The following is a 57,671-nucleotide window of genomic DNA, read 5'->3' as shown; positions in this document are numbered from 1 at the left end:
TTAGCATCCGGGAACTGGTGACCCGGGTGCATGCGGTGCTGCGCCGCCCGCGCACCAGCACCACCCCACCGCAGGTGACCACCCCCTTGATCGTTGGTGACCTCATCCTTGACCCCGTCGCCCAACAGGTGCGGGTGGGGGAGACGACCGTGGAGCTCACCCGCACGGAGTTCGAGCTGCTGGTTGCCCTGGCCCTGCGCCCCGGCCAGGTGCTGACCCGCCACGACCTGGTCACCGAGGTTTGGGACACCACCTGGGTCGGTGATGAACGCATCGTCGATGTCCACATCGGCAACTTGCGTCGCAAGCTTGGCACCGACACCCGGGGCCGGGGGTTTATCGACACCGTGCGTGGCGTGGGCTACCGGGTGGGGCAGCCATGAATCACGGACCCGGCCTGACCTTCCGCTTCCTGGCCGCCCAGGTGTTGGTCGTGGTGATTAGCCTGCTGGTGGCCGCGGCCGTGGCCACGATGGTGGGCCCGACCCTGTTCCATGATCATATGTTGATGACCGGCCGGGAGGACCCCTCGCTGGAGCTGTTCCATGCCGAGCAGGCCTACCGGGACGCCAACCTGATCACCCTGGCCGTCGCCCTGCCCACCGCCTTGATCAGCGCCCTGCTGGCCAGCCTGTGGTTATCGCGTCGCCTGCGCACCCCCCTGCAGGAGCTCACCCGCGCCGCTACCAGCCTGACGGCCGGCAACTACCGTATCCGCGTGCCCGCCGGAGAAGCAGGCCCCGAGGTCACCACCCTGGCGCATGCCTTCAACACCATGGCCGACCGGCTGGAACACACCGAACAGGTCCGCCGCCAGATGCTCTCTGATCTGGCCCACGAAATGGGCACCCCCTTATCGGTGCTCACGGTCTACCTCGATGGTCTCCAGGACGGGGTCGTGGACTGGAATAATGCCCCCCACACGATCATGGCTGACCAACTCACCCGCCTGACCCGGTTGATGGAAAGCATCGACGATGTCTCCCGGGCCCAGGAACACCGGATCGATTTGGACCTGGCGGAGGAAGGGCTCGGGGATCTGCTCCATACCGCCGCTGCTGCCGCGGGGGAAGCTTATGCTGACAAAGGCGTCGATTTACAGGTCGAGACCATTACGGACACCGCCCGGGTGCTCGTGGACCGGCAACGCTTCGGCCAGGTGATGAGCAATCTCCTGTCGAACGCGCTACGGCACACCCCGGCCGGCGGGCAGGTCCGGATCAGCGTCCACCGACAGGGGGCGTCTACCGCGCTCATCCACGTCGCCGATGACGGCGAGGGCATCCCACCTGGCCAGCTCGGACACATCTTCGAACGCTTCTACCGGGGGGATGCCGCCCGCAGCCGGGACAACGGCGGGGCCGGTATCGGTCTGACCATCTCCAAGGCATTGATCGAGGCCCACGGCGGCACTCTCACCGCCACCTCTCCTGGCCCCGGTGCCGGATCGGTCTTCACCATCCGTCTTCCCCTGCACCAGGAAAACGTGTCCCTGATGCTCAGTGACCCTCCTCCCGGGGACAATAATTCTGATTACCTCGGCAGCGATCCGTATCAACCCCTGGACAATACCCCATAGGGGTATATGATGGGAGGGGAAACCCCGCCTGATCCCCCGATCCCACAGGAGCGATCCGATGACCACCCCGACTTCCCCCTTGCTGCCGCTGGCCTCCGACGGTTGTGGATGCTGCGCGCCCTCTACGCCGTCCGCGACCGTCTCCGCCCCGGCCGTGGCCGCGGCAACCGACGCAATACCTGAAGGTCCCACCACCTACCAGGTCACAGGCATGACCTGCGGACACTGCGCCGGCAACGTCACCGAGGCGGTGAGCGCTCTGCCCCAGGTCGACGACGTCCAGGTCGACCTCATCGCCGGTGGGGTCTCCATCGTCACGGTCACGGGTTCCGTGCCCCTGGAAACCGTCCACCGGGCGATTGAGGAGACCGGCTACACCGTCTTGTCCTGATCGATTCGCCCATCATCTCGACCCCGACCGGGTTGAGCGGAAGGAACCTCATGAGCACTCCCCACCACCACGGTGATCACCCCGCTCCGGAAACAGACCACACCCACCACCCGGATCATGCCGGTCACGAGCACCATGCGGATGCCGCCACCCACGGCCAGGCCATGCCGCACGATCATCCGCATTCCGCTGTCGATGAAGAACACCAGGTCCACAGTCACGGTGAACACGCCGGCCACAGCGCCGCGATGTTCCGGGACCGCTTCTGGTGGTCGCTGATCCTGTCGGTTCCGGTGGTGTTCTTCAGCCCGATGTTCGCCGACCTGCTGGGATATAATATTCCGGAGATTCCGGGAGCCTACTGGATTCCTCCGGTCCTGGGCACGATCATCTTCCTCTACGGCGGCACCCCCTTCCTCAAGGGCGCAATGACCGAGCTGAAATCCCGCCAACCGGGCATGATGCTCCTGATCGCCATGGCGATCACCGTGGCGTTTATCGCCTCCTGGGTCACCACCCTGGGGCTGGGCGGGTTCCACCTAGATTTCTGGTGGGAACTGGCCCTGCTGGTGACCATCATGCTGCTGGGCCACTGGCTGGAGATGCGCGCTCTTGGTGGAGCCTCCTCCGCGCTTGACGCGCTGGCAGCGCTCCTGCCCGATGAGGCCGAGAAGGTCGTCGACGGGACCACCCGCACCGTAGCGATCTCAGAGCTGGCCGTCGACGATGTCGTGCTGGTCCGAGCCGGTGCCCGCGTCCCGGCCGACGGGACCATCATCGACGGAGCGGCCGAATTCGATGAGGCCATGATCACCGGTGAATCCCGCCCCGTCTTCCGGGATACCGGTGAGACCGTGGTGGCCGGCACCGTGGCCACCGACAACACCGTCCGGGTCCGGGTGGAGGCCACCGGTGGGGACACCGCCCTGGCAGGCATCCAGCGCATGGTCGCCGATGCCCAGGCCTCCTCCTCCCGGGCCCAGGCCCTGGCCGATCGAGCCGCAGCCTTCCTGTTCTGGTTCGCCCTGATCGCGGCCCTGATCACCGCCGTGGTCTGGACCATCATCGGCAGCCCCGATGATGCCGTGGTCCGCGCGGTGACCGTGCTGATCATCGCCTGTCCGCACGCCCTGGGCCTGGCCATCCCCCTGGTCATCGCGATCTCCACCGAGCGGGCCGCGAAATCCGGGGTGCTCATCAAGGACCGGTTGGCCTTGGAGCACATGCGCACCATCGACGTGGTCTTGTTTGATAAGACCGGCACCCTGACCGAAGGCGCACACGCCGTCACCGACATCATGGCTGCCGACGGCATTACCGAGGGCGAGCTGCTGTCCCTGGCCGCCGCCGCCGAGGCCGATAGCGAGCATCCCGTGGCCCGGGCGATCGTGGCTGCCGCGGCCGCACACCCGGAGGCCTCACGCCGCCCACTGCGCGCAACCGATTTCACCGCCGCCTCCGGCCGCGGGATCCGGGCCACTGTCGATGGCACCCAAATCCTCGTGGGTGGGCCGAACATGTTGCGCGAATTCAGTCTGACCATCCCGGGTGAGCTCACCGACATCACCGGTTCCTGGACGCAGCGAGGCGCCGGAGTGCTCCACGTCGTCCGCGACGGTGAGATCATCGGTGCCGTGGCCGTCGAGGACAAGATCCGCCCCGAATCCCGCGCGGCGGTGCGCGCCCTGCAGGCCCGCGGGGTGAAGGTGGCGATGATCACCGGTGACGCCACCCAGGTCGCCCAGGCAGTGGGCAAGGATCTGGGGATCGATGAGGTCTTCGCCGAGGTTCTGCCGCAGGACAAGGACACCAAGGTCACCCAGCTGCAGGAGCGCGGTCTGAGCGTGGCCATGGTCGGCGACGGTGTCAATGACGCCCCGGCCCTGGCCCGGGCCGAGGTCGGTATTGCGATTGGCGCGGGCACAGATGTGGCGATGGAGTCCGCCGGGGTGGTCCTGGCCAGTGATGATCCCCGGGCCGTGCTGTCGATGATCGAGCTCTCCCATGCCAGCTACCGCAAGATGGTCCAGAACCTGGTCTGGGCGACCGGGTACAACATCGTGGCCGTTCCCCTGGCCGCCGGTGTGCTCGCCCCTATCGGTGTGCTGCTTCCCCCGGCGGCCGCCGCCATCTTGATGTCCCTGTCCACGATCATCGTCGCCCTCAACGCCCAGCTGCTACGCCGGATCGACCTGGACCCGGCTCACCTGGCTCCGACCGACGGGAAGGAGGAGAAGGCTGCTGTGAGCTCTGCAGCCCCCGTCCGCTGACTTTCAATCCTTCATCGACTCCCCCCTCCGAAAGGGAACCCCCATGAAGCGCACCATCACCATCGCCGCTCTCGCCTTGACCTCCACCCTGGTTTTGTCCGCCTGCGCAGATAACACTGAGGGAGAAAACACCGACACCACGACCATCGCCACTACGTCCGCCCCCGACACCACCGAAACGACCGGGGCCACCACGGATCCTGAGACAGAGACGGGGGCGGCCGGAGAGGTCTCCGCCGAGCACAATGACGCGGACATCATGTTCGCGCAGATGATGATCCCGCATCACCAACAGGCCGTGGAGATGAGTGAAATCCTCCTGGCCAAGGTCGATCTCCCGGCCGAGGTCATCGAGTTCACCCAGGGTGTTATCGATGCCCAGGGCCCGGAGATCGACCGGATGAATACCATGCTCGAGACCTGGGAAGAAGATCCGGTCACCGGTGATATGGGTGAGATGGACCATGGCGGGATGAGTGGAATGATGAGCGAGGAGGACATGACAGCCCTCGAGGACGCCCAGGGCACCGAGGCTGCCCGGCTCTACCTTGAGCAGATGACCGCCCACCATGAGGGCGCGGTCGATATGGCCCGCGATGAGGTCACTGATGGACAGAACCCGCAGGCCATCGCTCTGGCTGAGCAGGTCATTGAAGACCAGGAGGCCGAGATCGCCGAGATGGAGCTGATGCTCAACGAGCTCTGAACAAGGATATTCCCCGACCACCCCAGATGAGAAACACGACCATACGACCATCGGGCCAAACCAGGATTTCCGGGAAGGACAATCAACATGCCGAATAAAATCAAGGTTGCAGTAAACGGGTACGGTGTCATCGGTAAACGTGTAGCCGACGCGGTGAGAGCCTAGGAGGACATGGAACTCCTCGGGGTCAGCGACGTCACCACCGATTACCGGGTCGCCACCGCCATCACGCAGGGCATCCCGGTCTATGCCTCCACCGAAGAAGCCCACCAAGAGATGAGCGCTGCCGGATATCCCATCGCCGGGAAACTACCGGACCTGCTCGACAACGCGGATGTCGTGGTGGACTGCACCCCGTCCACCATCGGGGCCGGCAACCTCGACCTCTATCGCACCCATGGAGTCAAGTCCGTGTTCCAGGGCGGGGAGAAGCACAGTCTCACCGGCCACTCCTTCGTTGCCCACGCCAACTACAGTTCCACGCTTGGACGCGACACCACCCGCGTGGTTTCCTGCAACACCACCGGCACTGTCCGCACCCTTATCGCACTGCAGGACGCTGGATTGCTGTCCAAAGCGCGGGGAGTGCTTGTCCGCCGGGCCACCGATCCGTGGGAATCCGACCACTCGGGGATCATGAACACCATAGTTCCCGAAGGTCGTATTCCCAGCCATCAAGGCCCAGACGCCCAGTCGGTGGTCCCCGACCTGGATGTGGTGACCATGGCGGCCAAGGGAGCGCACACCCACAACCACCTGCATTTCTGGACCATCGAGCTAACCCGCCCGGCAGACACAGAAGAGGTTCTCGAAGCGTTGAAGGCGATGCCGCGGATCGCTTTCGTGCGGCGCTCCGATGGAATCGTGGCGGTCAACAGCACCGTCGAATTGATGCGAGATCTAGGCCGTCCACGGGGCGATACGTATGAGGTCGCCATCTGGGAAGATATCCTGACCGTGCAGGGCAATGAGTTGTTCTGGACGTACACGGTCGACAACCAGGCCATCGTCGTCCCCGAGAACATCGACGCAATCCGTGCCCTGGCTGGCACCGTGGAAGACGGTGATGAGTCCATCCAGCGCACCGACCGTGCCCTGGGGGTGCGCGCGGACTTTTTCTCACCTCTGCCCAACGGCTGATTCCAGCAGGAGAGACCCACGGCGGTGCCCGACCCAGATCGCTCATGTCCGGGTCGGGCACCGCTGTATAAGCAGTTGATCAGGCGCACCGCGCCTTCTCGGAAGGCGTAGTCAGGTGCGTGAGACTTCCGCGATAGTGCCGATTGTTTCATCCAGGACAGCGTCGAATTCGCGGTCGTCCTGGGTGACGGTGAGCCCTTCGGTCAGGGCGCGGGAGAAACTGGCGATTATTCCGGGGTTGCGTGCCAGGCGAGCGTTAGCTTCCGCGCGGGAGTAGCCGCCTGATAGTGCCAGCACCCGGATCACCCGCCGATGTTCCACGAGCTCGCGGTAGAAGTCATCAGTTTGATGCACCCAGATCCAACTGGCCGACACTACCCAGGACGACGTCGGCGCCCGCCGCGTCCAGTTGCTCCCGGTACCCGGCGTGGTCGATTCCTACCACCAGTCCGAAACCGCCGACGTGTCCTGCCTTGACCCCGGACACGGTATCCTCGATGACCACGGAACGCTCCGGGGATACGCCGAGTCGACGTGCCGCCTCGAGGAACATCGCCGGATCCGGTTTGCCGGGCAAACCTTGATCTGCGGCCACCAGGCCGTCAACGATCACATCAAATGCCGGCTCCAGGCCCGCGGCCTCCAACAGAGCCTGCGCGTTACGGCTGGCTGTGACGAGGCCCACGGGGATGCCGCCGCCACGGAGGCGTTCCAGCAGCGCCACGGTTCCGGGATAGACATCGACACCGTCACGGGCTAATCCGGTCAGGAACAGGTCATTTTTTCGGGCCCCAGTCCGGCGACAGACCAGGCATCCGGTCCGTCCTCCGGGCTGCCTGTGGGAAGCTGGATGCCGCGGGAGGTCAGGAAGGCGCGGATGCCGTCTTCGCGGCTGCGTCCGTCCACGTAAAGCCGGTAGTCCCGGTCTGCGTCGAACGGTGGCGTATCCGCTCCCAATCCGGATCTGGAGTCGGCCAGGACGGAGTCGAAGAGCTCCTTCCAGGCCGCCGCATGCACGCTGGTAGTCCGGGTAACGACCCCGTCCATGTCGAACAGCACCGCATCATAGGGCAAAGTGGCGAGATGATTCGACGACAAGGGCGGTGATGTCTTCCGAGGATGTGACGGTGCCATGTTAGAGCGGTTCCTCTCGTGCTTCCTGCTCGCATCGAAGGCCGGGGCCGGGGACAGCTGTCCATTGCCAGTTGTTGATTTCCAGCATGTCTTCGCCGTGGGTGCGGATGTACTGGTGGTGTTCGATCAGGGCGTTCTTGAATTTTTCGCGCACGGTGGCCGAGACGTCCTTGAGCCGCGGCACTCTGTCAATCACCGCCATGGCCAGGTGGAACCGGTCGATCCGGTTGAGTACGCACATATCGAACGGTGTCGTCGTGGTGCCTTCCTCTCTAAAGCCGTGAACATGGAAGTTCCCGTGGTTGGTCCGCCGGTAGGTGAGCCGGTGGATCAACCACGGATAACCGTGGTAGGCGAAGATCACTGGCTTGTCCGTGGTGAACAGCGCGTCGAAGTCGGTGTCCGACAGCCCGTGCGGGCCTTCGGACTCGTGTTGCAGCCGAAGGAGGTCTACGACGTTGACCACCCGGATGGACAGATCCGGGAAGTGGGAGCGCAAAAGGTCCACGGCGGCGAGGGTCTCCATGGTGGGAACGTCCCCGGCACAACCAAGCACCACATCCGGTTCCGTGTCCGGGTGTGTGCTGGCCCAGTCCCAGATGCCGATGCCCTTGGTGCAGTGAACGATGGCGTCGTCCATGTCTAGGTATTGCAGCTGTGGCTGTTTGCCGGCGACGATGACATTGACATACTGACGGCTGCGCAGACAGTGGTCGGCCACCGACAGCAGCGTGTTCGCGTCCGGTGGTAGGTATACCCGGATGACCTCGGGTTTCTTGTTGAGCACATGGTCGATGAAGCCGGGATCCTGATGGGAAAAACCATTGTGGTCCTGCCGCCAGACGTGGGAGGTCACCAGATAGTTCAAGGAGGCGATCGGCCTGCGCCACGGGATGCCATTGGTCGTGTCCAGCCACTTGGCATGCTGGTTAAACATCGAGTCCACAATATGGATGAAGGCCTCATAGCAGGAGAAGAACCCGTGCCGACCGGTGAGCAGGTAGCCTTCCAGCCAACCCTGGCAGGTGTGCTCGGACAGGATTTCCATGACTCGCCCATCACGGGCCAGATGATCATCCCGGGGACTGTTCCGACGTTCCAGGCCCGGGCCGTGGCCTCCAAAACCGCTGTCAGGCGGTTGGAGTTGTTTTCATCAGGGGCGAAGACACGAAAATTGTGCAGATTTGTAGCCAGAATGTCCCGAAGCATCTGCCCGAGCACTCGGGTTGCCTCAACCTGACCGGTCCCGGGTTGTTCTACCGGGACAGCATAGTCGCGGAAATCGGGTATCCACAGGTCCCGCAATAAAGTGCCGCCATTGGCATGGGGGTTGGCACTCATCCGTCTGTCCCCGGGAGGGTGCAGAATGCGGACCTCTTCGACCGGTTCCCTGGAGTCGTCGAAGAGCTCCTCCGGGCGGTAGCTGCGCAACCAGTCCTCCAGGATCTTCCGGTGGCTATCGTTTTCCCGTGCCGCACTGAAGGGAACCTGGTGGGAGCGCCAGGACCCTTCCACGTCCTGCCCGTCCACTTCGGCCGGGCCGGTCCATCCTTTGGGGGAACGCAACACAATCATCGGCCAGCGGGGCCTTTCCGTCTCTCCGCTTTCGCGGGCACGGTGCTGGATCTCCCGAATGTCATCAAGACAGGTGTCCAGTGCTCGGGCGAAATCCTGGTGCATCTGTTCCGGATCGTGACCCTCAATGTAGTAGGGAGTATGCCCGTAGCCGCGCAGCAAGTCGTCCAACTCGTCATGGTTAATCCGTGCCAGGACGGTGGGACTAGCGATCTTGTAGCCATTGAGGTGCAGGATCGTCAAAACGGCTCCGTCGCGTGCGGGATTCATGAACTTATTGGAGTGCCAGCTGGCTGCCAGCGGGCCGGTTTCCGCCTCCCCGTCGCCCACCACGGCCGCAACAATAAGGTCGGGGTTGTCGAAGGCTGCCCCGTAGGCGTGTGAGAGAGCGTATTCCAGTTCCCCCCCCCTTCGTGAATGGAGCCAGGGGTTTCCGGAGCCACATGGCTGGGAATACCCCCGGGGAAGGAAAACTGCTTAAACAGCTGTTTCATCCCCTCCAGGTCCTGGCCCACGTCTGGGTAGGTCTCGCTGTAGGTCCCTTCCAGCCATCCCGCCGCCACCGGGCCTGGACCGCCATGGCCGGGGCCCATGATGTAGATCATGTTGAGATCGCGTTTGATGATGCTGCGGTTTAAATGCGCTTAGATGAAGTTCAACCCCGGGGTGGTGCCCCAGTGCCCCAACAATCGAGGTTTGATGTGTTCGGGCTGCAACGGCTCGCGCAGTAGGGGATTGTCCATCAGGTAGATCTGTCCGACGGACAGATAGTTCGCTGCTCGCCACCAGGCGTGAAGGTGGGTGAGTTCGGTCGGTGTCAGGACACCACCATCAGAGTGCGTTCTAGCAGTGTTATTTATCATGTCCTCTGTGCTTTCCCTCGGATTGTCGATGATCTGAGCTACTGCCCTGCACTTCGTGGCCAAAACCGCAGGAGCGGAAGACTAGTGCTGGAGCAACGTCTCGTTCACAATGTTCCGGGAGGTCGAAAACCCCTGCATAGGAAAGATATGGCGGAAACAGTGAGCGTGGTCGTGGGTCGGGGTTAGTCCAAGGTGGCGAGCAGCTCAGTACAGGCCTGCTCGCACCGGCGGCAGGCCTCGGCGCAGACCGTGCAGTGCTCGTGCATCTCAGCGTGGCGGGCGCATTCTTCTCCACAGGCCTGGCAGGCAGTACGACAAGCCTCCAGGACGGAGCGGATAAGGGTGACATTCCAGTCGGTGGGCCGGGAGAGCATCCGGCCGGTGGCAGTACAGATGTCAGCACAGTCGAGGTTGAGGCGGATGCAGGTGGTCAGCTCCGCGACCATGTCCTCACCCAGGCAGGCATCCGCGCAGGCGGTGCAGGTCTGGGCGCACTCGAAGCAGGCGGTGATGCATTCGGCCAGTTTGTCCTTGTCGATCTGGCCTAGGTCCTTTGGGTGGGTCTCCAGCATGGCGTGTACGTGATGGGTCATGTCGTGCTCCATATCTCAATTCGGTCCGGAAAGGCGGGCCGGTCGAGCCGACCGGCCCACACCCTCGACCCTAGAGGCCCGACTGGCCGGAATCCAGGGCTGGACCATGAAGATTTCATGAAGAACCCCAACCTCCACCTAGTGGCTACCAGCCGCTAGAAACTCCCCAAGGTACGTGGCGAATGCTCGGCCGTAGCTACGCCGAGTGGGTCGGCCACAGGCTCCCAAGAGCCGGACGCTGCCCTACCCACAGCCTCCACCCAGTGGCACCTATCGAGCAGGAGGAGTGATAAACCACGACGCACTTGAAGCACCATCCCTCGCTGAGTTTCAGCTCCTGCACACACCAAGAAACCTAGAAAGCATTATCATGAAGCGCACCATTGCCCTCGCCGCCCTCGCCCTGACCTCCTCCCTGGCCCTGGCCGCCTGCACGGACGACACTGCATCCGATGCCCCCGAGACCACGACCACCACCACCTCGGAGACGGCCACACAGTCCTCCGAGGAGACTGGCATGAACGATCAGATGGGTGCAGAGGGCCATGACCATCCGGCTGATGGTGGGCAACCCCCGGCAGGGATCGCAGCAGAGGAAAATCCCACCTACCCGGTGGACACCGAGGTCGTCCTCACCGCGGACCACATGCTGGGCATGGAGGGTGCTGAGGCGACGATCGCCGGTGCGTTTGACACCACGACCTACTCGGTCAGCTACACCCCCACCGACGGCGGGGACCCGGTCACCGACCACCGGTGGGTGGTCCACGAGGAGCTTGTCGATCCGGGCCAGGCCCCCCTGCCGGAGGGGTCCGAGGTCGTCTTGGATGCCGAGCACATGTCGGGAATGAAGGGTGTGGAGGCCACCATCGACTATTCCACGGATGAGACGGTCTACATGGTTGATCTCACCGTCGACGGGATGACCATGACCAATCACAAGTGGGTCACCGAAAGCGAGATCGCCCCGGCAGAACAAGACCCACCAACCGCAACCTCAGCACCTCGGGCTCCTCCACCATCTGGTTGAGGTTCCTGGGTGCTTACCTCTTTGGTTTCTGCCCTAGGACGAGTTAGTCCTCGTCCTGGGTGAGCACCTGTCGGGCCAGTCGGTAGGCGTGGTCGTTCCATCCCTGACGGACGACGTCGCGGACGAGTCAGGAGCATCCCACCGGTGGTGGCTGCCCGTGACGGGGATGTTCCCTTGGTGACGGCCGCTCTAGACGGCGTGGCGGATGTCCTCTGAGTGGGCAGAGACGGTACATCGTGGCCCGCTTGTCTGCCGGGTGAACCGGCCATAGCCATCAGGATGCGAAATGAGCCCCACACCAAATCCCGCACCGGTCATCGTCACCGGGGATGACCTGGTCTCATTGGTTGGAGCTTATCTTCGCGAAGCAGCTACGTACCGTGCCCAGAGTTACTCGGGTTGTGGTCGGTGATACTCGACTTGTGTACTACGAACCGCAGGACCAGACCCCCGCCAGTGGAGCGAAGGCGGAGTGGGTCCAGACCAGCTTGTTCCAGGGCGGATTCGAAGGCATCGGCCTCGATGAGGCGGTGCGGGGAGCCATCGACCCGGTGAAGCCAGCCCGCGACGCGCGAGGAGAGCAGGTCATATCCCACGAACAACCCGCCTGGGTGCAGGACCCGAGCCACCTCAGCCACCGCCTGCTCCCACTCGACCACGTGATGGAGCATGAGAAAGCTCACCACCATGTCGAAGGACTCGTCTGCAAAGGGCGGGGCAGTGGCATCAGCCTGACGTGCCTCAATGGGCAGTCCTGCGAGGGATCGCTGCGCGGCCTGGATCATGGCCGGATCGACGTCGGTCGTTGTGAGGTTCACCTGCCCGTGGGAGTGGATGATTGCTTCAGCCATCGCTCCGCTGCCACCGCCGATCTCCAGAACGCGTCCAGCGAGGGAGCAGTCCTGAGTCGCCCAGGGAATCATCCTCGGGGCCAGAAAATGCCACAGTGCACTGCGGCAGAACAACGCTTCTGCGGTCGACATCCGGGGCATGGCTTCCTCGTATCTACGGGGCAGTCTGAGATCGGTTCAGCTGGCGGTGATCCGGTACTGGCTGAAACGACTTTCGTAATACGACCTAGTGCACGGTAAAGGGTGGCGCGGCTGACACCGAGGTCCTTGGCGATGGCGACTTTGGATTCACCGGCTCCGCCCCGCTTTGCAACAGCACCGTAAAAATCAATAACCCCGGTGATATACGTCTAAAACGCAGGGATCATTCCGGGGCCTTCGTTTTTAAGTGTAACACTAGTCAGTATGTCATCCAAGAATATTGAGGCAACCGATCTTGAAGCGTGGTTTTCATCCGAACGTATGAAAACCTACAGCTTCCACTCGGATCCCGAAGCTCTCTACCTGTGGAATACCCATGTGACTAAGGCTTTCCTAGAGGATATTCAACATGTAGAGGTGTTATTGCGTAACTGTGTTCATACTGTGGTTTCCTCAAAATATGGACAGCGTTGGTACATCCATCCCGCTATTCCCTTTGACCAGCAAGCTAAGAAGTCTATTAATAAAGCAGGACCGGCGTGCTGGGATTACCAAAGGGCAAGCACCGCCGCCCGGGCGAGTTATTGCTGAGCTGAGCTTTGATTTCTGGGCGTATCTTTTTACCAATACATACGCGTCGACGATCTGGCCCTTGGTCAAAAAGTCTCTTGTGGCTACGCCGGCTTCTAAAGGGGACGGAATCTTTGTACCTGCCCTGACCGATTTCAAGCGTGAGGTTGATGAGGTCTATAAACTGCGCAACCGATGCGCCCATCACGAGCCAATTATTAAGCAGAACAGACAGAGAGTAAATAATCGCCTTGATCGAGCACAGAAAGCTATCATCCTTTTAACCACGTGGATCGATCCAGCAGCGTCAGCGTGGATTTCTACCCATTCCAGAATCACTGATCTGAGGAACACTAGGCCGTAAACTGGCCTCCATATCGGGTAGAGAAATTGATAGCACGAAGGAGCTCCCGTCCGACGAGGACGAAGGTCCTTCGGAACTGGTGCACGTTTAGGTGACAGATGGTGTCTGCACTTGGGATGAGCGTTCGATATTGATTTCTCCAGAGAGACCTACCCAGAATGATGAAAGGTTTCTCAGATTAAACGCGACATGTAGGGTACAGGCAGATGACGACAATCAGGACTCAGCCGAGGTAGGCAATACCTTCAAATATCCGGAGCACTCCGGCAAGGCTGAAGCTGGTGCGTTGGCCTTCGGCGAGTTCCGCGTTGGTGACCACTGGTTCGTGGTCATGGACAACGGTTCCGGACAAGACCACGGCTTCGGTGGGGTATTTCTGCTGGTCAACTGTGCTGATCAGGAAGAGATCGACTTCCTGTGGGGCTCCCTCAGCGCGGAACCCGCGGCTGAGCAGTGCGGGTGGCTCAAGGATAAGTTTGGAATGGCGTGGCAGATTGTTCCCGCCAATCTAGAGGAACTCATACAGCGCCCTGACGCCTTCGCCCACATGATGCAGATGAAAAAGCTAGTCATCGCCGACTTCTGATCGCCGCACTACGCTCAGCGCTGGGAGTCCCAGCAGTCTCGACCAACGTTGTCTCAGGCTTCTACTAGACTCGGCAAGCATGAGTTCCGCTGGAAAAGATGCCACTGATGACCGCCCCACGCTGCTGTTGCTGGACGGTCACTCCCTAGCCTTCCGTGCTTTCTACGCGCTGCCCGCCCAGAACTTCTCCACCACGGGTGGGCAGCACACGAATGCGGTGTACGGATTCCTCGGAATGTTCCTCGGCCTGATGGAAAAGGAGCAGCCCACGCACGTGGCCGCTGCCTTTGACCTCTCCGGTCCGACTTTCCGCGAAGAGTCTTTTCCCGCCTACAAGGCGCAGCGCCCTGCTACCCCGGATGAGTTTAAAGGTCAGATTGGGTTGATCCGCAGGTCTTTGGAGGCCCTTGGCGTCGAAACGATTGACAAAGAGGCCTACGAGGCAGATGACATCATCGCCACCCTCGCCACCTTGGGGCAGAAGGCAGGAATGCGGGTGCTGATCTGCACGGGCGATCGCGATTCCCTGCAGCTAGTCAACGACGATGTCACCGTGCTGTATACGCTCAAGGGTGTGTCTGACCTGCACCGATTCACCCCAGAAGCCGTGGAAAAGAAGTACGGCGTGACTCCTACGCAGTACCCGGACTTGGCGGCTCTGCGCGGTGATACCTCGGACAACATGCCCGGCGTGCCTGGAGTGGGGCCGAAGACCGCGCAGAAGTGGATCACGCAGTACGGCAGCCTTGATGGCGTGATTGACGTGATGGATGACATCAAGGGCAAGGTCGGCGAGTCCCTGCGGGAAAACATCGATAACGTCAAGCTCGCGCGCAAGATCACGGAAATGGTGCGCGACCTAGACGTGGTGGATTCCATGGATGATCTCAAGCCCGCCGAGGTGGATGCCAACGAGGCGCTGCAGGTCTTCGAGGATTTGCAGTTCGGAGCCACCCTGCGCAATCGAGCGTTCCGCACGCTAGGCGTGGAATTCGAGGACACCGATCAGATCCCCATCACCCAAGAGGAGATCAAGCCTGGCAAGCTGGCCACGTGGTTGAAGAAGCGCGACGGGGTTGCGGTGGAGGTCGTGGGGGAGAGCATCGCGATCCTGGACAAGGACAACGTGGGTGTGGAACTGGACCTCCCCGGTCTAGATCCTAAGGACGACGCCACACTCACCGACTGGCTCGCCGATGCCAGCAAGCCGAAGTGGCTGCACAACGCGAAGGAAACATTCCACCAGCTGCAGCGTTTCGATATGGAACTGGACGGGGTGGAGCACGATACGTCTTTGGCTGCGTACCTACTGCGCCCGGACGTGCGCACTGGTGCGTTGAGTGACGTGCTGCAGCGGCATGCGGGGCGCGAGCTTACGGAAAAGGCCACGCCATTGGAGCGCGCCCAAGCGGTCATTGAGCTGATCAAGACGCTGAACCCGGAGCTGGATGCAGCAGGGCAATCGGCGCTGTACTTCGACATGGAAGTGCCGCTGAGCTTGATCCTGGCGCGCATGGAGCACGTGGGCATCACCGTGGACCGGGACTTGCTGGAGGAGCTCAGCGAGGATTACGGCGCGAAACTGGCTGAGGAAGTGGCCGCGGCGCGTGAGATTGCGGATGACCCAAAGCTCAACCTCTCCAGCCCGAAGCAGCTGCAGAAGGTTCTGTTCGAGGACTTCGATTTGCCGAAGACCAAGAAGACTAAGACGGGCTATTCCACTGCTGCTGGTGAGTTGGAGAAGCTCGCGGCGCAGTCCAACCACCCATTCTTGGCTCACCTGATGGCTCACCGTGAGTACCAAAAGATGAAGTCTACGATCGATGGTTTGGTGGAGGCTATTGCCGACGACGGCCGCATTCACACCACCTTTAATCAAAAGGGTTCCGCGACGGGCCGTCTGAGCTCGTCTGACCCGAACCTGCAGAACATTCCTGTGCGTACCGAGGCTGGGCGTCGGATTCGTGGGGCGTTCTTGGTGGGCGAGGGCTACGAGACCTTGTTGACGGCTGACTACTCCCAGATCGAGATGCGCGTGATGGCGCACCTGTCTGAGGATGCCGGGCTGATCGAGGCGTATCAATCGGGGGAGGACCTGCACAATTACGTGGGTTCCCGCGTGTTCGATGTGCCGGTGGACGAGGTCACGCCGGAGCTGCGACGCAAGGTGAAGGCCTTGTCTTATGGCTTGGTTTACGGACTGTCCGCTTTTGGTCTGTCGCAGCAGCTGAAGATCAGTGCCGGTGAGGCCAAGGGCATCATGGAGAACTACTTCGAGCGCTTCGGCGGGGTGAAGAACTACCTCGACCACGTGGTGGAGGTCGCCCGCGAAGATGGATACACCCAGACGCTGTTCGGGCGTCGTCGCTACCTGCCGGAGTTGAGTTCTAGCAATCGTGTGGCCAGGGAAAACGCTGAGCGTGCAGCGCTGAATGCGCCGATTCAGGGCACCGCGGCGGACATCATCAAGATCGCGATGCTGCGCGTGGATTGTGCTCTGCGCGCAGGGGAGTACAAGTCTCGCGTGCTGCTGCAGGTCCACGATGAACTCGTGGTGGAGGTTGCGCCAGGGGAGCTGGAGCAGATGACTGAGCTGCTGACTCAAGAGATGGATCACGCAGTGTCCCTGCGCGTGCCGCTGGATGTCTCCGCGGGACACGGCAAGAACTGGGATTTGGCGGCGCACTAGGTTTCTGTGGAACGGCGGGTCTGCGGATCAAGGTTCCGCGTTGCCTAGCGCCCTCGCCGGAGACATGGTAGGTCCCCTGTTTGCGCAGGAAAAGGGGCTGGTGTAAGATCTTTTACGTTGTGCGCCAGAATGCTCAATTCTGTGCGTCCTTTGTAACTGTCCAATCCTATTTCCTATCCGTTTCGGAGACTACTACTACATGTCCACCAACAACGTCCCTCAGGTAGCCATCAATGACATTGGCTCCGCTGAGGATTTCCTCGCTGCCGTCGATGCCACCATCAAGTACTTCAATGATGGTGACATTGTCGAAGGCACCGTCGTCAAGGTCGATCAGGACGAGGTTCTCCTCGACATCGGCTACAAGACCGAGGGTGTCATTCCTTCCAGGGAACTCTCCATCAAGCACGACGTAGACCCCAGCGAGGTCGTTGAAGTCGGCGACGAGATCGACGCACTTGTCCTCACCAAGGAGGACAAGGAAGGCCGCCTGATCCTCTCCAAGAAGCGCGCACAGTACGAGCGTGCATGGGGTGCCATCGAAGAGCTCAAGGAAAAGGACGAGCCAGTCACCGGTACCGTCATCGAGGTTGTCAAGGGTGGACTCATCCTGGACATCGGCCTCCGTGGCTTCCTGCCTGCATCCCTCGTCGAGATGCGTCGTGTTCGCGATCTGCAGCCATACATCGGTCAGGAGATCGAAGCCAAGATCATCGAGCTGGACAAGCACCGCAACAATGTTGTGCTGTCCCGCCGTGCATGGCTCGAGCAGACTCAGTCCGAGGTCCGCTCCGAGTTCCTGCACCAGCTGCAGAAGGGCCAGGTCCGCAAGGGCGTCGTGTCCTCCATCGTCAACTTCGGTGCATTCGTGGACCTGGGCGGCGTAGACGGACTGGTTCACGTCTCCGAGCTGTCTTGGAAGCACATCGATCACCCATCTGAGGTTGTCACCGTGGGCGACGAGGTCACCGTTGAGGTTCTCGACGTCGACCTGGACCGCGAGCGCGTGTCCCTGTCCCTGAAGGCAACCCAGGAAGACCCATGGCGCGTATTCGCACGCACCCACGCCATCGGTCAGATCGTTCCGGGCAAAGTCACCAAGCTGGTTCCATTCGGCGCATTCGTTCGCGTCGAAGAGGGAATCGAGGGCCTGGTTCACATCTCCGAGCTGGCCGAGCGCCACGTGGAGGTTCCAGACCAGGTTGTCACCGTTGATCAGGATGCCATGGTCAAGGTCATCGACATCGACCTCGAGCGTCGTCGTATCTCCCTGTCGCTCAAGCAGGCTGACGAGGACTACACCGAAGAGTTTGACCCATCCAAGTACGGCATGGCTGACTCTTACGACGAGCAGGGCAACTACATCTTCCCTGAGGGCTTCGACCCAGAGACCAACGAATGGCTCGAGGGCTTTGAGACCCAGCGCGCTGCTTGGGAAGAGCGCTACGCAGAGGCAGAGCGTCGCCACACCCTGCACACCGCTCAGATCGAGCGCAACCGTGCAGCTGCAGCTGAAGCTGCAGAGGCCGGCGAAGGTGGCTACTCCTCTGAGTCCTCCTCTTCCGAGTCCGCACCAGCTGCTGATTCCAACGAGGATGCCGGCACCCTGGCTTCTGACGAGCAGCTCGCTGCTCTGCGCGAGAAGCTTGCCGGAGGCGCTGAGTAATTCAGTCTCCCGGTAGCGCCCCGCGCGCTACCACGCTGAACTCGCACTAAACAGAACTAAGGCCCGCCCCAAGTAGTGAACCTGGAGCGGGCCTTAATCGTGCGTTAGCAGAACAACTATGCGCCGAAGACCGCGCGCACAACCATAACGGAGACAGCAGCCACTGCAGCAGCGGCAGGCACCGTGATCACCCATGCCAGGGCGATAGGGCGCATCAGGCCCCAGTTAGCGTTCTTGTTCACCAGACCCACACCGAGGATTGCACCGATGAGGATGTGGGTGGAAGAAACTGGCAGACCCAGCAGGGAAGCGACCATAACCACACCAGCGGCGGAGAGCTCGGCAGCAAAGCCTGTTGCCGGGTGCATCTTGGTGAGGCCCGTACCCACAGTGGAGATCACCTTGCGGCCGATGAACCACAGGCCGGAAATCAGTGCCACACCGGCTGCAACCATCAGGGCAGTAGGAACAGCAGCTTCTCCGCGGATCTCGTCAGACTTGATCACGTCCAGTACGGCAGCGAACGGACCCACAGCGTTAGCGATGTCGTTAGAGCCGTGAGAGAACGCAAACGCAGATGCGGTGAAAACCTGCATCCAGGAGAACAGAATGAACGTGGAGCGGTCCAGATCGCGGTGCTTCATCGTGTTGGCGAAGATGTAGACCGCCATCCAGATTGCTGCGCCGATCATCAAGATGGTTACCAAGTTGCCCAGGTTGGACAGGTGCAGACCGGTGTTCTTCAGGCCCTTGAACAACATCATCGAGGTGATGATCATGCCACCGATCATGGCCAGGACAGGAACCCAGGTCACCAGTGCGCGGTGAGCTTCTACGTCGTCAGCGTTCTCGTGCAGCTTGTAGAGCTTGCGGTAGTAGTCAGAATCGAGGTCCTCGTAGGAGTAGCCCTCTTCCTGGGTGGTGACAGCATCGCGAGCCATCGCGTTGTTGTACTCCAACTGTTCTTCTTGGGTGAGACCCTTGAAGAATTCCTTGTGCCACTTGCGGTACTCGTTGCGCTTCTTCTTAACTTCCTTGAGCTTGTCCTTCGCGCGATCGTTGTAGACCAGCACGGACTTCTTGATTGCTCCGTACAGCAGGAAGGCAGCGATACCGCCAAGCACTGGAGACAGAAACCAGCTGATAACGATCTGGATGATGCCACCCCACTGGACCATTGCCCAGGGATCTGCGATGGAGTCCGTTATGTAGCCGGTGGTCACGGCTGCACCGACGATGCCACCGATGATGGAGTGGGTGGTGGAGACAGGCCAGCCCATCATTGTTGCGATCAACAGCCACAGTGCTGCGCCGACCAGCGAGGCGAGCATGATGTAGGCAAAGTCCATCGGCATGATGTTGACGCCCTCGAGGTCAACAATGCCGGACTTGACGGTGTCCGTGACTTCGCCGCCGGCGAGCAGCGCGCCACCGACTTCGAAGACTGCTGCAACAAGGAGTGCCTGCTTCATGGACAGGGTTCCTGCGCCCACGGAGGTGCCGAAGGAGTTGGCGACGTCATTGCCGCCGATGTTGAAGGCCATGAAACAGCCCAAGATGATGGTGACAATCATGAGTGCCATGTGGGCACCCGGGTTGATGTTGTCCTTGGACCAGAAAATAAACCAGATGAGGGTGGCAGCGGTCATCAGGCCGAAGAACAGGTGCCACGTCCTGTCGTTTCCTAGGCCCGATGCCGGGGAGGCGGTGCCTGCCACGGTGGGGTTATCTGTGAGGGTCATTTTGTGTCGTAATCTCCTGACTCGGGTGAACGCACAACGTCAAGTGGTTCTTCTTAAGAGTTTCTTGGCTGGCAGAACCGGTGGCAAATGCGCACAAGCCGAATCCGAATTGTTCACCCGGAGTTTGCTATATATTCATGACCTTCTTTAGATATGCGAAAACCCCGACCCTCTTTTTAGAAAAGGGTCGGGGCTGCAAGTTCACAGTGCGTGAAGCTCGCCTAGTTCACATATGAATTGTTAGAGCTCCTCGAGCTTCGCATTAGCGTGCAGGGTCTCCAGCTTGGATGCCTTGCGCAGCTGCAGCTCCCAAGTGCCATTGGCACCCTGAGAGGAGAACAGTGCAACGCTAGCTGGCAGAACCACTGGCTTGGCGAAGTCAATCTCGTAGCGCACTGCATCTGGAATCAGGCCTTCCAGAGCGCGCAGTGCGGCAGCAGTGGACCACATTCCGTGGGCGATGGTTCCAGGGAAGCCGAAAGCCTTCGCGCCCAGGTTGGAGACGTGAATAGGGTTCTTGTCTCCGGAAGCCTCTGCGTAGACCTTGATGTCTTCTGGGGTCACGCGGATGGTCGAGGTTGGAGTGCCCTCGGTGGCTTCCGCGGTGCCCAGCAGACGTCCGTCTTCTGCTGGCTTGTCCTTGTATGGCGAGGAGCTGGACAGCTTTGCGCCCTTGGACAGGAATGCGCTGGTCTGTGTCCATACCACGTCGCTGTCAACGGAAACCTCGGTGATGAGATCCAGCAGCACGCCCTTGTTCTGCGGACGCAGATTGTCAGCGTGTACGCGGATGTCAAAAGTGTCTTCGACAGTCAGCGGGCGCTTCTGCTCAATCTTGTTGTTGAGGTGTACCAGTCCCATGGCATTCAACGGGCTATCCGATGCGGTGAGCACCTTCATGACCAGTGGGAATGACAGCACGTAAGGGTAGGTCAGAGGCAGTTCATTGCCCAGACGCAGTCCCGTCGCGCTGGTGTATGCGGCGAGGTGGGCGATGTCGACAGTGACACCCTTGACCTCATACGCGGTCTTCGGGTTTTCCTTCGCACTGCGCTTTTCGCCGATGCCAGGGATGACGTCCTTGACCGCGTTGCGGTACTCATCCATCAGGACAGGGATCGAGCTCAGTTCCTTGTAGGTGACCGTATTACTCATGGTTTCCTGTGGTCCTTCCTTGAATTCTTCGTGGAATTCTTTTTTCGACGCCAGCGTGCCGGCTTATTAAGCGCCGAGCAGGGACTGGCCACAGACGCGGACAACGTTGCCGGTCACGGAGCTGGATGCCGGAGTGGCGAAGTAAGCGATGGTCTCTGCGACGTCTACGGTCAGTCCACCCTGGGACAGGGAGGACATGAGGCGACCGGCCTGGCGAGTGCCGAATGGGATGGCGGCCGTCATCTGGGTCTCGATGAAGCCTGGGGCCACAGCGTTGACGGTGATGCCCTTGGAAGCCAGCTTCTCGGAGAGAGCGTCCACCATGCCGATGACGGAAGCCTTGGTCAGGCCGTAGTTGGTCTGTCCGCGGTTACCTGCGATACCGGCGATGGATGCCACACCGATGACGCGACCGTTGTCTGCGAGACCACCGTTTTCCAGCAGTTTCTCGGTGATGCGCACTGGGGCGATCAGGTTGACGGACATGACGGAGTTCCAGCGACCCTCGTCCATGTTGGCCAGCAGCTTATCGCGAGTGATACCAGCGTTGTGGACGATGATGTCGATTGGTCCACCGTGGCGCTGCTCGGCGTGCTCCTTGAGCTTGTCAGCAGCCTCAGGTGCGGTGACGTCCAGAGGAAGCGCGGTGCCGCCGACCTTGTTAGCGGTCTCGGTCAGGCCCTCGCCAGCTGCTGGGATGTCCACGCAGATGACCTTGGCGCCGTCGCGGGCCAGGATTTCGGCGATAGTAGCGCCGATGCCACGTGCAGCACCGGTAACAACGGCGATCTTGCCCTCGGATGGCTTATCCCAGTTGGAAGGAAGCTGCGCGCCCTCGGCGCCGACGCGGATAACCTGAGCGTCAACGAACGCGGACTTGCCGGACAGAACGAAGCGCAGGGTGGACTCCACGCCGGACAGGTCGTCGGAGACGGCTGGGTCAACGTAGACCAGCTGAGCGGTTGCTCCGCGACGAAGCTCCTTGGCGACAGAGCGGGTGAAACCCTCGAGGCCACGCTGAACGATGTGCTCGTCAACGTCGTCGATGGACTCAGGAGTGGTGCCCAGAACCAGGATGCGGCCGGATGGCTTGATCTGGCGCATTACTGGCTGGAAGAACTCGTAGATCTCCTTGAGATCCTCTGGACGCTTGATGCCCGTGGCGTCGAAAACGAGGGCAGCGTGCTTGTTCTCACCGGCGGTAGAGGTGACATCGTAGTCGCCGGACAGCAGGGACTTGACTGACTCAGCCAGGCGTCCATTGCCACCCACGAGGACGGTGCCGTCCAGAGCAGGCTCGCCCTTCTCGTAACGGCGTAGCTTCTCAGGCTGTGGGAGTCCCACCTTTGGTGCCAGGAACTTGCCGGCGGGAGAGTCCAGGAACTGCTGGAATGCGTCCTTCTGAGGGGTAGACATAAAAATGACTCCTTTAGAGAATGTCGTTTTAGAGACTCGGTTTCGGGGTCTAGGTTAGCGAAATTACGAGTACAGGGTGGAGACCATGTCCGGGGTGGTGCGTTCACCAGCGATAACGCGGGATTCGCCCTAGAGCGCCACCGAGACAATATATGATCTCATGTATAATCCTACGGTGTGATCGCGAACACCGTATTGTTTTGGGTAAGGCTTCTGCCACAGCTCATATTCTGATGCAGTGCGCACGCTAAACCGCATTACGACGGACAAACCAACAGACAACATGGAGTGATTCAGAACATGACTAACGGATCTCCTCGCAAGGTCGCCATCCTCGGTGGCAACCGCATTCCTTTCGCCCGCTCCAACAAGGAGTACTCCAACGCCTCTAACCAGGACATGCTGACCGCGGCCGTTGACGGCCTCGTGGCCCGCTACGGCCTGCAGGGCGAGCAGCTGGGCTTCGTCAGCGCCGGCGCCGTGCTGAAGCACTCCCGTGACTTCAACCTCACCCGCGAGGTTGTCCTGGGCTCCGCTCTGGCTTCCTCCACCCCTGCCAACGATGTGCAGATGGCTTGTGGCACCGGCCTGGACGCCGCAGTGCAGGTTGGCGATGCCATCGCTATGGGTCGCATCGAAGCCGGCATCGCCGGTGGTGTGGACACCACCTCCGATGCTCCACTGGCCGTCAACGACGAGCTGCGCAAGACCCTCATCAAGGTCAACAACGCCAAGACCACCGGTGACCGCGTCAAGCTGCTGGGCTCCATCCGCCCATCCCAGCTGGCTCCAGAGCAGCCAAACAACGGCGAGCCACGCACCGGCCTGTCCATGGGTGACCACGCAGCCATCACGGCTCGCGAGCTGGAAATCACCCGCGAGGACCAGGATCAGCTGGCCGCAGAGTCCCACCAGAAGCTGGCTAAGGCTTACGAAGAAGGCTTCTTCGATGACCTGCTGACCCCATTCCTCAACGTGCAGCGTGACACCAACCTGCGCCCAGATTCCACTGTGGAGAAGCTGGGCAAGCTCAAGCCAGTCTTCGGCAAGCGCGATGCAGAGGCTCACGGCACCGAGGCAACCATGACCGCCGGTAACTCCACCCCACTGACCGACGGCGCATCCGCTGTGCTGCTGGCCTCCGAGGAGTGGGCTGCTGAGCACAACCTGCCAGTGCGCGCATACCTGGTTGATTCCGAGGTTGCTTCCGTGGACTTCATCCACGGCCGCGATGGCCTGACCCCAGACGGCCTGCTGATGAGCCCAACCTACGCAGTGCCACGCATGCTGGAGCGCAACGGCCTGACCCTGCAGGACTTCGACTTCTATGAGATCCACGAGGCATTCGCTTCCCAGACCCTGGCTACCCTGAAGGCTTGGGAATCCGAAGAGTACTGCCGCGAGCGTCTGGGTCTGGATGCCCCACTGGGATCCATCGACCGCGCGAAGCTCAACGTCAAGGGTTCCTCCTTGGCAGCCGGCCACCCATTCGCAGCAACCGGCGGCCGCATCCTGGCCACCGCAGCGAAGGTGCTGGAAGAAAACGGTGGTGGCCGTACCCTCGTATCCATCTGTGCAGCAGGTGGACAGGGCATCGTCGCTATCCTCGAGCGCTAAACTTAGCCTGATAGCTACGTAGCTCAAGCGCATAACGCGTAACAAGAAAGTCCGCCTCCCAGCGAGCAGCTGGGAGGCGGACTTTCTTGTGTCTTGGATAAGCTCGCGCCAACCAAAGAACGTCAGACTAGGAAAGGCCAGACCAAAGAAGGCCAGACCAGCGCTGATCAGAACACGGCGTTCAGATCAGTCTTGAAGACCACCGCGTTGTACTGCGCCCACGAGGTGCCCACCCAGTACAAGCTGTTATTTACTTGGTGCGGGAACATGTACCCGCCGTACAGATCCGGCACCTGGGTGCGGGACACCAGCGTGTGCTTGTCGCTCCATGGGCCTTCTGGAGAATCTGCCTTGCGGATCACGATGCCTTCCGTGGTCTCGTATAGCGCAAGCCACGCCTCAATTTGATCGTTGTACATCACCGAAAGTTCGGAAACCCTGCCGTCGATAACGGGGGTTGCACGGGACATGGAAGACGACCACGAAGAACCATCCCAGAACTCCGCGGCAGACCAGGTGGGGAACGAAGCCTCGGGGATGCGAGCCAGACGAGCCTGACCCGAACGGCCGTTGGGGGTGCCGTACACGTAGACGAAGCCGTCCGCAGATGGCGTCTTGGCAAAGGCGGTCATCTGGAAGGTCTCCGCACCTGGCTGGTGAGCAACCAGGGTGGGGAGGCGGGAATCATTCGAGGCGGACGTGTTGGTGCGCATTGAGTTAGGAACCACGGACCAGGTCTTGCCGCCGTCGGTGGACTTTGCAGTCTGCGCATAGTTCGTGGTCCAACTGCCGGGATTGCCCCAGTGCTTCACGGACATGAAGTCCACGTACTGCGCGCCGTTTACTTCGATACCAGCGGTAGGGATGATGGTCATCTCTACTTTGTCGATCTTCAGCGAGCGGGGGAGGAACTCCTCCGAACGGGAACCGGTGGCGGGGCCTTCCAAGAAGATGCCATTGGAAGGATTTTCGTCGTGGGTTTGGAACAGGGAGTTGGAGTGCCAGCCGTCGCCGTTGGCGCCGCAGGTGAAGCTATCGCCGAAAGCGGCCAAAACGCGGGAATCCCCGGCATCCCACATGATGCCCAAGTCCGTGGAGTTCAGACCTTTCATCCGCAGCGTATCGGGGCTGTTGGGACCAGTGAGGAAGTTCATGGCTTGAGTGTTGCCGGACAACTGCGGCAGGCCTTCTGGGTGGCCCGTCAGCCAGCTGGGAGCAGAGGAACCCGAACCGAGGGACTCACCCAAGCTAGAGGCAGCCAGTTGGTCGCCGAGGCTGGGGCGATAGGTATCGCAGGGATCGGCGCTGGCGGTGCCGGTGGACAGAGAGGTGGCTGCCGCGAGGGTGCTAGCGACCACGCTGGCTGTGGCGAGCGCCGCAATCGCAGTGGAAAAAGGCCGCGGAGAAGTAGGAGAATCCCAAGAAACGTTCATGGAACAAGATATTCGCACAATATATCTAGTACTGCCATGCGTTGCAGGAACTGGTCATGTAGATTTTTGGGCATGCATTTTGTATCCCGTGCCCGCAGGCTGCCCGTATTGTTCGCTAGCGCTGCGCTGTTGAGCGCCGGTTTGGCTTCGCCTGCGATGGCTGCGGAGGATCTTCAGCCTCTGCCTCCAATCCAAGAGGCTGCTCGAGGGTCGCTGGGATCCTCCATCGGAGACGCGCTGGGAAGCAGTTCCGCGTGCACGAAGTTGGAGAACCAGCTGGCTGAGATCAAGGAGCTGTGGGACGCTGCCGTCGCCGAGGAGGATTATGACCTCGCGAACTTCATCCGCATCGATTACACGAACATGGCCGTGAGCCTCTACCAGTGCAACCTGGCCAAGGGCTCGCTGTAGGACTGATCGTCATGTGGAAAATCGGCGTGACGGGCGGAATCGGCTCGGGTAAATCAACTGTTTCTCAGCGCTTGCAGGATCTCGGAGCCGTGATCATTGACGCGGACAAGGTGGCTCGCGAGATCGTGAAACCGGGGCAGCCTGCCCTCAAAGAACTGGATGCGGCGTTTGCAGGAGTTCTCAACGAGGATGGAACGCTCAACCGCGCAGAGTTGGCGCGGCAGGCATTCGCTACCCCGGAGGCCACGGAGAAGCTGAATTCCATCACCCATCCGCGCATTCGCGAGCGCACGAATGCGTTGTTTGCCCAGGCGGAACAGGCAGGGGAGGACGTGGTGGTCTACGACATGCCTCTTCTCATCGAAAACGGGGAGACCTCCCGGGTGGACCATGTTCTGGTGGTCGATGCGCCCGATGAGGTGCGTGTGCGGCGTCTCGTGGAGTCTCGGGGTCTTGATGAGTCCGACGCCAAGGCTCGGATCAAAGCCCAAGTTGACCGTGATTCCAGGCTCGCGGCTGCCGATACTGTGATGGACAACGGTGGAACGGTGGACGAGCTGCTTGCCCAGGTCGATCGGTTCTGGAGTACGACTGTCGCCAACCGCTGACCTGCCTGTCGCTAGACTGGACACATGGCATTTGCAGCAGAGCGCCCCGAACTGTCCTATTCCGAATTCCGGCCGGTCGGGGACGTGGAACGCGCCGATGGGCGCTTCGAAGTCATCAGCGATTACCAGCCTGCTGGTGATCAGCCCAAGGCGATTGCGGAACTGGCAGAGCGTTTGGAAGACAAGCAGCGGGACGTGGTTCTGCTCGGCGCGACTGGTACCGGTAAGTCCGCGACTGCTGCGTGGCTGATTGAAAAGACCCAGCGCCCCACGTTGGTGATGGCTCCGAACAAGACGCTGGCGGCGCAGCTGGCGAACGAGCTGCGCAGCTTGCTGCCGAATAATGCGGTGGAGTACTTCGTTTCTTATTACGACTACTACCAACCAGAGGCGTATATCGCGCAGTCGGATACGTACATCGAGAAGGATTCCTCCATCAACGAGGACGTGGAGCGTCTGCGCCACTCCGCAACTTCGGCGTTGCTTTCGCGACGCGACGTGGTGGTAGTCAGCTCCGTTTCCTGTATCTATGGTTTGGGTACTCCACAGTCTTACTTGGACCGTTCGGTGTGGCTGAAGGTCAACGAGGAAGTGGAACGCGATCAGTTCCTCCGCTTGTTGGTGGATATTCAGTACACCCGAAACGATGTGGCGTTCACTCGCGGCGCATTCCGGGTGAAGGGCGACACGGTGGATATCATCCCCGCCTACGAGGAGCTGGCGGTGCGCGTGGAGTTCTTCGGCGATGAGATCGATGCCCTCTACTTCATCCACCCGTTGACGGGCGACGTCATCCGCGAGGTGGAAGAGCTGCGCATTTTCCCGGCCACGCACTATGTGGCGGGACCGGACCGCATGGAAAAGGCCATCAAGGCCATCAAGGAAGAGCTCGAGGAACGGCTCCAGGAACTCGAAGGCAAGGGCAAGCTGCTCGAAGCGCAACGCCTGCGCATGCGCACGGAGTATGACCTGGAAATGATTCAGCAGGTGGGCTTCACCAGCGGCATTGAGAACTACTCGCGCCACATCGACGGTCGCGCTCCTGGTAGTGCCCCCGCCACGCTGATCGACTACTTCCCGGAGGACTTCCTCACCATCATCGACGAGTCGCACGTGACCGTGCCACAAATCGGCGGCATGTTCGAGGGCGATGCCTCCCGCAAGCGCAACCTCGTGGAGCACGGTTTCCGCCTGCCGTCGGCACTGGATAACCGCCCGTTGACCTGGGAAGAGTTCGATGACCGCAAGGGGCAGTGTGTTTACATGTCCGCCACCCCGGGCGATTATGAAGTCGCGGCCGCCGGTGGCGAGTACGTGGAGCAGGTGATTCGTCCCACCGGCCTGGTTGATCCGAAGGTGGAGGTGCGTCCGACCGACGGGCAGATCGATGACCTGATCGAGCAGATTCGCCAGCGCACGGAAAAGCAGGAGCGCGTTCTGGTGACCACGCTGACTAAGCGCATGGCTGAGGACCTCACGGACTACCTCCTCGAGCACGGCATTAAGGTGCGCTACATGCACTCGGACATCGATACCCTCAAGCGCGTGGAGCTGCTGCGCCAGCTGCGGCTGGGCGAGTACGACGTGCTGGTGGGCATCAACCTGCTGCGTGAGGGATTGGACCTGCCGGAAGTCTCCCTGGTGGCAATTCTGGATGCCGATAAGGAAGGCTTCCTGCGCTCTACTCGTTCCTTGATTCAGACCATCGGCCGTGCCGCTCGTAACGTCTCGGGTGAGGTGATCATGTACGCCGATAAAATCACCGATTCGATGCAGTTCGCGATTGACGAGACAGAGCGCCGCCGGGAAAAGCAGATCGCGTACAACAAGGAACACAACATTGATCCGCAGCCGCTGCGTAAGAAGATCGCGGACATCCTGGATCAGGTGGCGGACTTTGGCGAGGATCCCGATGCATCGGGCGCGTCTAAGAACGCGGTGAAGGCGGACGAAGCGATCTTAGGCATGACAGGGGAGACGGCCACCTCAGCGGCAGCCGAAGCGAAGTCGATGGCTCGCCCAGAGCTCGAGCAGTTGATCGCCAGCATGACCCTGCAGATGAAGGAAGCTGCGCGCGAGCTGAAGTTTGAGCTAGCCGGTCGCCTGCGCGATGAGATCGCGGATTTGAATAAGGAACTCAAGGGCATGAAGGAAGCCGGACTGTAGGATAGCTTATATGTACAAGACCATTGTGGTGGGAACTGACGGATCGGACTCCTCCCTCTTGGCGGTCAGGCGAGCAGCGGGAATCGCTTCAGCATTCGGGGCGAAACTGGTTCTGGCCTCGGCGTATTATGAGTCCGACGCCGATGCTTTGTCTTCCCCACGCGGAGATTCGAAAGCTGTGATTGGGGACGCGTCCGCAGATGAGACACTCTCCTCTGCCGTCGCCGTGGCTAAGGCAGAGGGCGTGGAAAACGTCAGCACGCAGATGCGTCCCGGTTCTCCCGTGGAGGCACTCATGGCCATCGTCACGGACGTAGAGGGTGATCTGCTAGTGGTGGGAAACCGCGGGATTAACTCTCTGACCGGCCGCCTGCTGGGCAGCGTGCCCGCAGATCTGGCGCGCCAATCCAACTGCGACACGATGATCGTCCACACGGTGGACTAGAACAGCGGGATTAGACCTGCGGAATTAGACCAGCAAATCCACAATTTCCTCGGCGCTGCCCAGTTGCTCCCATTGCGACTCTGTAACCACCAGCGTCAGTCCCTGGGTCGCACGAGTCATCGCCACGTACACGTCGTTGAGCCCCTGCGGGGACGCCGCGGCGATCGCCTGTGGATCCACCAGCACCACCTCGTCGAACTCCAGCCCCTTGATATCGGAGACCTTCGCCGCCATGGTGTGCTCATCGGATAGGGCGGGATCGACGGTGGTGTCGTCGGAAAAAATCACACCGACCAACCCGTCTCCGGCCAGCTTGCGTGCCTGCCGAACCGCGGCCTCCACGTCCGTTGCCACGCGCACCCCGGTGCCATGCTCGCGCAGGGACACGGTGGCCGCTTGTTCTGGGGCGATCCATCGCAACAGGCGATCGGCCAGCGCGGCGATATCGGCAGGCGTGCGGTAGTTCACCGTCAGCTGGTGCAGTTGCCAGCGGTCGGCAACGAAAGGCGAGAGCGCCTGCGTCCACGTCTCCACGCCGGCGGGGTTTCCCGTTTGCGCGGGATCGCCCACGATGGTCATCCACCGGTTGGGGGAGCGTCGGAAAATCATCCGCCACGCCATCTCCGAAAGTTCCTGAGCTTCGTCCACGATGACGTGCCCGAATGCCCATCGCACGTCCTTGGCGGCACGCTGCGCGGTGGTGCGGGTATCGCGCACGCGCTGGCGGTCGGCCAAGGTCTCGGCATCGATCACGTCATAGGCCATGAGCACTTCTGGCGCGAAGCCATCGTCGAGGTCCTGGGTCGCCGAGCCGGTGAGGATGTCCAGTGCTTCCTGTGCTTCTGCGATCCGCTCCAGCCAGGCCTCGCGTTCTTTGGCGGCGGCCTCTTCGTCGTCGATGAGTCCCAAGAGGTCAGCCAGCTCGTCTAACAGGGGAGCGTCCGCGTCAGTCCAGGTCGTAGCCTGGTTTTCGGTCCCTTCGGTGTTTTGTTTTTCTTGTCGACGCAAACCTGCCCACGTTTGTTCGTCGTACTCCGGGGCGGCCTCCTCGGGGTGAGCAAACAGCCGTTCCAGCACTGCTTCTGGGGTCAGCTCGGGCCAGTATTCTTCCAGCGCCTCCACGATGACCGCCTCATTGCCTAAGTCCTCGCGGAGTTGCGCGCGGTCGCGCTCAGACAGCAAATTGTGGCCACCCAGGGGATCGGCGCCGATGGTCTCGGCCATGGCGTCGGCCAAAGAACGAACCACATGCTCCACGAACAAGGGGCGGGCCTGATTGTGCGGCCGACGCGAACGGCGTGCCCGCGTGCGGGCCGCGCGCACCATGCGCGGGGTCAGGGTGACTGTGACACCGTCGATGGTGAAGTCCCGAGGCTGATCGGGCATGCTCTGCCAGGTCTTGACGGCATCGGCCAGGATGGTGAGCATCTCCAGCGAACCCTTGACTTCGCGCGCCAAAAGCGAGCGCTCTGCCACGGTGGTAATGCCCGGCAGCAGGGTGCCCGGAGTGGCCAGCACCACGCCGGTTTCGCCGAGCGATGGCAGCACCTGGGAGATATAGGTCAAGAAGCGATCGTTGGGCCCGATGATCAGCACGCCGGACTTCTCCAGAATCTCGCGCCACGTGTACAGCAAGTAGGCGGCACGGTGCAGCGCCACTGCGGTCTTGCCCGTGCCCGGAGCTCCCTGCACCACGGTTACACCGCGATGCTCTGAGCGGATGATCGTGTCCTGCTCCGCGGCGATGGTCTCCACGATATCGCGCATGTGCAGGGATCGAGCCCGCGTGACCGCATCCAACAGGGCAGCTTCGGTGGCCACGGTGGCACCGGTGGCTTGTTCGTCTTCCACCGCGGGGGCTGGGCCGTCTCCGTCTCGGGCCATGAGCCTCTCATCAGCCACGCTGACGATAGTGCGACCGCGCGTCTTGATGTGCCTGCGAGTGTGCACACCATCCGGATGCAGGGTCGTGGCCAGGTAAAAGGGGCGCGCCATGGGAGCGCGCCAGTCCATCAGCAGCGTGCGCATGGACTCGTCGTCATCGTGCAAGCCGATGCGGCCGATGTAACGGCGATCCAAGGACAGTCCTTCTGCAGTGGAGCTGGGGGAGGAAGGAACAGGATTTTCCGGATCCTCGTCTTCCACGTCGATCCGTCCGAACATCAGGCCGATCTCCGCGGCGGAGTAGGACTCGAGGCGGTGATTGATGTCCATCGCTTCGCGGTCACGCATCATCAGACCCTGAGGGTCATCAATATCTGCTTCCTTGCGGACGTTCTTCAGGCGACGTTCCAGTTCCGCCCGCGCATCATCGATCCGACGCAAAAGGTCATCCAAATGCGCTTGTTCGCCCGCCAGAGCTGAATGCGCAGCGGGCTCGGGGCGGGCACCGTGACCGGCAGGCCGCGAGGGGAGAGAGTGTTCTGTCATCAATCCTTGACGCTTGTCTTGAAAACGTGGCTATGGGGGCCGGGAGAGAACTTAAAAGCCGGACCCGAGCTTTTCAGCTCGAATCCGGCAACTAGCTAGCGCGGAGGAATCCTCAGCGCACAGATGCAGCGGTCTTTAGCGACGGTACTTCTTCTGTGCCTTCTTCGCTTCCTTCTGAGCACGCTTTTGGGCCTTCTTCTGTGCCTTCTTGCCCTGCTTACGTAGTTCCTGGCTCTGCTCGCGGGCGCGATCGCTCAGGTCAGCAGCCTGGACGGACAGAGTATCAGCCTGCTCGGTGGCGAACTCCTTAGCCTGTCCACCCAGCTCAACGGCCTTGTCGCGGAGGTCAGCTGCGGTGTCCTTCCACTCGTCAGAGTGGTCGTCTACGTAGTTCGCTACTGCTTCCTTGCCAGCGATGGCGTTTTCCTTGGCCTTGGAGAAGATGTCAGTTGCCTGATCCTGCGCGTTGGCGATCATCTTTTCCTGCTCGGACTTGCCCGGCATAGCCTTCTGTACGCGCCAAGCCAGACCTGGCTTACCAGCGGTGTCTGCGGTGGTAATGACCAGTCCGCCCAGCAGAGCCAGGTCGGTGATCAGGCCGCGTTGCTTGTCCTTCTTGGCAGCCTTGTCCTTGGCAGACCAGAAAGCGTTGCGGTGGATGGAGGTAGGGATCTGCACGGCGGTCAGGATGCCAGCGCCCAAGCGAGGAGCCTTAGAGGAACCCAGCAGAGCAGCACCGGCGATCTTGCTACCAGCCAAGACGCGCACTGCGGTTTCGGTGTCATTAGGGATGTAACCTGCGACGTTCGGAGGAAGGATGCGGCGTGCATTCTTCACCATGTCAGCGGTCTCTTCGGTGTAATCGCTGGTGTTCTTCAGCATCTGAACACCGTCGAGAACGAACACAGACGCCAGCAGTGGGCGTGCAACTGTGCGGATCATTATTCACCACTCCTTGTGAGAAATTTCGTATGGAAATTATCCAGCTAGAAATTAAGCCTACATAATTTCATCCCTTGTGCGACGCGGTTGCGGGTTCACGTCCAAGAAATTTTCCCGCAGTGTGCATCTGAGCAGCTACCAGCCACGCTCGCGCCACTGATCCACCTGTGGCCGCTCTGCACCCACCGTGGTGGAATCGCCGTGGCCAGGGTGGACGATTACGTCCTCCGGAAGATTCAAAATGCGCGTTTCCACATCACTGAGCAGCTGCTGGAAATCCTCGTCCTTCGTGGTCTTACCCACGCCACCGGGGAACAAGGAATCTCCGACAAAAGCTCGCCCCGGCGTAAAATACGTGGGGTTCAGCGCTAACACCGCGATGCCACCCGGAGTGTGTCCGCGCAGTTCCACCGCCTGCAGCGCGAAGTCGCGAAAGTCGCCAGCCAAGCGGAGGTCTTCCGGCAGGCCGTCATCAGTGCCGTAGGTTTCATCCACGCGTGCGGGCAGGGCGTCAGCATCGAAACGGCCCGAATGGTGCTTTGCTCCGGTCGCCTCCAGCACATCCACCAACGCCTGCACATGATCGTCGTGTCGATGAGTGGTCAACACGTCCGTAATGCGGATCTGGAAATTACGCGCCACCTGCAGCAGGTGTTCAGCATCGTTGGCTGCATCGATCAGCAGCGCATCACCCGTGGGGCTCACCAGGAACCAACAGTTGTTGTCCATGGGATCAACGCTGGTGTGAATGAGGGTGGCGTCGGCACGCAAAGAAACCGATTGCACGGCACGCGGGTGACCAAGATGACGGATCTCGGGGACGGAAGAATCAGAATGTGAAGCCATGGCACGCACCGTAGTGGAGAATCCGGGGTTCCGTGTGATTTCGCTGTTCGCGTAAACTTAAGCCTTTGGGTGGCATCAGTACGTCCACGAGCCCGCAGCACCAGCGGAATGAAGAAATGAGGAGTGTAAGTGGCCGATAGATTGGTTGTCCGGGGAGCTCGAGAGCACAATCTCAAGGGCGTGGACATCGATTTGCCGCGTGACAAAATGATCGTGTTCACGGGGCTTTCGGGTTCCGGAAAGTCCTCGCTGGCTTTCGACACGATTTTCGCCGAGGGGCAGCGACGTTACGTGGAGTCCCTGAGCTCCTATGCGCGCATGTTCTTGGGCCGGCTGGACAAGCCGGACGTGGACCTGATCGAGGGCCTGAGTCCCGCGGTGTCCATCGACCAGAAATCCACCAACCGCAACCCACGTTCCACCGTGGGTACGGTGACGGAAATCTTCGACTACCTGCGTCTTCTTTACGCCCGCACCGGTGTGCCTCACTGCCCGGAGTGTGGCGAGATCATCCAGCGGCAAACCCCGCAGGAAATCGTGGACCAAGTGCTGGACATGGAAGAGGGCCTGAAGTTCCAAGTGCTCGCGCCCGTGGTGCGTACCCGCAAGGGCGAGTTCGTGGACCTGTTTGAGGATCTGGCATCCCAGGGCTACTCCCGCGTCAGCGTGGACGGCGAGGTGCACCAGCTGTCCAATCCGCCGAAGCTGGAAAAGCAGGTCAAGCACGATATTGACGTGGTGGTGGACCGCCTGCAGGTCAAGCCTTCGCAGAAACAGCGCCTGACGGATTCGGTGGAGACAGCGCTGCGTTTGGCCGATGGCATCGTGGTGCTGGACATGGTGGGGCTCGCCGACGATGATCCGCAACGCATCCGCCGGTTCTCGGAGAAGATGGCCTGCCCTAACGGCCACGAGCTGACCCTGGATGAGCTGGAGCCGCGCACGTTCTCCTTCAACTCGCCTTATGGTGCCTGCCCTGTTTGTGATGGCTTGGGTACTCGCCTAGAGGTAGACGAGAAGCTGGTAATCCCCGATGAGGATGCGCCGCTGATTTCCGCGATCGCACCATGGGATTCCAGCCCGAACAGCAAGTACTTCGTGAAGCTATTGACTGCCCTTGCCGGCGAGATGGGCTTTGACCCCAAGACCCCGTGGAACAAGCTGAACAAGAAGCAGCAGAAGGCCGTGCTGAACGGGCATTCCACGCATATCCAGGTCAGCTACCGCAATCGCTACGGTCGCACGCGCAACTACTCCGCGCCTTTCGAGGGTGTGATGCCGTTTCTGCAGCGCAAGCTGGATCAGACGGATTCCGAGTGGTCCAAGGAGCGTTACCGCAGCTACATGCGCGAAGTTCCGTGCCCCACGTGTGACGGCAGCCGCCTGAAGCCGGAAGTATTGGCCGTGACCATCGCTTCCGGTTCCAAGGAACTGTCCATCGCCGATGTGTCCAACCTTTCAATTGCCGACGCGAGCTCCTTCCTGGACAACCTCTCGCTATCCAAGCGCGATGAGATAATCTCAGGTGCGGTGCTGCGCGAGATTCAGGCTCGTCTGAAGTTCCTGTTGGATGTGGGCCTGAACTACCTGTCCATGTCCCGTTCCGCGGGCACGCTGTCTGGTGGCGAGGCGCAACGTATTCGCTTGGCCACGCAGATCGGTTCCGGTCTGGCGGGCGTGCTGTACGTGTTGGACGAGCCGTCCATCGGCTTGCACCAGCGCGATAACACGCGCCTGATCAGCACGTTGGAGAACTTGCGCGATCTGGGCAACACTCTGATCGTGGTGGAGCACGATGAGGAAACCATCCGCACCGCGGACTGGTTGGTGGATATTGGCCCGCGCGCCGGTGAATACGGCGGCGAGGTGGTCTACCAGGGCCAGCCGCAGGGTATTGAGAAGGTGGAGCGTTCCATCACTGGTCAGTACCTCAACGGCAAGCGCGTTTTGGCGGTTCCTGAGCAGCGCCGGGAGATTGATTCCGAGCGGAAGCTCACCATTCACGGCGCGCAGGAAAACAACCTGCAGAACGTGAACGTTGACATCCCTCTGGGCGTGCTGACGTGCATCACTGGTGTGTCTGGTTCTGGCAAGTCTTCGCTGATCAACGGCATTCTGGCCAAGACTCTGGCGAACAACCTGAACCACGCTCGCCTGGTTCCGGGCCGCCATAAGAAGGTCACCGGCCTGGAGCACTTGGACAAGCTGGTGCAGGTGGACCAGAGCCCGATCGGCCGCACCCCGCGTTCCAACCCGGCGACGTACACCGGCGTATTCGATAAGATCCGTAAGCTCTTCGCCGAGACCACCGAGGCTAAGGTGCGCGGATACACAGCGGGCCGATTCTCCTTCAACGTCAAGGGTGGACGCTGCGAGGCTTGCCACGGTGACGGAACCCTGAAGATCGAGATGAACTTCCTGCCGGATGTTTACGTTCCGTGTGAGGTGTGCGACGGTGCTCGCTACAACCGCGAGACGTTGGAAGTCCACTACAAGGACAAGAACATCTCCCAGGTGCTGGAAATGCCGATCGTGGACGCAGCGGAGTTCTTCCGGCCGGTCACCTCGATCTCTCGCTACTTGGACACCTTGGTGGAGGTTGGCTTGGGCTACGTCCGCTTGGGACAGGCCGCCACCACCTTGTCCGGTGGTGAGGCGCAGCGCGTGAAGCTGGCCGCAGAGCTGCAGAAGCGCTCCAACGGGCGGACCGTTTACATCCTCGACGAGCCCACCACAGGCCTGCACTTTGAGGACATCCGCAAGCTGATGATGGTGATTCAGTCGCTGGTGGACAAGGGCAACTCGGTGGTGGTCATCGAGCACAACCTAGACGTGATCAAGGCCGCAGACTGGATTGTGGACATGGGCCCAGAAGGCGGCTCCGGTGGCGGCACAGTGGTTGCCGAAGGCACCCCGGAGGACGTGGCCAAGGTGAAGGGTTCCTACACGGGCCAGTACCTCAAGCCAATGCTGGTAGCTCAGAACTGATTCGGTTCTGTTTGCTGCTGAGTGATTGAGCGGCTGAGGGCTGAGCTGCAGAGAGGGGCGCAGCGACTACTTCTTCGGCCCGTAGGTGGCCACGAGGTTCCTAGTTTCTGGAAGAAGGGTTCTGGGGGGTGGCGGGCGCGGACTTCTTACCGAAGAGCTTCTCCCGCTGGAACGCAGCCAGAAGCAGAATCGCACCGCTGAGGATGAAGGCCAGCACCTGCACCACACCGCCCAAAATTGATAGGTCGAAGAATACCAGTTTCGCCACCGCAGCCAGGGCCAGCGCCAGGCCCAGGCGCTTCCATAGATCGCCGTCGCGGCTGAGCAGCAGGATGCCCAAGACAATCCAGCTGACGGAGATGATCATGTGGCCCAGCATGAAGCTCATCTCTGACTTATCGATCAGCAGCAAGGTGCCGGGGATGATGGACGAGGCCGTGAGGAGTGTGGCCACGCCCAGCACAACAGGGATCTGCATCTCCGTAAACGTGCGCTTGCGTTGGAAGAAGTACAGGGCCAAGGCCAGCGATGCAGCCGCCGGCAGGATCCAGTGATCGAAGACGTTGATTCCTTGATCGCCTTCGAAGTCATTGAAGGTCAACAACCGGGCGGTGGCGTTTAGGGCAGTGAGCAGGGCACCCGCGCCGGCGAGATCCGTCGCGGCAGGATGCACCTTTGGGAATAGAGCAATGACCAGCGCACACAGCCCAATGATTCCCACCAAGAACCACACGTTGAGGGTGATGTTGTACTCGATGATTAGCGTCGCGACCACAGACACCGCACTGACGTAGACGGCCGCCGAGGCATTATCTGGAAGCGGAGCAGGCTTGGCCGGGAACAGAGCCGAGCCGTGCTCCGCGAATGCCCACACCAGCACCAATCCGAAGATGATGACCTCAAATATGAGGTAGAAGATTGTGTAATCGACCGTGACCACAATCGGAGCAAGCAGGACCGCGAGCCACGCGGCGACAGTCAGTGGCCGCGGAATCACGGGCTGGTCGTAGGAGAAAACGATCAGTACGGCCACTCCCACAGCGGAGAAGATGAACGTCCAGTGCGGGGATTCCCAAGTCAGCGCGATGCCCAGCACAAAGATGGCGCAGGCTGCGGCGTGCAGATTGATCCACGGGCGTCCCCAGCGCGCGCCGAAGGCCGCCAGTGCGGTGGCCGCGATACACCCGGGGATGGCAGGGGAGAAGTGCGTGTCATGGACAACGTTTAGGAACACGGGCGTGATGAAAGCGGGGGACAGCAGCGTGACTATGACGGCCAGCTTCTCCTGGTTCCATCGGTACGCCACCGCCAGCCCGGCAATGCAGATCAGCGTGGTGAGCACCGAGCCTGTAATTTCGCTTAACCACTCCAGTTTGAAGACAGCAACCCACAGGTCTGCCAGCCCTCCCAGCACCGCGACCACGATCATCGCCGGGGCAGTAACCCCCGACGGCTGGTTCCTGTGAGCGCGGAAGGCCGTCGCGAAGATCAGGATCGTAACGATCGCCGCGAGGATCACCGACGAGCTCGGGCCCAGGATGCCCGTGGAGTAGGCGAGCGTGGCCAGGAAAACCAGGCCAATCAGCGTGATCAGCCCGCCCACGACAGCCAGCACCTTGGTGACCGTCTCTTCCCTTTGCCACCACTGTTGCAGCGGATTGAGGTTCTTCTTTTCCGACGCCACACTCGCCCGCACACCAGCTCCATACTGGTTGCCCGCTACTGGCTGCATCTGCGGGCGCTGCGCACCTGGATACGCGGGGAAGGACGGTGGCACGGGCTGATTGTTGGATGCCGGCTGCGATACGGGGCGCGGCACAGTTTGCGGCGAAGGGTTCTGGGGGGAGCGGCCCTGGGAAACAGAGACTGGTGTGGCACCGTGTTGAGGAGACTGCTGATTAGCGGACCGCGCGGGATCACCGATATATTGATCCAACATGTTCGCCAACTCAGCGTGTGACTGCGCTGCACGGCGAGCGGCATTGCGAATGTCTGTCAGCGTGGGCCTAGGCGCGTTCATGTCTAAAAATTACCACCGATGCAATTTTGTGTCTGGATAAGCCACTGATATAGTCAATCGCACTACCGTCTGTATTCCCTCGGGAATCGTCTGTACATTGCATGACGCACGTTCGCGACATGCAGTTATTGGCCACTTCCGGATGGATATGGACTGCAAGTGGAGTTCCTTCTCCCACCTGTGACCGTCACCTCGTGTGATTGGGCTCGGGTCATCAGCACGCCAAGAGCGTGGCGTCGAAAATAAAAATTTTCGGCATGCGCGCAGCGTGCAATGGTGTTGGGGGATTCGGGGAACTCACTGGCAGTAATCGGTATTAAACCTATAACCACTGCTGACTGAGGAGTTCACATTAGCGCTGAAGCTCGCATAAACGACCGCATTCGAGTCCCTGAGGTCCGACTCGTCGGTCCGGGCGGAGAACAGGTCGGGATCGTCAAAACTGATGATGCACGCAAGCTGGCCTATGAAGCAGACCTTGACCTAGTTGAGGTTGCGCCGAACGCCAAGCCGCCCGTCGCCAAGATCATGGACTACGGCAAGTTCAAGTACGAGCAGGCCCAGAAAGCCCGCGAGTCACGCAAGAACCAGCAGCAGACCGTGGTGAAGGAACAGAAGTTCCGCCCGAAGATCGATGATCACGATTACGAAACCAAAAAGGGCAACGTAATCCGCTTCCTCGAAAAGGGATCCAAGGTCAAGGTGACCATCATGTTCCGCGGCCGTGAGCAATCACGTCCGGAACTGGGCTACCGCCTGTTGGAACGACTTGCTAACGACGTCGAAGAATTCGGCATCGTTGAGTCCCGCCCCAAGCAGGACGGTCGCAACATGACGATGGTCATCGGCCCGATCCGCAAGGGCAAGAAGTAGTCCCTCGTAGACACCCCAAAAACGCTAGAGGATTTCACTAATGAAGCAGAAGACTCACAAGGGTGCCGCAAAGCGCATCAAGATCACCGGTTCCGGCAAGCTGCGTCGTGAGCAGGCTAATCGCCGCCACCTCCTGGAAGGCAAGCCTTCCAAGCGCACCCGCCGCCTGAAGGGGGACAAGGACGTATCGCCAGCCGATACCAAGCGCATGAAGCGCCTGCTGGGCAAGGCCTAATCTTTTCCTGCCCCACCCCTTTCGAACCATCCCGCACCATAAAGACTTAGAAAAGGACGTATCACTGTGGCACGTGTCAAGCGCTCTGTGAACGCTAAGAAGAAGCGTCGCGAAGTACTCAACTCCGCCAAGGGCTACCGTGGTCAGCGCTCCCGCCTGTACCGCAAGGCCAAGGAGCAGATGCTCCACTCCCAGACCTATGCGTTCCGCGATCGCCGCGCACGCAAGGGAGAGTTCCGCAAGCTGTGGATCCAGCGCATTAACGCTGCAGCTCGTCAGAACGACCTGACCTACAACCGCCTCATCCAGGGCCTGCGCCTGGCTGAGATCGAGGTTGACCGCAAGATCCTCGCAGAGCTGGCTGTCAACGATTCCGCAGCATTCGCCGCACTGTGCGACGCTGCAAAGGCTGCACTGCCTGAGGACGTTAACGCTCCAGCTGCGTCCTAATTGCTGCACGTTGCTTAGCTTCGGCTAGGTGGCTCGGAAATGCACCATCCTGATTTCGGGATGGTGCTTTTTGGTGGGTGGGGGTGACTTGAAGGGATATGTGCTGGGCTTGGTGGTCTTGGGGTGGCGGTTATCGGTGCTGGGATTGTGTGCTGGTGGGGTGATTTGTTTGGCGTTTGCACAATGATCCCCCGGAAGTGCCACCAGTTTTGCATTTCCCCAGGTCGGGAAGAGCCCTTTGGCACTTCCGGGGGATGATTGTGCAAGAGAAGGGTTTCCGGGGAGTAGAGGTGTCTTCTCGGTCTCCATGCTTTGCTGTGAGGTTCGTCCAAGAAACGATTGGAGATGACATAAGTATCAAGTGGGACCTTGGCATTGCAGGGACTCTTGACCCGGATTGTCCGTAGTATTCCTAAACATGTACATGGAGTATGAAAACCGCATGGCGGATATGTCTGAGTATGACCGCAAAGCATGGGAGAAATTGACCAGGCCAAAGGCAAGTGATAATTCATCAGGGTTTAGTTCTCGGATGAATGACTTGAGTTCTGGTTTTGCAGCCAGGTCGAAGAAGGTTCAAAGTGCAGCAGGCACAAGTCTTTCAAGTTTGGTTCAACGGGTGCCTAAAGGTTCTGAGATGGAAGCGCTTGTTAGAGATGCCGTTAATGACTCGATGGGTAAGGCTTTGGAGTCACTGCACAGTACGACCGTAGACTTCGGATTGGCTTCCGTTAATTATGGGAAACTAGCCAAGAAGTACTCTAAGGCGGGTTTGGATGTTCAGTCATTCCGCGATATTCAAAGTCAGTCACTAAAAGACTGTGACCGGATGGTGGGCAAAGGGAAACAGGTCTATTCGTTGGTGGGGCTGATCGAGGGAGCTGGTAGTTCGGTTGCGGTTACCGGGCTGACGGTCGCCTCTACAGTTTCGGCGGGTACTTCTTTGGCGGTTGCTGTGGGGGCTGTTGCCACAGACAGCGTATTTGTACTTACTGGCATGGGAAGGATCGTCGCCTCTGTCGCTGCCCACTATGGCTTCGATGTTAATGAGCCAGAAGAACAGCTTTACGCAACCAGTGTTTTGTCTTATACAACTGCGTCTGGAAGTGCGGAAAAGGCTGCGTCTCTCGCCTCGCTTTCACGTCTCACGCAGCAAATGATGAGGGGCGCGACTTGGAGGAGCCTGAATAACAATGTGCTTGTCGGGGTTATCAGGAAGGTGTTTTCATCTCTCGGAGTGAAACTCACTCACCAAAAGTTAGCTTCTGCGGTTCCAGTGTTTGGTATTGCATTGAACGGAGGGTTGAACGTAAGCCTTGCGCGTAAGACGTTTGAACGAGCTCAGGAAGCATACCGTCTTCGTTACCTCTCAGAAAAGTATGGCCTGGATCCAGAACTATGGGTGTCATCGGTAATTGACGCTGAATTCGAAGATGTCCACGATGAAAAAGACACAGTGGATGTCGAAGAGATGTTAGCGGAAGCAATAGAGCTCGAATCTAGCGACAATGTATCTACGTCTAGCGCAGCTGAGTGATTGCGACTGCATGAGTAGACTGTGCACCTATGACGAACCCGGAGCACGACGGACCAGAGATCTTCACCGAGCGCACCCCGCGTGTGGCCAACGCAGCGAAATTGCACCGCGCCGCTGCGCGGAAGAAGGCCGGAGCCTTCCTGGTTGAAGGTGAAAATTCGGTGGAAGCAGCCATCTCCACCGGAGCAGCCACCGATGTCTTTGTCACAGAGAAGGCCGCGGAGCGCTATGAGCCTGTTGTCCGTACCGCGAAATACATGAACGTGTACGTTCATCTGATTACCGAGCGCGCAGCCCACCACCTTTCGGACACCAGCACAACCAGTGGCATTTTCGCCGTGTGTAAGCCAGTTCTGTGGAGCACTGGCAAGGCGATTGCGGGCAACCCCCAGCTCGTCTCCGTCCCTGTTCTGACCAGTGATCCTGGCAACGCAGGAACTCTTATTCGAGTCTCTGACGCGATGGGCGCCGACGCCGTGGTGTTCGCTGGAGAAACCGTAGATCCGCAGTCCTGCAAGACCGTTCGATCCTCTGCCGGCTCGTTGTTCCACCTTCCCGTCTCGCGCGATACAAACATCAAGGACGTGTTGGGTCAGCTGCGAGCAAAGGGTTTACAGATTTTGGCAACCGCTGCGGACGGAGAAGTGAGCCTTGATGATGCCGACGAGCTCCTCACCAAGCCCACCGCGTGGCTTTTCGGAAACGAAGCCCATGGCCTCGGCGAGGACCTCTTGGCAGAAGCAGACATTCGCGTTTCCATCCCGCTACGCGGGCGCACAGAATCCCTGAACCTCGCTACTGCCGCCTCGATCTGTCTTTATGAATCCGCCCGTGCGCAAGCTAAGGCGCGCGGCGAAGAAGACTGACGTGCTGCACGATTTACAAAGCTCGCGGACTAATAGCACGCGTGTGAAGCCAGTTGGCTAGACTGTACGAGTTATTAAATTGTTTTAACTAATGCGAGGTGCGCTTTGTCAGACTCCGTTGACTCCACGGTGGATCTATCTGAGGCTGGTTTGGAGGCTGCTGCGAACGCCGCTATCCAGGCTTTTGAGGGCGCCGCGAACCTCGACGAGCTGGCCGTTGCGCGCAGGGATCACCTCGGTGATGAGGCGCCGATTCCCTCAGCTCGCCGTAGCCTCGGAACTTTGCCGAAAGACCAGCGTAAGGATGCAGGCCGGCTAGTTAATATGGCTCGCGGTCGCGTGGAAAAGCGCTTCGTCGAAGTTAAGGAAGAGCTGGAGCACAAGCGCAACCTGGAAGTTCTCCAGGCCGAGCGCATTGACGTCACCGAGCCGACCACCCGTGGGCAGCGCGGCGCGCAGCACCCCATCACGATCCTGTCTGAGCACATCGCGGACATATTCGTGGGCATGGGCTGGGAGATCGCAGAGGGCCCAGAGGTAGAGACAGAGTACTTCAACTTCGATTCCCTGAACTTCATCCCAGATCACCCAGCACGTACGTTGCAGGACACGTTCCACATCGCGCCAGAAGGGTCCAAGCAGGTGTTGCGCACGCACACCTCGCCGGTGCAGATGCGCACGATGCTCTCGCGTGATCTCCCGATCTACATCGCCTGCCCCGGCCGCGTGTTCCGCACGGATGAGCTGGATGCCACGCATACGCCAGTGTTCCACCAGGTGGAGGGCCTTGCCGTGGATAAGGGTCTGACCATGGCACACTTGAAGGGCACCCTGGATCACTTGGCCAAGACCCTCTTCGGTCCGGAAACCACCACGCGTATTCGCCCGAACTACTTCCCGTTCACCGAGCCATCTGCTGAGGTGGACGTGTGGTTCCCGAACAAGAAGGGCGGCGCTGGCTGGATCGAGTGGGGCGGTTGCGGCATGGTCAACCCCAACGTCTTGATCGCTGCGGGCGTGGATCCTGAGGAGTACTCCGGCTTTGCGTTCGGCATGGGCATCGAGCGCACGCTGCAGTTCCGCAACGGCCTGCCTGATATGCGAGACATGGTGGAGGGCGATGTTCGCTTTACCTTGCCTTTTGGTGTCCGCAGCTAGACCGCGTTTACTCCGCAGTTCATCGCATTAAATTCCACCCCAGCACCGCGCGCAATTTGATTCATAAGGAAAAGATCCCACAATGCTGATTTCCCAGTCTTGGCTGACCCGCATCCTGCAGACCGCCAACCCAAGTTGGTCCGTGGACTCTGAGGAGTTCGATACGGGCTTTGTCCGTGTTGGCTTTGAAACCGAGGGTTTTTCCTCCATTCCGGAGACCACTGGTCCGTTGGTGATTGGCCGCGTGGAGCAGATTGAGGAGCTGGAGGGCTTTAAGAAGCCGATCCGTTACTGCCAGGTCAACGTGGGCACGGCCAATGGTTCCGGGGAGCAGCAGAACATCATTTGTGGTGCTCGTAACTTCGCGGAGGGCGATAACGTCATCATCGCTTTGCCCGGCACCGTTTTGCCTGGTGGGTTCGAAATCGGCGCGCGTGAGACCTACGGCAAGATTTCCGAAGGTATGATCTGTTCGGCCATGGAGGTGGGTCTGGCCACCGTACAGAATGCGGGGATCATGACTATTTCCGACGCCGAACTCGCCTCTCACGGACTGACCATCGGCGACGATGCGCGTGAGCTGCTGGGGCTTAGCGACACGATCTTTGACGTGAACATCACTCCTGACCGCGGCTATGCGTTGTCTGCACGTGGCCTGGCGCGCGAGCTGGCCTCTAGCTTCGACTTGCAGTTCCGCGACCCAGCTACGGATCCTGCCGCGGCGGCGCTGGATGATGACCTGTTTGCAGGCCTTCCTGCCACCGAGTCTGAGGTGCAGGCTATTGAGGTGGATAAGGACACGGAGTGTTCCTTGTTCGGCATGCGCAAGGTCACGGGTATTGACCCGAACTCGGAATCGCCGCTGTGGCTGCAGCGCGAGTTGATGCTCTGCGGATCCCGCCCAGTGAACGCGGCGACTGACGTGACGAATTACCTGATGTTCTTGCTGGGTCAGCCCATGCATGCATTTGATGCGGATAAGATTGCGGGTCCGCTGAAGGTTCGCCGCGCCAAGGCGGGGGAGAAGCTCACCACGCTGGATCACGTGGAGCGCGAGCTGCACGAAGAAGACGTGGTCATCGCGGATGACAACGGCATCCAATCCCTGGCCGGTGTCATGGGTGGCACTACGTCGGAAATCTCTGAGACCACCACGGACGTGCTTTTCGAAGCAGCGCACTGGGATCAGTTGACGATTGCTCGCACCTGTCGCCGTCACAAGCTCAGCTCAGAGGCTTCCCGCCGCTTCGAGCGTGGAGTGGATGCCGCGATTATTAATGAGGCGTTGGACTTCGCCGTGGCACTGCTGAGCCGCATTGCGGGCGGAACGGTGGAAGAGGGGCGCACTGTCGTCGGCACGGTTGAACGCATGCCGACCATCACCATGTACACCTCTCGCCCCGGCAAGGTCGCCGGCACCATTTACCCGGATGGCACCACCATCGGACGCTTGCGGGAAATCGGCTGCGTGGTTCGGGAAACGGGCAAGCGCGATGGCAATGGTGCGCGGGAAATCGAGGTCACGCCTCCAACGTGGCGCCCCGACCTGACGATGCCTGCGGATCTGGTGGAGGAAGTCCTGCGCTTGCAGGGTCTGGAAGATATCCCGTCGATCGTTCCGACGGCACCCGCCGGACGTGGCCTGACGCCGCGCCAGAAGATGCGCCGGGCGGTTGGTCGTGCGATGGCGTGGGCAGGGTATGCGGAGATCATTCCTTCGCCGTTTATCGCCAATAACGTTTTCGATGTATGGGACTTGCCTGCCGACGACGCACGTCGCACTGCCATTAAGGTCCAGAACCCATTGGAGAGCGATTACGCCACCATCGGCACCACGTTGCTGCCGTCCATGATGGAGGCGCTGCGCCGGAACAATACGCGTGGTCAGCGCGATGCGGCACTGTATGGAATCGCTCAGGTCAGCCTGCCGGAAAGCTCCGAGTTGGCTTCTCCGATGCCAGCAGTGACCAAGCGGCCAACCGAGGCTGAGCTGGCAGAACTGATGAGTTCCTTGCCGGAGCAGCCACTCCACGTTGCGATGATCGCTGCGGGTAACCGCCAGTTGCAGGGAACGTGGGGCGACGCCGAGCCTTTCACCGCCCGGGATGCCATCGAAGCGGCACGGACGATCGCCCGAGCCGCTGGCGTGGAGATTTCCGTCCGCAACGCTGAGTACCTGCCATGGCACCCAGGCCGCTGTGCAGAAATCCTGGTGGATGACACCGTCGTGGGCCATGCTGGCGAGCTGCACCCACAGGTGTGCGAGCGTGCGCAGCTGCCAGCGCGTTCGATCGCTCTGGAGATTGACCTCGATGGGCTTCCTCTGCGCGAGACTTTCCCACGCCCGGTGCTTTCTCCGTTCCCTGCATTGCTGCAGGACGTTGCTGTGGTGGTGTCTCAGGACATTCCATCCGCTGACGTGGAGGCCGCGCTCAAGGAAGGTGCAGGCGAGCTGCTGGAGGAGATCCGCCTGTTCGATATCTACCGTTCCGAGGCGCTGGGCGAGGACAAGCGTTCGTTGACGTTCTCCCTGCGCTTCCGCGCGGCGGACCGGACGCTGACGGAGGAAGAAGCATCCCAGGCGCGCGAGGCGGCAATTGCACAGGTTGAAAAGGCTGTTGGCGCGACACTGCGCGGATAAGGCTTTGTGCTGGCTCGTTTTTGAGCAACAGCCGAGAAGCGATAATGGATATTATCCACGCTTGTGAATAGTTTGCATTTCCTGCCGAACTAGGGCACTATGGAGCGCATGTTAAAGATCGCAGTGGCAGGCGCAACCGGATATGCGGGCGGAGAGGCACTTCGCCTTCTGCTCGCGCACCCTGGTTACGGCAAGGATTTTGAGATCGGCAGTTTGACTGGCGGATCGAATGCCGGAGAGCGCTTTGGCGATCTGGTTCCACAGCTTCCGCAGTTAGCGGATCGCGTTGTGGAAGACACGACTCGTGAGATTCTGGTGGCTAACGATGCTGCCATCCTTGGGTTGCCGCACGGATTGTCTGCTGCTCTTGATCTGCCCGAATCCATGTACGTGGTGGATTGCGGTGCGGACTACCGCCTGCAGAGTGCCGATGAATGGAGCCGCTACTACGGCTCTGAGTACGCGGGTGCCCGGACGTATGGAATTCCGGAAATCCCTGGTAATCGCGAGGTCATCCGCAATTCCACCTACATCGCTGCTCCTGGGTGTTTCCCCACGGGGGCCACGCTGGCAGCTTTGCCAGGCATCGCCTCGGGTCTGATCGCACCGCAAATCAGCGTGGTCTCCGTGACTGGAGTCTCCGGTGCGGGCAAGAAGGCCAACGTGAAGCTGCTGGGTGCGGAAACCATGGAGAACCTGCGCGCGTACAGCGTGGGCACACACCGCCACACGCCGGAGATCACGCAGAACTTGCAGGCCGTGGCCCAGGAAGGCGAAGACGTCAACGTGGTGTTCACCCCAATTTTGGCGCCGCTGACCCGCGGAATTTTGACCACGGTCACCGCACCTGCACGTGGCAGCTTGCAGGATATCCGCCGCGCCTACGCAGACTTCTGTGCAGGTGAGCCGTTCCTGCATTTGCTTCCGGAAGGCCAACAGCCGGAAACGCAGAATGTGCGCGGCTCTAATATGACCCACCTCCAGGTGGAATCCATCGACGGCATGGTGGTAGTTACCAGCGCCATCGACAACCTCACCAAGGGCACTGCAGGTGCTGCCGTGCAATGCCTCAACCTCATGCTGGGTTGGGATGAAACCGCGGGTCTCCCGCAGTCAGGAATTTAAGCCATGAATGAACATGGATCGTCCAGCCAGCCAGATGCTCAGTCCGTCGGCACCGTGCATACGGGCGTGACTGTGCCGCAGGGATTCAGCGCGGCTGCATGCACCGCAGGCATCAAGCCGTCCGGTAAGCCGGACATGTCCCTGATCGTGAACAACGGCCCGCTGTCCACCGCGGCTGCAATGTTCACGCGCAATCGGGTGGTCGCTTCACCCGTGAAGTGGACTCGCGCGCACAATGACGGATCATTCAAGGCCGTGGTCATCAATGCTGGCAATGCGAATGCCTGCAACGGTGCGCAGGGCGATGCCGATGCCAAGACCACTGCGAAAAAAACAGCAGAAGTATTGGGCTTGAACGCCGATGACATTGCTGTGTGCTCCACAGGCCTCATCGGCGATGTCCTGCCTATGGACAAGGTTCTTGCTGGCGTCGAAAATCTGGCGCCACAGCTGTCCGAAGAAACCTCAGCCGGAAACGCTGCAGCGCAAGCAATCATGACCACGGACCTCGTGCAGAAGGAAGCGGTGTACCGCGGCGAGGGTTGGAGCATCGGAGCGATGGGCAAGGGAGTGGGCATGATGTCTCCGTCGTTGGCGACCATGCTGGTGTTCCTCACGACCGACGCAAACATCGACGATTCCGCGCAATTGCAAGAAGCCCTGGGTGCGGCGACCTCGACGACGTTCGACTGCCTCGACGTAGACGGCTCGACCTCCACCAATGACACGGTTGTCCTCATGGCCTCCGGGGCTTCCGGTGTGACCCCAGATCTGGAAGAATTCGCCTCCGCGATTCACCAGGTCTGTCTGGATCTCGCTATGCAGCTGCAAGCCGATGCCGAGGGCGTGACCAAGCGGGTGTCCATCACCGTGACTGGAGCGGCCGATGACCTCCAGGCCAAGGACGCCGCACGAGTGGTGGGCCGCGACAACCTCTTCAAGTGCGCAATGTTTGGTTCCGATCCCAACTGGGGCCGTGTGCTCGCGGCAGTGGGCATGGCTCCCGTCGAGATGGATCCAGAAAAGATCAACGTGTCTTTCAACGGTCAGCCCGTGTGCGTGGACTCCACGGGAGCTCCGGGGGCACGCAGCGTGGACCTCTCCGGTGCCGATGTAGCCGTGGAAATTGACCTGTCGGTGGGGCAGGGGCGAGCCACGGTGTGGACCACGGACCTTTCGTACTCCTACGTGGAAATCAACTCCGAATACTCCACCTAGACCGTTGGTCACGTTCTACAGTGACCACACAGCCCCGACCATCTTCCCCCAACTCATTGGACACCAAGCATGAGCACACTTCCCGATTCACTGGATCCCTCGCGGTACACGGCTGATCTCACACCCAGTCAGCGCTCGCATGTACTGACCGAGGCGCTGCCATGGCTGCTGCACTTCCGCGACAAAATCGTGGTGGTCAAGTACGGCGGTAACGCGATGGTGGACGAGGACCTGAAGCGTGCATTCGCAGCGGATATGGTGTTCCTCCGCACTGTCGGTGCTCGCCCCGTGGTTGTGCACGGCGGAGGTCCGCAGATCAACACCATGTTGGACCGGGTTGGGCTCAAGGGCGAGTTCCGCGGAGGATTTCGCGTGACCACTCCAGAAGTCATGGAATACGTCCGCATGGTGCTATTCGGCAAGGTCGGACGCGAACTCGTGGGCCTGATCAACGAGCACGGCCCTTATGCCGTGGGTACTTCCGGTGAGGACGCGGGCCTTTTCACTGCGGAGAAGAAGCTGGTGGAAGTAGAAGGGGAGATGGTGGATATCGGCCGAGTCGGCGATATCACCCAAGTCCACGCCAGCAGCCTGTTTGATCTCATTGATGCCGGCCGTATTCCTGTGATCTCCACCATCGCGCCCGATGAAAATGGAGAGATCTACAACATCAATGCGGATACCGCGGCGGGTGCGCTAGCGGGCGCCCTCGGTGCAGAACGCCTGGTGATGCTGACCAACGTCCAAGGCCTGTACACGGACTGGCCAGACAAGAATTCTCTGGTCTCACGCATCTCCACGGATGAGCTGGATCGCCTCGTGCCTAGCTTGGATTCCGGCATGATCCCGAAGATGGACGCGTGCTTGTCCGCTATCCGCAGCGGAGTGAAGGCAGCTCACGTTATAGACGGACGCATTCCACACTCCGTCATTTTGGAGCTGATGACTACCGGCGGTATTGGCACGATGGTCTCTGACGGGGACTGGGACAGCGAAGAGTGGAATGACGAGGAGGAAAGCAATGAGTGAAACCACCTGGCAAGACCAATGGCAGACTGCAATCATGCCCACTTACGGCACACCACAACTGGAGCTGGTCAAGGGCAGCGGCGCAATAGTCACCGATAGCGAGGGCAAGGACTACCTGGACCTGCTGTCCGGCATCGCCGTCAATGCTCTAGGACACGCACACCCGGCGATCATTGAGGCCGTGACCACCCAGATCTCCACGTTGGGCCACACCTCCAATATCTTTGCCCACCCGCAAGTGATCACGCTGGCGGAAAAGCTGCGCGAGATCGCGGGGGAGCAGGCCCAGGACGCGCAAGTATTCTTCAGCAACTCCGGCGCAGAGGCCAACGAGGCAGCATTCAAGATCGCACGCGCCACTGGGCGTCCTCGCATCCTGACCGCCGAGCGTGGTTTCCACGGACGCACCATGGGCTCGCTGGCTCTAACCGGCCAGCCCGATAAGCGCAAGCAATTCGAGCCGATGCCAGCGGGAGTTGACTACTTCCCTTACGGCGATCTCGAGGCAGTCCGCGAGATGGCAGACGAAAGCGTTGCAGCCATCCTCGTAGAATCCATTCAAGGTGAAACCGGAGTCATTCCGGCACCGGAAGGTTTCCTCGCCGGATTGCGGGAAATCTGTGATGAGCACGGCATCCTGTTGATGATCGACGAAGTCCAAGCCGGCATGGCCCGCACCGGAGACTGGTTCGGATACCAATCGGCGGGCATCGTTCCGGACGTCATCACCCTGGCCAAGGGTTTGGGTGGCGGACTGCCCATCGGCGCAACCATCGCCTGGCCACCAGCGCAATTGCTGGAAAAGGGCATGCACGGTACCACCTTTGGAGGCAATCCCGTGGCCTGCGCTGCGGCCAATGCCGTGATCGATACCATCCGCACGGAAAACCTGATGGACAACGTGAACAAGGTAGGAGCGTACTTCGAGCAACAACTCGCAGCACACCCCAGCGTCACGGAAGTCCGCGGACGTGGCCTGATGCTGGGAGTAGTTCTGGACGCCCCGATGACTGAGGACCCACTGGACTACGGACTCATCCTTAATCGGCCAAGCCCCGACGTGATCCGGATTGTTCCGCCGCTCAACATGACGATGGAGCAGGCGCAGGATGGCGTCGACAAAATCACGACAATGCTGGACACACACCGCAATAATCGCAGTTAACCTGCACTCTCGATCCACACTGACGACACACACTGCAACACGCATCCCACAGGACTGACTAGACAAGGACTTGCCACATGACGCTCCGACATTTCCTCGCAGACGATGACATCTCGCCCGCAGAACAAGCAGAAGTTCTGGCGCTTGCCGCCGAGCTCAAGCAGGACCGCTACGGCAATACGCACCGCGACCTGCTGGAACGCAAGTCCGTGGCCGTGTTGTTTGATAAGACCTCCACGCGCACGCGATTTTCTTTCGACGCAGGCATAACCGAACTCGGAGGAAATGCCATCGTCGTGGACTCAGGAAGCTCGCAGATGGGCAAGGGCGAAACCTTCCAAGACACGGGTGCTGTGCTCTCCCGCTTCGTGACCTCCATCGTCTGGCGCACCAGCGCGCAGTCCAACTTGGAGCAGATGGCGGAAACTGCCACGGTGCCCATCGTCAACTCCCTGTCCGACGATTTCCACCCGTGTCAGATCCTGGCTGATCTGCAAACGATTCAGGAAAACAAGGGCGAGCTCAAAGGTCTGAACGCCATCTACTTCGGTGACGGCGCAAACAACATGGCCAATTCCTACATGCTGGGGTTTGCCACCGCCGGAGTGAACATCACCATCTGCGCCCCCGAAGGGTTCCAACCGGAGCAGCGCTTCGTGCAGCGCGCGCAAAACCGGGCCGCAGAAACGGGAGCTACAGTCACCGTCACTGATCAGGTGGATGCTAGCGGTGCGGACGTGGTCATCACCGATACATGGCTGTCGATGGGGCAGGATCCATCGGAGGACCGCACCGTCTTGCGCAAATACCAGGTCAATGCAGAGGTGATGGCGCAGGCCAACGAAGGTGCGATCTTCCTGCACTGCCTGCCGGCTTATCGTGGCAGTGAAGTCACGGCGGATGTCATCGATGGTCCGCAATCGGTGGTGTTCGACGAGGCGGAAAACCGACTGCATGCACAAAAGGCGTTGTTGGCATGGCTACTGCGATGAGTCGGTCCGCGCGTCAGGACATGGTCGAGAAGATCATCGGGACGCACAAAGTCTCCAGTCAACGCCAGCTCATTGACCTGCTGACGCGGGAGAACGTGGAGATCACCCAAGCCACGCTGTCGCGCGACCTCGTGGACATTGGTGCCCGCAAGGTCCGTTCCAGCGGCGAGGTGTACTACTCGGTCTCCCACGAGATTCGCATCGACGGGCCGGACAAGCTCCGGCGCGTGCTGGCGGAGCTGCTGGTGGGAACCGATTACTCCTCCAACATCGCGGTGCTACGCACCCCACCTGGGGCGGCGCAGTACCTGGCCAGCATTTTGGATCGCAGCGAAGTGGACCAACTGGCCGCCACCATCGCCGGAGATGACACCATCTTCGCTCTGGCCAGAGAACCTTTTACAGGTACTGAACTGGCGGAGTACTTCAACCAGTTAGCCCACGGCTAAACTGCACTATTAGAAACGTTAAGAAAGAAAACTTGCTGCTGTCGGCACCAAAACACGGCGGCGCAGACGATCGAAAGGATCACTCATGAAGGATCGCGTAGTTCTCGCTTACTCCGGTGGACTAGATACCACCGTTGCCATCAGCTGGATTGCCAAGGAGCGCAACGCTGAAGTTGTGGCTGTGTCCATCGACCTCGGCCAGGGCGGCGAGGACATGGAGACCGTGCGCCAGCGCGCTCTGGGTGCCGGCGCTGTGGAATCCATCGTGGTGGATGCCCGCGACGAGTTCGCCAACGAGTACTGCTTGCCAACCATCAAGGCCAACGGCATGTACATGAAGGAATACCCACTGGTTTCCGCGATCTCCCGCCCGCTGATCGTCAAGCACATGTCCGATGCGGCCAAGGAGCACGGCGGCACCGCCGTGGCTCACGGTTGTACCGGTAAGGGCAATGACCAGGTTCGCTTCGAGGTGGGCTTCGCCAACACCGCTCCTGACCTGGAGATCATCGCTCCCGTCCGTGATTACGCCTGGACTCGCGAGAAGGCCATCGCCTTCGCCGAGGAAAACGGCATCCCCATCGAGCAGTCCAAGAAGTCCCCATTCTCCATCGACCAGAACGTGTGGGGCCGTGCCGTGGAGACCGGCTACCTCGAGGATCTGTGGAACGCTCCGACCAAGGACGTCTACTCCTACACCGAGGACCCAGCGCTGGGCCAGGCACCTGACGAGGTCATTATTTCCTTCGAGGGCGGCGCGCCCGTAGCCATCGACGGCCGGAAGGTCACCGTGCTCGAGGCTATCGAGGAGCTCAACCGCCGCGCAGGTGCCCAGGGCATCGGCCGTTTGGACATGGTTGAGGACCGCTTGGTGGGCATCAAGTCCCGCGAGATCTACGAAGCTCCCGGCGCAACTGCGCTGATTCGTGCGCATGAGGCTCTGGAAGCAGTGACCGTGGAGCGCGAGCTGGCTCGTTACAAGCGCCTGGTGGATGCTCGCTGGTCTGAAGAGGTCTACGACGGCTTGTGGTTCGCTCCTCTGAAGCGCAGCCTGGATGCGTTCATCGATTCCACCCAGGAGTCCGTCACCGGCGATATCCGCATGGTGATGCACGCCGGTGCTATCGACGTCAACGGTCGCCGCAGCTCGAAGTCCCTCTACGACTTCAATCTGGCTACCTACGACGAGGGCGATTCCTTCGATCAGACCCTGTCCCGCGGCTTCGTGGAGCTGCACGGTCTGTCTTCCAAGATCGCTTCCAAGCGCGACCTGGCCTAATAGCGGGTTTCTCCCGTTCTCGCGTTCCCATCATCGACCCAAGGAAAGAAATTCATGACCACGCAGGACCAGCACGGAACCAATGAAGGAGCCCTGTGGGGCGGCCGTTTCTCCGGCGGCCCTGCGGAGGCCATGGCGGCGTTGAGTAAGTCCACGCATTTCGATTGGGTGCTGGCGCCCTACGACGTGCTGGCCTCGCAGGCCCACGCCCGGGTGCTCAACCGTGCCGGTCTTCTTTCCGACGCAGACCTCGAGACCATGATCACGGGTCTCAAGAAGCTGGGCGATGACGTAGAAAGCGGAGCCTTTGGGCCCGACGCCGGCGATGAAGACGTCCACGGCGCGATGGAACGCGGTCTCATTGACCGGGTTGGCCCTGAAGTGGGTGGCCGTCTGCGCGCTGGACGATCTCGAAACGATCAGGTGGCCACTTTGTTCCGCATGTGGTTGCGCGAGGCTCTGCGTGATGTCGCCGCTGGCGTGGTGGATGTCATCGAGGCTTTGGTGAGCCAGGCGGATCGCTACCCGGAAGCCATCATGCCGGGCAAGACTCACTTCCAGGCAGCCCAGCCAGTGTTGCTGGCTCACCAGCTGCTGGCTCATGCGCACCCCCTGCAGCGCGACCTGCAGCGCTTCCGCGATTTGGACAAGCGTTTGGCGATCTCCCCGTACGGTTCTGGCGCTTTGGCTGGATCCTCGCTGGCTTTGGACCCGGAGGCGATTGCCGACGAGCTCGGCTTTGATACTGCGGGCGATAACTCCATTGATGCCACCTCGTCGCGCGACTTCGCCTCTGAGGCAGCATTTGTGTTGGCTCAGACTGCGGTGGATTTGTCCCGTCTGGCCGAAGAGATCATTGCCTGGTCCACGCCTGAATTCGGATACGTTACCTTGGCGGACGCATGGTCCACGGGCTCGTCGATCATGCCGCAGAAGAAGAACCCGGATGTCGCTGAGCTGATGCGAGGCAAGACTGGACGCTTGATTGGCAACCTATCTGGCCTGATGGCTACCCTGAAGGCGCAGCCGCTGGCGTACAACCGCGACCTGCAGGAGGACAAGGAACCCATCGTGGATTCCGTCTCTCAGCTCAACCTTCTGTTGCCGGCCATGGCAGGGCTCGTTGGCACGCTGGAGTTCCATCCGGACAGGCTCCTAGAGCTGGCCCCGGCAGGCTACACCTTGGCTACTGATTTGGCCGAGTGGATGGTGCGCGAGGGAGTGCCGTTCCGTGTGGCGCACGAGGCTTCCGGCTCCTGTGTCCGTATTGCTGAAGCTCGTGGCGTCGATCTCATCGATCTCACGGACGACGAGCTCGCCAGCGTGCACGAGGCCCTGACCCCAGCGGTCCGAGAAGTCCTCACGGTGGATGGCGCCGTAGCCTCTCGCGCGACCCGTGGTGGTACGGCAGGTGTGCGCGTGGCGGAGCAAAAGGAGCGAGTTCGCACCCAAGCACTGCAGGATCGGCAGTGGGCTGAGGCCAGCCCGATTCCGAACCGCTAGACTGAGAAACTATGATCGATTCCCAGCTTCTGGACATTCTGGCGTGCCCGCAGGACAAGGGCCCTTTGGAGCAACACGGTGACTATTTGGTCAACTCTCGCTTGGGCAAGGCCTATCCCATCGAGGATGGCATTCCCGTGCTGCTCATCGACGAGGCCGTTGACTGGCCCCTCGCGAACTAGCTGCGCTTAACACGCGCGCTAAAACCTTTTACGCGTTTACCGCCTAACTTTAGGAAGCTCTTTTCATCATGACTGACACTCCTGCGTCCGATTCTTCTGCATCTGGTCCCTCTGCGAACATCATCGACGAACTGGACTGGCGCGGCCTGATTGCCCAGTCCACGGACCTAGACGCGCTCCGCGAGCAAATGGAGACCCTCACCGCCGCCTACGTTGGTTTCGACCCGACCGGCCCGTCGCTGCACGCCGGACACTTGGTGCCGTTGTTGATGTTGAAGCGCTTGCAGCTGGCCGGCCACACACCCATTGTGTTGGCAGGTGGTGCCACGGGCATGATTGGTGACCCTCGCGATGTGGGTGAGCGTTCTATGAACGACGCCAACACGGTGAAGGACTGGGCTAATCGCATCTCTGGCCAGTTGTCCCGTTTTGTGTCCTTCGAGGGGGATAACAAGGCGGTGTTGGTCAACAACTACGACTGGGTTTCTCAGATGTCCGTCATCGAGTTCCTTCGCGACTTGGGCAAGAACTTCTCCCTGAACACGATGTTGGGGCGTGAGACGGTGAAGCGCCGTCTGGAAACTGATGGTATTTCCTACACCGAGTTTTCCTACATGCTGCTGCAGGCCAATGACTTTGTTCACCTGCGCCGCAACTACGATGCGCGCTTGCAGATGGGAGGATCGGATCAGTGGGGCAACATCATCTCAGGTGTGGATCTGAATCGCCGTCTGGACGGAGAGACTGTCCACGCACTGACCGTGCCGCTGGTTACGGACAGTGAGGGCAACAAGTTCGGTAAATCCACTGGTGGTGGAAAGCTGTGGCTGGATCCAGAGATGACCAGCCCGTACAGTTGGTACCAGTACTTCATCAACACTGCGGATGCCGATGTGATTCGCTACTTGCGCTGGTTTACCTTCTTGGACCGCGAAGAGCTGGAGCGCTTGGAAGTTGAGGTGGCGGAGCGACCATTCAAGCGTGAAGCACAACGTGTGCTTGCTCAGCAGATGACCGCACTGGTGCATGGTGAAGAATCCGTGGCCAAGGTCGAGCTGGCAGCACAGGCGTTGTTCGGCAAGGCAGAGTTGGCTGACCTGGATGAACAAACTCTTGCTGCCGCTCTGCAGGAGACGGAGGTCGCAGAGGTTCCGCAAGGCACGGATATCCTCGAATTGCTGGTGAACTCTGGGCTGGAGAAGTCCAAGGGTGCGGCTCGCCGCACTGTCGGCGAAGGTGGCGCATACGTCAACAACCAGCGCATCGAAGATATCGAATGGGCACCGTCTGCAGAGGATCTGCTCCATGGTGAGTGGCTGGTGCTACGGAAGGGCAAGAAGCGCTTCGCTGGCGCCCGTGTGAAGTAGTCATATGATTCAGCGGTGCGAGGTCTTGGTGATCGGCGGGGGACAGGCCGGCCTTGCCACCGCGTTCTATCTGCTACGGGCCGGGGTGAGCACCATTGTGGTGGATAACCAAGAAGCGCCAGGGGGTGCGTGGAGACACGCGTGGCCATCGTTGACTTTGTTTTCCCCAGCAAATGCCTCCAATTTGCCGGGGATGATGATGGCCTCTTATCCCGGTTTTCCACCCGCCGAACACGTGGTGAATTACTTTTCCCGCTATGAACGGCGATACGACATTCCGGTTCAGCGCCCGGTGGAAATTGTCACTGTGACAAAACTAAATGATGGATTTGTTGCAGAAGATTCCGAGGGGAAACAATGGCAGCCGCGTTCTGTTGTCGCTGCCACAGGCACGTGGTCTGCACCATTTGTGCCCTATTACCCGGGAGAGTTTTCAGGTCAGCAGTGGCATTCTGCTCACTATCCGGGGCCTGAGCCCTTTGTCGGAGATCGAATTGCCGTGGTGGGAGGTGCGAATTCCGGTGCTCAGATCGCTGCGGAACTGACCAAGGTTGGAGACGTGACCTGGTATACCCAGGGCGAACCGCGGTTTATGCCCGATGATGTGGACGGGCGAGTGTTGTTCCGAAGGAACCGCGAGCGTTTGCGTGCAATGCAGAGTGGCGAGGAAGATCCGGGACCGGAGAGCGCATTGGGGGACATCGTTGTTGTGGACTCCGTGAAGGAGGCCAGGGATTCTGGGGAGCTGCAGTCGCATCCGATGTTTTCTTCGCTGGATGAGGTAGATGCTGATCATTTGATTTGGTGCACAGGCTTCCGTCCTGCCGTGGGGCCGTTCCGTTCTCTGATGCACGGCCTTACTCCTGAAGTAGATGGACTATTTCCAGTGGGATACGGAGAAGCTCTAGGACCGGGATCCGCCACCATTACTGGTGTGGCCCCCTTTGCGAAAGAAGCCGCACGCAAGGCGGCGGAAAGAGTTGGCAAGACCATCCGGTAGTAGATGCTCGATATGCCGTTTGACCTGCTGATTTGTGAACATACATGGCGGTGTGTAAATTAGTCCAAGTCGCAACGAGCGGCTGGGACAGAGATTCCAGCAAGCGATTGTGTGCATATGATGTTTGAGAACTCAATAGCGTGATGAACCAAGTTATTTTTTGGATTCCACAGTGCCGTGCTGTCACATTCTGGTGATGGTCGGTATCACGGATAACCGATTGACAAACGCAACG

General features: G+C 60.3%; 48 protein-coding genes and 2 pseudogenes (1 of these 50 running past the window's edge). 35 read left to right on the top strand and 15 right to left on the bottom strand.

All coding sequences use genetic code 11. The annotated features are described in order from the left end of the window. The 6 genes from copR to CS919_RS07560 form a co-directional block, all read left to right on the top strand. Positions 1 to 383: the 3' portion of a two-component system response regulator CopR gene (gene copR / locus CS919_RS07585; RefSeq protein ID WP_099299054.1), read on the top strand. It extends 340 nt beyond the left edge of the window; 383 of the gene's 723 nt are visible here — the last part of the coding sequence; its start codon lies off the left edge, out of view; the stop codon is at positions 381 to 383. Further along, entirely contained in the window at positions 380 to 1,579 is a 1,200-nt protein-coding gene (copS, locus tag CS919_RS07580; RefSeq protein ID WP_099298898.1) for a two-component system sensor histidine kinase CopS, read from the top strand. Before copR ends, copS begins: the two co-directional genes overlap by 4 nt. Before the next feature lie 58 nt (positions 1,580 to 1,637). Further along, positions 1,638 to 1,970 (top strand): heavy-metal-associated domain-containing protein, encoded by a 333-nt coding sequence (locus CS919_RS07575; RefSeq protein WP_099298897.1) that lies wholly within the window; start codon positions 1,638 to 1,640, stop codon positions 1,968 to 1,970. A 50-nt stretch (positions 1,971 to 2,020) separates the two neighbouring features. After that, positions 2,021 to 4,240: a copper-translocating P-type ATPase gene (locus CS919_RS07570; protein WP_099298896.1), complete on the top strand. Its 2,220-nt coding sequence runs from the start codon at positions 2,021 to 2,023 to the stop codon at positions 4,238 to 4,240. A 43-nt stretch (positions 4,241 to 4,283) separates the two neighbouring features. Further along, positions 4,284 to 4,946, top strand: coding sequence for a DUF305 domain-containing protein (locus tag CS919_RS07565; protein ID WP_099298895.1), 663 nt, complete (start codon positions 4,284 to 4,286; stop codon positions 4,944 to 4,946). A 171-nt stretch (positions 4,947 to 5,117) separates the two neighbouring features. Continuing rightward, the gene (locus CS919_RS07560) at positions 5,118 to 6,086 is read left to right on the top strand and encodes a type II glyceraldehyde-3-phosphate dehydrogenase (protein WP_234990866.1); all 969 of its coding nucleotides are present in this window, start codon (positions 5,118 to 5,120) and stop codon (positions 6,084 to 6,086) included. A 111-nt stretch (positions 6,087 to 6,197) separates the two neighbouring features. Here the strand turns inward: CS919_RS07560 and CS919_RS07555 are convergent. The 5 genes and pseudogenes from CS919_RS07555 to CS919_RS07540 all read right to left on the bottom strand — a co-directional run. Beyond that, positions 6,198 to 6,425 (bottom strand): annotated as a pseudogene (locus tag CS919_RS07555) (fructose bisphosphate aldolase); the annotation flags it as partial. A 1-nt stretch (position 6,426) separates the two neighbouring features. Further along, the gene (locus CS919_RS10870) at positions 6,427 to 6,810 is read right to left on the bottom strand and encodes an HAD family hydrolase (protein WP_234990865.1); all 384 of its coding nucleotides are present in this window, start codon (positions 6,808 to 6,810) and stop codon (positions 6,427 to 6,429) included. Positions 6,811 to 6,851: 41 nt separating this feature from the next. Next, positions 6,852 to 7,220 (bottom strand): hypothetical protein, encoded by a 369-nt coding sequence (locus tag CS919_RS10865; RefSeq protein ID WP_232051014.1) that lies wholly within the window; start codon positions 7,218 to 7,220, stop codon positions 6,852 to 6,854. Position 7,221: 1 nt separating this feature from the next. Further along, a pseudogene (locus CS919_RS07545) lies at positions 7,222 to 9,658 on the bottom strand (phosphoketolase family protein). Positions 9,659 to 9,840: 182 nt separating this feature from the next. Beyond that, positions 9,841 to 10,251 carry a four-helix bundle copper-binding protein gene (locus CS919_RS07540; protein WP_040422633.1) on the bottom strand — a complete coding sequence of 137 codons (411 nt, stop codon included), beginning with the start codon at positions 10,249 to 10,251 and terminating at the stop codon, positions 9,841 to 9,843. A 370-nt stretch (positions 10,252 to 10,621) separates the two neighbouring features. Between CS919_RS07540 and CS919_RS07535 the strand changes: the two genes are divergently transcribed. Then, positions 10,622 to 11,281, top strand: coding sequence for a YdhK family protein (locus CS919_RS07535; RefSeq protein ID WP_099298893.1), 660 nt, complete (start codon positions 10,622 to 10,624; stop codon positions 11,279 to 11,281). 371 nt (positions 11,282 to 11,652) lie between these two features. Here CS919_RS07535 and CS919_RS07530 read toward each other — a convergent pair whose 3' ends face one another. Next, positions 11,653 to 12,264: a class I SAM-dependent methyltransferase gene (locus CS919_RS07530; RefSeq protein WP_200818358.1), complete on the bottom strand. Its 612-nt coding sequence runs from the start codon at positions 12,262 to 12,264 to the stop codon at positions 11,653 to 11,655. After that, a complete protein-coding gene (locus CS919_RS10645) occupies positions 12,201 to 12,464 on the bottom strand; it encodes a helix-turn-helix domain-containing protein (RefSeq protein WP_268803803.1) in 264 nt (87 codons plus the stop codon). The genes CS919_RS07530 and CS919_RS10645 overlap by 64 nt, the downstream gene beginning before the upstream one ends. 73 nt (positions 12,465 to 12,537) lie before the next feature. On the opposite strand from CS919_RS10645, the gene CS919_RS10860 reads away from it, so the two are divergent. The 4 genes from CS919_RS10860 to rpsA all read left to right on the top strand — a co-directional run bounded on the left by CS919_RS10860 (position 12,538) and on the right by rpsA (position 18,148). Continuing rightward, complete coding sequence (locus CS919_RS10860; RefSeq protein ID WP_234990864.1) at positions 12,538 to 12,864, top strand: hypothetical protein; 327 nt, start codon at positions 12,538 to 12,540, stop codon at positions 12,862 to 12,864. 473 nt (positions 12,865 to 13,337) lie between these two features. Beyond that, the gene (locus CS919_RS07515; RefSeq protein ID WP_234990863.1) at positions 13,338 to 13,793 is read left to right on the top strand and encodes a VOC family protein; all 456 of its coding nucleotides are present in this window, start codon (positions 13,338 to 13,340) and stop codon (positions 13,791 to 13,793) included. Positions 13,794 to 13,872: 79 nt separating this feature from the next. Next, complete coding sequence (gene polA / locus CS919_RS07510; protein WP_099298890.1) at positions 13,873 to 16,482, top strand: DNA polymerase I; 2,610 nt, start codon at positions 13,873 to 13,875, stop codon at positions 16,480 to 16,482. 199 nt (positions 16,483 to 16,681) lie between these two features. Continuing rightward, positions 16,682 to 18,148, top strand: coding sequence for a 30S ribosomal protein S1 (rpsA, locus tag CS919_RS07505; protein ID WP_099298889.1), 1,467 nt, complete (start codon positions 16,682 to 16,684; stop codon positions 18,146 to 18,148). Between the two features lie 116 nt (positions 18,149 to 18,264). Here the strand turns inward: rpsA and CS919_RS07500 are convergent, their stop codons facing one another. From CS919_RS07500 to CS919_RS07490, 3 genes are all read right to left on the bottom strand, one after another. Next, a complete protein-coding gene (locus CS919_RS07500) occupies positions 18,265 to 19,890 on the bottom strand; it encodes an inorganic phosphate transporter (RefSeq protein ID WP_099298888.1) in 1,626 nt (541 codons plus the stop codon). A gap of 240 nt (positions 19,891 to 20,130) precedes the next feature. Next, positions 20,131 to 21,045 (bottom strand): MaoC/PaaZ C-terminal domain-containing protein, encoded by a 915-nt coding sequence (locus CS919_RS07495; RefSeq protein WP_099298887.1) that lies wholly within the window; start codon positions 21,043 to 21,045, stop codon positions 20,131 to 20,133. A gap of 66 nt (positions 21,046 to 21,111) precedes the next feature. Then, positions 21,112 to 22,461 (bottom strand): 3-oxoacyl-ACP reductase, encoded by a 1,350-nt coding sequence (locus CS919_RS07490; protein WP_099298886.1) that lies wholly within the window; start codon positions 22,459 to 22,461, stop codon positions 21,112 to 21,114. Between the two features lie 300 nt (positions 22,462 to 22,761). On the opposite strand from CS919_RS07490, the gene CS919_RS07485 reads away from it, so the two are divergent. Beyond that, positions 22,762 to 24,078, top strand: a complete 1,317-nt coding sequence (locus CS919_RS07485; RefSeq protein WP_099298885.1) for an acetyl-CoA C-acetyltransferase — start codon at positions 22,762 to 22,764, stop codon at positions 24,076 to 24,078. Between the two features lie 167 nt (positions 24,079 to 24,245). Here CS919_RS07485 and CS919_RS07480 read toward each other — a convergent pair whose 3' ends face one another. After that, complete coding sequence (locus tag CS919_RS07480) at positions 24,246 to 25,511, bottom strand: glycoside hydrolase family 183 protein (RefSeq protein ID WP_099298884.1); 1,266 nt, start codon at positions 25,509 to 25,511, stop codon at positions 24,246 to 24,248. Between the two features lie 72 nt (positions 25,512 to 25,583). Between CS919_RS07480 and CS919_RS07475 the strand changes: the two genes are divergently transcribed. From CS919_RS07475 to CS919_RS07460, 4 genes are read left to right on the top strand one after another with little or no spacing between them, the layout of a single operon-like run. Further along, on the top strand, positions 25,584 to 25,922 hold the full coding sequence (locus tag CS919_RS07475) for a hypothetical protein (protein WP_099298883.1): 339 nt from the start codon (positions 25,584 to 25,586) through the stop codon (positions 25,920 to 25,922). An 11-nt stretch (positions 25,923 to 25,933) separates the two neighbouring features. Beyond that, positions 25,934 to 26,530, top strand: coding sequence for a dephospho-CoA kinase (gene coaE, locus CS919_RS07470; RefSeq protein WP_099298882.1), 597 nt, complete (start codon positions 25,934 to 25,936; stop codon positions 26,528 to 26,530). A gap of 24 nt (positions 26,531 to 26,554) precedes the next feature. Next, positions 26,555 to 28,696 (top strand): excinuclease ABC subunit UvrB, encoded by a 2,142-nt coding sequence (gene uvrB / locus CS919_RS07465; protein ID WP_099298881.1) that lies wholly within the window; start codon positions 26,555 to 26,557, stop codon positions 28,694 to 28,696. A gap of 10 nt (positions 28,697 to 28,706) precedes the next feature. Next, positions 28,707 to 29,141 carry a universal stress protein gene (locus CS919_RS07460; RefSeq protein WP_099298880.1) on the top strand — a complete coding sequence of 145 codons (435 nt, stop codon included), beginning with the start codon at positions 28,707 to 28,709 and terminating at the stop codon, positions 29,139 to 29,141. Between the two features lie 24 nt (positions 29,142 to 29,165). On the opposite strand, the gene CS919_RS07455 is transcribed toward CS919_RS07460, so the two are convergent. The 3 genes from CS919_RS07455 to CS919_RS07445 form a co-directional block, all read right to left on the bottom strand. Further along, positions 29,166 to 31,571 (bottom strand): HelD family protein, encoded by a 2,406-nt coding sequence (locus CS919_RS07455; RefSeq protein WP_099298879.1) that lies wholly within the window; start codon positions 31,569 to 31,571, stop codon positions 29,166 to 29,168. A 135-nt stretch (positions 31,572 to 31,706) separates the two neighbouring features. Further along, entirely contained in the window at positions 31,707 to 32,513 is an 807-nt protein-coding gene (locus CS919_RS07450) for a DoxX family protein (protein WP_099298878.1), read from the bottom strand. A gap of 135 nt (positions 32,514 to 32,648) precedes the next feature. Further along, positions 32,649 to 33,359, bottom strand: coding sequence for an MBL fold metallo-hydrolase (locus CS919_RS07445; RefSeq protein ID WP_234990862.1), 711 nt, complete (start codon positions 33,357 to 33,359; stop codon positions 32,649 to 32,651). A gap of 129 nt (positions 33,360 to 33,488) precedes the next feature. Here CS919_RS07445 and uvrA point away from each other — a divergent pair, with 129 nt between their 5' ends. Further along, positions 33,489 to 36,347 (top strand): excinuclease ABC subunit UvrA, encoded by a 2,859-nt coding sequence (gene uvrA / locus CS919_RS07440; protein ID WP_099298877.1) that lies wholly within the window; start codon positions 33,489 to 33,491, stop codon positions 36,345 to 36,347. 100 nt (positions 36,348 to 36,447) lie between these two features. On the opposite strand, the gene CS919_RS07435 is transcribed toward uvrA, so the two are convergent. Further along, a complete protein-coding gene (locus tag CS919_RS07435) occupies positions 36,448 to 38,367 on the bottom strand; it encodes a DUF2339 domain-containing protein (RefSeq protein WP_099298876.1) in 1,920 nt (639 codons plus the stop codon). A 351-nt stretch (positions 38,368 to 38,718) separates the two neighbouring features. Here CS919_RS07435 and infC point away from each other — a divergent pair, with 351 nt between their 5' ends. The 18 genes from infC (at position 38,719) to CS919_RS07345 (ending at position 57,436) form a co-directional block, all read left to right on the top strand. Then, positions 38,719 to 39,240, top strand: coding sequence for a translation initiation factor IF-3 (infC, locus tag CS919_RS07430; RefSeq protein ID WP_234990877.1), 522 nt, complete (start codon positions 38,719 to 38,721; stop codon positions 39,238 to 39,240). 40 nt (positions 39,241 to 39,280) lie between these two features. Beyond that, positions 39,281 to 39,475: a 50S ribosomal protein L35 gene (gene rpmI, locus CS919_RS07425; protein ID WP_099298874.1), complete on the top strand. Its 195-nt coding sequence runs from the start codon at positions 39,281 to 39,283 to the stop codon at positions 39,473 to 39,475. A gap of 66 nt (positions 39,476 to 39,541) precedes the next feature. Next, positions 39,542 to 39,925, top strand: coding sequence for a 50S ribosomal protein L20 (rplT, locus tag CS919_RS07420; RefSeq protein ID WP_099298873.1), 384 nt, complete (start codon positions 39,542 to 39,544; stop codon positions 39,923 to 39,925). Between the two features lie 424 nt (positions 39,926 to 40,349). After that, positions 40,350 to 41,462 carry an EcsC family protein gene (locus CS919_RS07415; protein WP_159460963.1) on the top strand — a complete coding sequence of 371 codons (1,113 nt, stop codon included), beginning with the start codon at positions 40,350 to 40,352 and terminating at the stop codon, positions 41,460 to 41,462. Between the two features lie 29 nt (positions 41,463 to 41,491). After that, positions 41,492 to 42,328: a TrmH family RNA methyltransferase gene (locus CS919_RS07410; protein ID WP_099298871.1), complete on the top strand. Its 837-nt coding sequence runs from the start codon at positions 41,492 to 41,494 to the stop codon at positions 42,326 to 42,328. A gap of 105 nt (positions 42,329 to 42,433) precedes the next feature. After that, positions 42,434 to 43,486, top strand: a complete 1,053-nt coding sequence (pheS, locus tag CS919_RS07405; protein WP_099298870.1) for a phenylalanine--tRNA ligase subunit alpha — start codon at positions 42,434 to 42,436, stop codon at positions 43,484 to 43,486. 82 nt (positions 43,487 to 43,568) lie between these two features. Beyond that, complete coding sequence (pheT, locus tag CS919_RS07400) at positions 43,569 to 46,127, top strand: phenylalanine--tRNA ligase subunit beta (RefSeq protein WP_099298869.1); 2,559 nt, start codon at positions 43,569 to 43,571, stop codon at positions 46,125 to 46,127. A 108-nt stretch (positions 46,128 to 46,235) separates the two neighbouring features. Beyond that, positions 46,236 to 47,252: an N-acetyl-gamma-glutamyl-phosphate reductase gene (gene argC, locus CS919_RS07395; RefSeq protein ID WP_099298868.1), complete on the top strand. Its 1,017-nt coding sequence runs from the start codon at positions 46,236 to 46,238 to the stop codon at positions 47,250 to 47,252. A 3-nt stretch (positions 47,253 to 47,255) separates the two neighbouring features. Further along, entirely contained in the window at positions 47,256 to 48,470 is a 1,215-nt protein-coding gene (argJ, locus tag CS919_RS07390) for a bifunctional glutamate N-acetyltransferase/amino-acid acetyltransferase ArgJ (protein WP_099298867.1), read from the top strand. A gap of 69 nt (positions 48,471 to 48,539) precedes the next feature. Further along, positions 48,540 to 49,499 (top strand): acetylglutamate kinase, encoded by a 960-nt coding sequence (gene argB / locus CS919_RS07385; protein ID WP_099298866.1) that lies wholly within the window; start codon positions 48,540 to 48,542, stop codon positions 49,497 to 49,499. Continuing rightward, on the top strand, positions 49,492 to 50,664 hold the full coding sequence (locus CS919_RS07380; protein WP_099298865.1) for an acetylornithine transaminase: 1,173 nt from the start codon (positions 49,492 to 49,494) through the stop codon (positions 50,662 to 50,664). The genes argB and CS919_RS07380 overlap by 8 nt, the downstream gene beginning before the upstream one ends. 77 nt (positions 50,665 to 50,741) lie before the next feature. Continuing rightward, on the top strand, positions 50,742 to 51,656 hold the full coding sequence (gene argF / locus CS919_RS07375; RefSeq protein WP_099298864.1) for an ornithine carbamoyltransferase: 915 nt from the start codon (positions 50,742 to 50,744) through the stop codon (positions 51,654 to 51,656). Then, positions 51,641 to 52,105: an arginine repressor gene (gene argR / locus CS919_RS07370; RefSeq protein ID WP_099298863.1), complete on the top strand. Its 465-nt coding sequence runs from the start codon at positions 51,641 to 51,643 to the stop codon at positions 52,103 to 52,105. Before argF ends, argR begins: the two co-directional genes overlap by 16 nt. Before the next feature lie 85 nt (positions 52,106 to 52,190). Continuing rightward, positions 52,191 to 53,384, top strand: coding sequence for an argininosuccinate synthase (locus CS919_RS07365; protein ID WP_099298862.1), 1,194 nt, complete (start codon positions 52,191 to 52,193; stop codon positions 53,382 to 53,384). 54 nt (positions 53,385 to 53,438) lie between these two features. Then, entirely contained in the window at positions 53,439 to 54,887 is a 1,449-nt protein-coding gene (argH, locus tag CS919_RS07360; RefSeq protein WP_099298861.1) for an argininosuccinate lyase, read from the top strand. Positions 54,888 to 54,898: 11 nt separating this feature from the next. Continuing rightward, on the top strand, positions 54,899 to 55,069 hold the full coding sequence (locus CS919_RS07355) for a Trm112 family protein (protein WP_099298860.1): 171 nt from the start codon (positions 54,899 to 54,901) through the stop codon (positions 55,067 to 55,069). Between the two features lie 68 nt (positions 55,070 to 55,137). Beyond that, positions 55,138 to 56,436 (top strand): tyrosine--tRNA ligase, encoded by a 1,299-nt coding sequence (tyrS, locus tag CS919_RS07350; protein ID WP_099298859.1) that lies wholly within the window; start codon positions 55,138 to 55,140, stop codon positions 56,434 to 56,436. Positions 56,437 to 56,440: 4 nt separating this feature from the next. Then, on the top strand, positions 56,441 to 57,436 hold the full coding sequence (locus CS919_RS07345; RefSeq protein ID WP_099298858.1) for an FAD-dependent oxidoreductase: 996 nt from the start codon (positions 56,441 to 56,443) through the stop codon (positions 57,434 to 57,436). The last annotated feature ends 235 nt before the right edge of the window (positions 57,437 to 57,671 follow it).

Origin of the sequence: Corynebacterium dentalis (assembly GCF_900232865.1) — a bacterium.
Taxonomy (GTDB): Bacteria; Actinomycetota; Actinomycetes; order Mycobacteriales; family Mycobacteriaceae; genus Corynebacterium; species Corynebacterium dentalis.
This window is presented reverse-complemented; position numbering and strand designations above follow the sequence as displayed.

Excerpts from the sequence above, each read along its gene's own strand:
- CS919_RS07530 (WP_200818358.1), bottom strand. The coding sequence starts at position 12,264 with ATGTCGACCGCAGAAGCGTTGTTCTGCCGCAGTGCACTGTGGCATTTT.
- CS919_RS07365 (WP_099298862.1), top strand. The coding sequence starts at position 52,191 with ATGAAGGATCGCGTAGTTCTCGCTTACTCCGGTGGACTAGATACCACC.
- argF (WP_099298864.1), top strand. The coding sequence starts at position 50,742 with ATGACGCTCCGACATTTCCTCGCAGACGATGACATCTCGCCCGCAGAA.
- argC (WP_099298868.1), top strand. The coding sequence starts at position 46,236 with ATGTTAAAGATCGCAGTGGCAGGCGCAACCGGATATGCGGGCGGAGAG.
- CS919_RS07495 (WP_099298887.1), bottom strand. The coding sequence starts at position 21,045 with ATGAGTAATACGGTCACCTACAAGGAACTGAGCTCGATCCCTGTCCTG.
- CS919_RS07450 (WP_099298878.1), bottom strand. The coding sequence starts at position 32,513 with ATGATCCGCACAGTTGCACGCCCACTGCTGGCGTCTGTGTTCGTTCTC.
- CS919_RS07480 (WP_099298884.1), bottom strand. The coding sequence starts at position 25,511 with ATGAACGTTTCTTGGGATTCTCCTACTTCTCCGCGGCCTTTTTCCACT.
- CS919_RS10865 (WP_232051014.1), bottom strand. The coding sequence starts at position 7,220 with ATGGCACCGTCACATCCTCGGAAGACATCACCGCCCTTGTCGTCGAAT.
- CS919_RS07535 (WP_099298893.1), top strand. The coding sequence starts at position 10,622 with ATGAAGCGCACCATTGCCCTCGCCGCCCTCGCCCTGACCTCCTCCCTG.
- CS919_RS07415 (WP_159460963.1), top strand. The coding sequence starts at position 40,350 with ATGGAGTATGAAAACCGCATGGCGGATATGTCTGAGTATGACCGCAAA.
- CS919_RS07560 (WP_234990866.1), top strand. The coding sequence starts at position 5,118 with ATGGAACTCCTCGGGGTCAGCGACGTCACCACCGATTACCGGGTCGCC.
- CS919_RS07345 (WP_099298858.1), top strand. The coding sequence starts at position 56,441 with ATGATTCAGCGGTGCGAGGTCTTGGTGATCGGCGGGGGACAGGCCGGC.
- CS919_RS07475 (WP_099298883.1), top strand. The coding sequence starts at position 25,584 with ATGCATTTTGTATCCCGTGCCCGCAGGCTGCCCGTATTGTTCGCTAGC.
- CS919_RS07485 (WP_099298885.1), top strand. The coding sequence starts at position 22,762 with ATGACTAACGGATCTCCTCGCAAGGTCGCCATCCTCGGTGGCAACCGC.
- argB (WP_099298866.1), top strand. The coding sequence starts at position 48,540 with ATGAGCACACTTCCCGATTCACTGGATCCCTCGCGGTACACGGCTGAT.
- CS919_RS07460 (WP_099298880.1), top strand. The coding sequence starts at position 28,707 with ATGTACAAGACCATTGTGGTGGGAACTGACGGATCGGACTCCTCCCTC.
- CS919_RS07435 (WP_099298876.1), bottom strand. The coding sequence starts at position 38,367 with ATGAACGCGCCTAGGCCCACGCTGACAGACATTCGCAATGCCGCTCGC.
- argJ (WP_099298867.1), top strand. The coding sequence starts at position 47,256 with ATGAATGAACATGGATCGTCCAGCCAGCCAGATGCTCAGTCCGTCGGC.
- CS919_RS07445 (WP_234990862.1), bottom strand. The coding sequence starts at position 33,359 with ATGGCTTCACATTCTGATTCTTCCGTCCCCGAGATCCGTCATCTTGGT.
- CS919_RS07355 (WP_099298860.1), top strand. The coding sequence starts at position 54,899 with ATGATCGATTCCCAGCTTCTGGACATTCTGGCGTGCCCGCAGGACAAG.
- pheT (WP_099298869.1), top strand. The coding sequence starts at position 43,569 with ATGCTGATTTCCCAGTCTTGGCTGACCCGCATCCTGCAGACCGCCAAC.
- uvrB (WP_099298881.1), top strand. The coding sequence starts at position 26,555 with ATGGCATTTGCAGCAGAGCGCCCCGAACTGTCCTATTCCGAATTCCGG.
- argR (WP_099298863.1), top strand. The coding sequence starts at position 51,641 with ATGGCTACTGCGATGAGTCGGTCCGCGCGTCAGGACATGGTCGAGAAG.
- CS919_RS10860 (WP_234990864.1), top strand. The coding sequence starts at position 12,538 with ATGTCATCCAAGAATATTGAGGCAACCGATCTTGAAGCGTGGTTTTCA.
- coaE (WP_099298882.1), top strand. The coding sequence starts at position 25,934 with ATGTGGAAAATCGGCGTGACGGGCGGAATCGGCTCGGGTAAATCAACT.
- CS919_RS07455 (WP_099298879.1), bottom strand. The coding sequence starts at position 31,571 with ATGACAGAACACTCTCTCCCCTCGCGGCCTGCCGGTCACGGTGCCCGC.
- polA (WP_099298890.1), top strand. The coding sequence starts at position 13,873 with ATGAGTTCCGCTGGAAAAGATGCCACTGATGACCGCCCCACGCTGCTG.
- CS919_RS07500 (WP_099298888.1), bottom strand. The coding sequence starts at position 19,890 with ATGACCCTCACAGATAACCCCACCGTGGCAGGCACCGCCTCCCCGGCA.
- CS919_RS07490 (WP_099298886.1), bottom strand. The coding sequence starts at position 22,461 with ATGTCTACCCCTCAGAAGGACGCATTCCAGCAGTTCCTGGACTCTCCC.
- CS919_RS07570 (WP_099298896.1), top strand. The coding sequence starts at position 2,021 with ATGAGCACTCCCCACCACCACGGTGATCACCCCGCTCCGGAAACAGAC.
- argH (WP_099298861.1), top strand. The coding sequence starts at position 53,439 with ATGACCACGCAGGACCAGCACGGAACCAATGAAGGAGCCCTGTGGGGC.
- CS919_RS07540 (WP_040422633.1), bottom strand. The coding sequence starts at position 10,251 with ATGACCCATCACGTACACGCCATGCTGGAGACCCACCCAAAGGACCTA.
- tyrS (WP_099298859.1), top strand. The coding sequence starts at position 55,138 with ATGACTGACACTCCTGCGTCCGATTCTTCTGCATCTGGTCCCTCTGCG.
- rpsA (WP_099298889.1), top strand. The coding sequence starts at position 16,682 with ATGTCCACCAACAACGTCCCTCAGGTAGCCATCAATGACATTGGCTCC.
- CS919_RS07410 (WP_099298871.1), top strand. The coding sequence starts at position 41,492 with ATGACGAACCCGGAGCACGACGGACCAGAGATCTTCACCGAGCGCACC.
- CS919_RS07565 (WP_099298895.1), top strand. The coding sequence starts at position 4,284 with ATGAAGCGCACCATCACCATCGCCGCTCTCGCCTTGACCTCCACCCTG.
- CS919_RS07575 (WP_099298897.1), top strand. The coding sequence starts at position 1,638 with ATGACCACCCCGACTTCCCCCTTGCTGCCGCTGGCCTCCGACGGTTGT.
- rpmI (WP_099298874.1), top strand. The coding sequence starts at position 39,281 with ATGAAGCAGAAGACTCACAAGGGTGCCGCAAAGCGCATCAAGATCACC.
- CS919_RS07380 (WP_099298865.1), top strand. The coding sequence starts at position 49,492 with ATGAGTGAAACCACCTGGCAAGACCAATGGCAGACTGCAATCATGCCC.
- copS (WP_099298898.1), top strand. The coding sequence starts at position 380 with ATGAATCACGGACCCGGCCTGACCTTCCGCTTCCTGGCCGCCCAGGTG.